This window comes from Roseibium sp. TrichSKD4 (assembly GCF_000148725.1).
GTDB lineage: Bacteria > Pseudomonadota > Alphaproteobacteria > Rhizobiales > Stappiaceae > Roseibium.
On sequence record NZ_GL476320.1, the window covers coordinates 55,303 to 110,674 of the forward strand.

Below are 55,372 nucleotides of genomic sequence, written 5' to 3' on the forward strand. Positions count from 1 at the left end.
TGACTGACGTTCCTGCCGAGACATTGCGTCTTGGCTACTCAAGCCTCACCCGCAAGCGCATGGTGACACTTCTCGCTGTCGCGCTGTGCCTGATCTTGAGCTTTATTCTGGATACAGCCACCGGCCCCGGCGGCTATTCTCTTCAAACCATCGCCGAAGTGCTGGCCGACCCGTACGCCCATGGAGCACGACTGAAGGTCATTGTCTGGGATTATCGCATTCCAGTCGCGCTAACGGCCGTGATTGTCGGAGCGATGCTGGCGGTGTCTGGCGCTCAGATGCAGACCATCTTGAACAACCCACTGGCAGAACCCTTCACGCTTGGTGTCTCGGCGGCGGCAAGTTTTGGGGCCGCCCTTGCAATTGTTCTCGGGGTTTCTGTTATCCCGGCTATCGGCGGGCTCTTGGTGACGGTCAACTCGTTTGTCTTTGCCCTTGGCACCTGTGGGATCATCTTGCTGGCAACGCGTTTGAAGGGCGTTGGCGCAGAAACCATGATCCTGTTCGGGATCGCTATTTTCTTCACGTTTTCGGCGCTGCTATCGCTGATGCAGTATATGGCTAGCGAAGACCAGCTTTCGCGGATTGTGTTCTGGATGATGGGCTCACTCAGTCGGGCAAGTTGGGATAAGATCGCACTGGGCGCTGTGTTATTGGCCGTTACCATACCCTTCGCCCTGATGCGGACCTGGGCCATGACAGCCTTGCGCATGGGCGAGGCGAGTGCTGAAAGCATGGGTGTTGATGTCGCGCGCCTTCGCATCGAGATGCTGATTTACATTTCCCTTTTGGCCGCGACAGCCGTGTCCTTTGTCGGCGCTGTGGGTTTTGTTGGTCTGGTCGGTCCGCATATCGCCCGGTTGCTGGTTGGCGAAGACCAGCGCTTCTTCTTGCCGCTCTCCGCCTTGATTGGCGCTTTGGTCATGTCGCTGACCTCAATCATCTCAAAGGCCGTGACGCCGGGGGTCATCTATCCCATTGGCATCATCACCGCCTTGATCGGGGTTCCGGTCTTTGTCTCCATCATTTTGACAACACGGCGGGAGCGGTTGGGATGAGCCTTGAAATTGAAAACCTTTCGGCCGGTTACGGCGCGAAAACGGTTCTGCGCGATGCCTCCATCGAGCCCATTCGACCCGGCAGTTTTGTCGGCCTGATTGGCCCAAATGCAGCCGGGAAATCCACGCTGTTCAAGACGATCTCCGGCGCTCTGCGCCCCAAGGCCGGCGCGATCCATCTGGCGGGGGCGGATATCGTTAAAATGGGGCGCAAACGACGGGCGCAGGCGGTGGCCTATATGCCCCAAGCCTATGGCTGTAACGCGCTGCTGAGCGTCTTTGAAGCGGTGCTTCTGGCGCTCAAGCAAACGTCCGGTTGGCGAGTTGAGGCGGACCAGTTGAACCGCGTTTCCCAAACGCTGACAACGCTTCGACTATCTCATCTGGCCGATCGCGGCATTTCAGATCTTTCCGGTGGTCAGGCGCAAATGGTCGCTGTTGCCCAAGCTCTGGTTCGTTCCCCGCAGCTGGTTCTGTTGGACGAGCCAACAAGCGCGCTGGACCTGCATCACCAATTGTCCGTGCTTGGGTCAGTGCGAAACGAAATGCGGGCGCAAGGCACCATCATCATCGCCGCCCTGCATGATCTTAATCTGGCGGCCCAGTTTTGTGACCGACTGATTCTGATCCGGGAAGGACGAGTGCTGGCGGACGGGTTGCCGGAAGACGTTCTGGCGCTGGAAGCCCTGGGCCAAACCTACTGTGTCACCACATCACTGGAGACAACCCAGCGCGGTTCCCTGTTTGTGGATGCAACATTGTAGACCAAAGGCGGCTCCTGCAAAGGCAGGAGCCTCACCTATGCGTAGGCGGTCCCGGATCAGGTCCGGGGCGGCCCATAGTATGCCGGAAGCTTAAGCCTCGTAGACGATTTCGCGGGTTTCGCGGAAGGTCACGTCCGGATATTTCTCGGTGATGTAACCGACTTCCCAGGCGTTTTTGAACAGGAACACCGGGCGGTCGTCGCGGTCATTGGCGATCGACATGCGGTGGTTCTCGATCATCTTTTGCAGCGTTTGCGCGTCGGTTTCGATCCAGCGGGCGGTGGAAAGGTTCACCGCTTCAAATCCGATTTCCGTGCTGTATTCCTGCTTCAAGCGCTCAATGACAACATCCAGCTGAAGAACGCCGACGACACCGACAATCCAGTTGGAACCGATATCCGGCTTGAAGATCTGCACAAGGCCTTCTTCCGCCAGATCCTGAAGGCCCTGACGCATCTGTTTCACGCGCATGGTGTCGGAAAGACGGACCCGGCGCAGGATTTCCGGTGCAAAGGCCGGGAGGCCGGTCACGTGGATGTTCTCACCTTCAGTGAGCGTATCACCCACGCGCAGCTGGCCGTGGTTTGGCACGCCGATCACGTCGCCCGGATAGGCGGTTTCGGCAATCTCGCGTTCTTCGGCAAAGAAGAAGATTGGCGCGGAAACGGCAATCGACTTGTTGGCGCGCACATGCTTCAGCTTCATGCCGCGTTTGAACGTGCCGGAGCACAGGCGCACGAAGGCAATGCGGTCGCGGTGCTTCGGGTCCATATTGGCCTGCACCTTGAAGACAAAGCCGGTGACCTTGTCTTCTTCCGGAGCAATCACACGGCCGCCAGTCGCGGGCTGTGAATGCGGGGGAGGGGCGTGGGCCGCGATAAAGTCGAGGATTTCTTCAACGCCGTAATCACGCAAGGCGGAGCCGAAGAACACCGGCGTCAAATGACCTTCCAGAAAGCTCTCCTTGTCGAAGCTGGCATAGCCTTCCGCGCCAAGTTCGACATTTTCTTCCAGCTCTTCTATGATCCGGTCGAAGACGACATCGCTCAGGGCCGCATCATCCAGCCCCGAGACCTCTTTAGTCTGGGTGTAAGCGCCGCCGCGCTCGCCATCAGAGGTGTGGAACTTCTTGTTCTGCCAGTCATAAACGCCGAAGAAATCCGAGCCCATCCCGACCGGCCATGTCATCGGGGAGACGTCCAGCGCCAGCGCTTCCTGCACCTCGTCGAGGATTTCCAGCGCGTGACGGCCTTCCCGGTCGATCTTGTTCACGAAAGTGATGATCGGAATGTCGCGCAGGCGGCAAACCTCAAACAGCTTGCGAGTTTGGGTCTCGATACCTTTCGCTGCGTCGATGACCATGATGGCGGCGTCAACGGCGGTCAGCGTGCGGTAGGTGTCTTCGGAAAAGTCTTCGTGGCCCGGCGTATCCAAAAGATTGTAGATGATGCCATTCCGCTCAAAGGTCATGACGGAGGAGGAAACGGAGATGCCGCGTTCTTGCTCGATCTTCATCCAGTCCGACCGTGCCCGCCGACGTTCCCCGCGTGCGCGTACCTGACCAGCGGCTCGGATCGCGCCGCCCGACAAGAGCAGCTTTTCGGTCAGGGTCGTCTTACCGGCATCCGGGTGAGAGATGATCGCGAAGGTACGCCGGGTCTGATACGGCGCTGCGCCATTGGCGGACATGAAAAGCTCCTGATTTCGCTATCCGGCATGGCTGCGACCACACCGGATGGGGCCGGGGCGCAAGACCAAATCAAGCCGGATGGATTGATGTTTCGTGGGCGCAAGGTATTAGTGGGAAATGCGACAAAACTCCAGCGAGTTCTTGTTCGATGCAAGCAAGGCAATATTCCTGCCGCGTCGCTACTCAGCAGTCCGCGTTCGAAGATACAAAATGAATGCGCTAACTGAGATTACGACCTTTATCAAACTGCCTTATTTTTGGAAGGGTAAAAGTAACATTGGTTGTAAGATGAAGGATGGGTCTCCGCACTGATTATTCTGAAAAGAAATTGATGGTAGGAGAGCTTAACCTCACAATCCCAGGCAGGTGCTCATCCTTAAAACCGTGAGCTGATCAGGAATGCCAAGATGATAGCCACAAAAATTGAGAAATGAATTTTGGTCTGGCGGGACTATCTCTTAGAACTCTCGCTTTTGGTGAGAAGAAACCAAACGGAATTCAGCAAAAGTACCGCTGTAAAAGCCCAGAAATAGCAATTTATGAAATGCTCTTTGAAGGTGCTTGGATGATAGAATAAACCGATGACATAGACAATATAGGCCCACAAAAACGCAGCGGCACTCAGGCCAAGCAGCAGAGCTTTTTTGATTGAGAATGACATAGCAGAAGAATATGACTTAATAGATTGCTATTTTAAATAATTGTCCTTTGCTTGTCAGACAAGAGTAGAGGAAATTCTTTTCAGGACAAAGCAAATTAGCAGCGGTATAACGGATATTTCCCAAGTAACTGTGTGTTGCGACGAGGTTGACCGTTTTCACGGACGTTTGCAACTCTGACGGCAGCGTTGTCGGGGCGATTATCGATTTTGACGGTTACGTAAGCGCGGTTTTTGAGCTTTTCGTGGACTTTATCCCGTTTGGGCTGCGACAAGACACAGCTGTGGAGCCGCATTTGTGTTGGTTTCGTTGTTTGGAGCGTCATGCAGGCCTCGGCGGGGGCTTGAGGGCGCGGATTGCGGCGAGGATTCGTCCGAAGACGTAGCCTGATACAGCCACCTCTGCCAGTTGGAACGTGATTTTGCGCGCATGGCGTACGACCTTTGCCCCGATTTTGATGAGGCGGCTCTGGATACTTGTCAGCGACCAGTCGGCGACCTCTTCCGGGAGGTCTAGCCCTTGCAGGAAGACACCAAGGTTATACGCCAATGCGTGAAGCTGAAGCCGGACCTCATTGTCACAGAACCGCTTGCAGGACAGGCGGGTCCAAGTGATGGCGTTCTTGCCTTCTTTGATGTGCTGTTCGGCTGTGCCGCGCTGATTGTAGAAGCGGATGATCCATTCCGGCTCCATCGGCAAGTTGGTGACGACAAAACCCACGCGAGGGAATAGATCACCGGGATACCATTCGATCTTGGCAACCACCTGACGGGGCTTGCTCCATGAAGCAGCCTGATACTCAAAAACCTCATAGAAGCGCTTGATCTTTGTCTTTGAGGGACGTCCCACGGGGCGGGTCAGCTGATGGCTGATCTTCTCTTCCAGCACAGCGTTCTTTTTGAGGCGGATGGCGTAGCGGTACCCTTCAGCCTCTAAAGTCTCGTAAAGTTCCGGAATGGCAAAGGCGGCATCAGCGCGAAAGAAGCGCATGATGTCGCGCTCTGCATAGCGCGCAATGACGGGTATCAGAAGAGCCTTCCAGTCATCCGCGCTGTGGACGCTGCCATTGCGCAGGGCACAGCGTTCCAAGTGGCCAAACTGATTGAAGATGAACAATGGGTGATAGCAGTTGCAGCCGAAATGCCCGTTCCATGCGGTTCCCTCCTGAGCGCCATGGGTGGGGCTGACAGAGCTATCCATGTCCAAGGTGATGTAGTTCAGTCCTTGGCGACCATGCACCGCATCAATCCATTGACCGGGCATATCGGCCAAGGCTTCCCTGTTGGCGGCAGTCGCGAGCACCTCAGTCTCAAAGCGGCCCATCTGGGAGGAGGATGCCGCCTGAGTGTCAACGGCACGGCCCCCGATAATCTGGCGCATTACCGGGTCACGCGACAGACGCACGGCATCATTCACATCTTCATAGCCCGCAAGGCGACCAAATATCGATTGGCGCAGCAGGCCCATCAAGGTGTGAACGCCATTCTTACCTTTGCGGGTATCCCGAAGGAACCGAACCGCTTTGCCGAAAAGGCCAAGGGCGTCATCAAGCTCCCGGTAAAGCAGAAGACCGCCATCAGAACTGATCTTTGAACCGTGGAATTCCAACCGCACCCGAGGGTCAAAATCCAGCCGAAAATCGCTCTCAGAACCCGCACCCGTTGGGTGTGCCATTTTTCAGCCCTCCGTCATCAAGTAACACGCTGTAATATAAAGAGAAAAATAGGATAGAAGAAGCTAAATCAGCTGACTACTTGGGAAATCCGGGATCAAGAAGCTGGAACTTGGAAACCGGTTTGTCCTTGCGCCGATGTCCCGCGCAAGTGCGACACCGGAGGGGGCGCGACATCGGAAATGGCAGAATATTACGCGGGATTCGCTTTGGGTGGTTTTGGTTTGGTAATCGTTGAAGGTGCCTACACCGATGATACCTGGGCGCAGTGTTACGCCAATCAGCCTGGCCTCGTCACAGACAAACATGAAGAAGGGTGGAGAGATGTTGTTTCTGCCGTAAAGTCAGAAGGCGGGCAGATTATCCTGCAACTCATTCATGCGGGCGCGTTGTCACAAGTAATTGAAAATCCGGTGGCACCATCTCCCATCCGGCCGGTCGGCGAAATGCTTCAGGGTTATGGCCACAGACAGGGGGCTTATGGTGTTCCAAAGGAACTGACTCTGGAGCAAATCGGCTTCATAAGAACCGGGTTTGTCGACGCGGCTCGGCGGGCCGAAAGGGCCGGGTTCGATGGTGTGGAGATCCACTGCGCCAATGGCTATTTGCTTGATCAATTTCTGACAGCGGACACCAACACTAGGGATGACAGATACGGAGGTTCTCTGGATAACCGGTTGAGACTGACGGTGGAAATCATACATAAGGTTAAAGCGGCAACCGGTGCGGAATTTCTAACCGGGGTTCGATTGTCTCAAGCCAAGGCCAACAGGCAGAAGTATTTTTGGCCGAATGGTCTGGCAGATGCAGAAACCATTTTCTCCGGTGTCGCCAATGCAGGTGCGGACTTTATCCATCTTGCGAGTGAAAAGGGTGGTTACAAAGTCCACAGTTACACACAAGACGGTGAAAACCTTACTGCTTTCGCCAAGGAGCTGACCGGACTCCCGGTGATTGCAAATGGGGGCCTTCACGATATCGATTTGGCGAATGAAGTGATCTCCTCCGAGCAAGCAGATTTCATCTCAATTGGTAAAACCGCGATGCTGAATCCGGACCTTCCAAACCGCGTCGCTGAGGGACGGGCGTTGAAGAACTTCACGTTCGATATGTTTAAGTATGGGGTAACGGTTGAAGGACAGCGGAAATGGGAGGCGGACGAAGCTGAATCGGAAGCTGCTTGATCCCATATCTGCTGTGACATCAGTCGAGAAAGACTGATTTCGGAAAAATCTCACCGCGGTATCATTGCATCATGAGATGCCGGACACTGCGGTGTTGATGTATGCGTGCTACATACGGAAGATCGTCAGTCTTCCTCCTGATCGTCCAGGGTGAGGTTTTCAAGAAACACGATTAAAGATTGGCGCTCTGGGTGATCCGGGACAATTTGACTCTCAACGTCATCATGCTGGTCTACCCAATCGAGGCGATCAAGGTCTGGCAGGGCGGGTGAGGGGAGTGCTGCCTTTTTAAGCCCAAAAAAATGGGCCGGGTGGTGGGACCCGGCCTAGTCGATGGGGCAAGTGCACGTTTTTAAAATTGCTTGGGTTCAAGAAGCTGCTTTGTGTTTTTGGGTCCAGCGTTGTCTTGAGGTCGCACTTAAGAGCAGATTTCTTATTTCTGACGTGTAGGCGGCAGCGTTTTGGCGGGCCTTATCCAGATTGGACACGGCCCCCTCCGGTAGCTGCGCGAGGCCGCCACCAAAATCAAACAAATCACGAAAAGCAGCCCGTTCGACAAGCGGAGTGATCAGCACCTTGACGCCGTTGGCTGCCAGCCGGTCATGAACGGTTTTCATGGCGCGGGTTTTCACCAAGGGGCTGGTTCGGGTCAGCAAAACACAGTGATTGATATCTTTTTGAACGATTTTCTGCAGTTTGTTGATGAGCCCGAGGATCTTGGCACCTCCACGCGCATCCATTGCAGAGCCTTGAATTGGTACGATGACAAGGTCGGAGATCGAGACCGCATTGGCCACCAGCAGGTTTTCGGTGCCTTCAAGGTCCACGATGATGTAGTCGGTGGAGCCGTGCGCATCCTGAATCTGACTGACTATGCTGGAGGCGGAGGTCTCACTCACCACCGTAATGCCGCGTGGCAGATTTGGCAGTTCGGCCCAGCGGGACAGCCATTTTTGCGGGTCCGCGTCGAACAACGTAACAGTGCTGCCCCGGTTGACCAATTCAGTCGCAAGCAAAAGAGCTGCGGTGGTTTTTCCCGCTCCTCCCTTGGCATTTGCGAATGAAATGACTGGCACCATGGCCTCCCGGCGAACAACCTGTAGAAATGCGTTTCTTGATTTCAATCATTGGTAGTGGTTGGTTAACGATTGGTTAATCGATAGTTATTGTGGGAAAAACATGTCAAAAGACGTTGTATCGGCGAATTTAATCGAAAAAATTACGAAGGGTTAGTTTGATTTATGGTGCTCAAACACCGTGAATGTTAACCGTTGCATTGTGAGAATTAACGGTTCCCTTGAGAGAGTGTGAGCTGAGCGATTCGGTAGTTAAGACATCGGGCATAACTGCAAGCGGTAGATTGCGTATGGGGCAGTCTGATCATAGGCTGTGCTGACGAATTGGAGACGCTGAATGTTGGCACGAGCTTTGTTGAAGACTGCTTTCAAATTTGCAATTGCCACCTGTTTGGCGGTGTCGACGATAATGATTGCGCAATCCCCTTCGCTGGCTCAGTCGCTCGCGCCTTATAAAGATCGGTTGTTTGGATATAAGAACGTCACCGCGACGCATTATGACGGTGACTTTCTGGTCGTTGAATATTCCAAACAAAGAGACCTGCGGGATCGGGACAAAGTCGACCAGCGCGAGGTCTTCGGGAACTACGTGTCCTATAAGCCCAAGCGCAGCCGCGAGAGCTATGAGCTGAAAGCCAATGGCCGAACCATTCGGTATATGGGTGTGGGCAAGGCACAAGGCGGTGCCAACGCGGTGGTAATTTACATTCACGGTCAGGGCGGAAACCGCTTTCAGGGCATGAATGATGTCAGCTTTGGCGGTAATTTCAATCGCGTTCAAAACCTGATGGTGCGCAACGGTGGGGCTTATCTGTCAGCTGAATTTGCAGACTTTGGCGCTCGAGGCACGGCAGATATCGATGCGTTGATCCGGTATCAAAAACAACTGTCACCGCGCGCAAAAGTGGTTGTGGCGTGCGGGTCGATGGGTGGCATCATTTGCTGGAATTTGCTGAAAAACGGCAAGTACGCACGCAATGTAAATGGAATACTCCTGCTGGGGTCACCACGCGATCCAGGGTTCCTGTCTTCTGGAGCGCTCAAGCGCCGCATTCCCATTTACATGGGCTACGGCAGCGAGGACAGCGTTTATAATTGGGAGACGCAGGCCAATTTCTTCAAAAAGATCCGCCAGTCCGCGCCGGGTTATCCGATCAAGTTCACGCTGTTCGACACCGGGGTTCACGGCACACCCATCCGCATGACGGATTGGCGGCTGGTTCTGAATTGGATGTTCGCTGCAAGCTGAGTGGGCGGACTTTCTCTAAAACGCCAGCCGGGCCAGACCTGACACCGACAGCAGGCCGAGCAAGGTCAAGCACACCGTGCGATAGTAAGGGGAAAGGCTTGGCCGGAATAAGAAACTCCCGAACATCACACCGGCCAGAACGGCAGGAATAAGCACAGTTCCGCGCTTGACCGCCTCCATGGTCATCAGATCATAGAGAGTGAGAAACAGGGCGGAGGTGAACATTCCCGCGAAAAGATACATCACCAAAGAGGCACGCATGACCCTGGCGGGAATGTTGCTGGACAGCACAAACAGCGCGACAACCATCCCGCCGACTGAGGCAAGCCCTGTCGCGATCCCGGCAAGTACGCCTGTTACGGCAGGTCCAGTGGTTTCGCCCGGGTTTTTGGGAGCGATTTTCAGAAACTGAAGAAGTGTCAGCCCGAGTATCAGGCACAGGGCGATCATCTTGGATGTTTCAGCCGGAATGGATGTTGTCGCCCAAAGTCCAAGTGGAACGCCTATGGCAGAGCCAAGCACAAGCAACCAAACAAAGCGCATATTGGCATCTCGCACTCCGCCGCGAAACATGGCGAGACTGGCAGCGGATTCCAGCACATAACAAATAGGGATCAGCTGAATGGGTGGCAGGATCAGAACAATGCTGGCCATCAGAATTGCCGACAGGCCAAAGCCGGAAAAACCCCGCACCATGCCAGCGAGGAACACCGCTCCCAGACACAGGCCAAGGTCAAACGGCGAGAGATTGGCAAAAGCGGCAAGCGACGCGAACATAGAGGTCCTTTCAATGACGCAGAAAGGGATAGGGCTTGTATATTTTCAAGTGAAGCGGAAAAAATGCCGTGCTAGCCTGCAAAAATGCAAGGAACGAACTGGAATGACCTGCGGTGTCTGCTCGCCGTCAAACGCTATGGCTCATTTGGCGCAGCAGCAGCTGTCTTGAGAGTTGACACAACAACCGTCTCGCGTCGCATCCGCACACTGCAAGAGCAGTTGGGAGCACTTCTCATTGAGCGCAGGACAGATGGGAGCGCCCGGCTGACAAATTTGGGGCAGGCCGCTGCCGAACGGGCAGAACGAATTGAGCTGGAGGTTTCGTCGCTGGAAGCGGAGGCGAGCGGTAGCCGTCAAAATGTGTGTGGCTGTGTACGCCTGACCTCGGTCCCCATGTTGCTCAACCGGCTGGTAATCCCGAATTCAACTGCGCTGACCGCAGCTTATCCGGATCTGGAACTGCAACTGCATCCGGATTTGACCAACCTCAGTCTCAGCAAACGCGAAACGGATATGGCCCTGAGATTGTCCCGACCGGAGGCTGGCGGGCTGATGGTCAAGGCGAAGCGATTGGGCGTACTGAAACATGCAGTCTATTGCGCAAAGTCATGTGCCGCGGACCCGGCATCGCAATTGCCTTGGGTGACCCATCAGGAAGCGTGGCAACATCTGCCGCAAGTCAAATGGATGCACGACCATGTGCGACGTGTCGGCGGCACTTTTGCAAGTGTTCGTGTCGGTGATGCAGACAGCGCCATGGAAGCTGTTGCTCGCGGTGTCGGACGATCCGTCCTCCCCACTTTACTTGCAGACGCTGATCCGCGCCTTGTCCGGTTAGAGGAAGAAGGGACGACCCCTGATATTGAGCGCGAAGTCTGGATTATGGTCCATGCGGACTTGGCCAGCCTCCCGCGCTGCAAGGTTGTCTGGAACTGGCTAAGCGACCTTTTTGAAGATGCGCGATAGGCGCTGGGCAAATCGGTCAGCTACCGACCAACCTCGCCCTATGGTCGACTCGGCAGGCCGTAGTTGGAAGTGGACCCAACAAAATACCGTCTTGCCTCATCATTGGAGAGCGGCCTGATACGGGTGAGGAAAGATGGTGGGGCCTTTGGTTGGCCAGAGCATTCGTCACACATCATCGTGGAGCCGTCAGTGTTAGTTCCACACGGCGTGCGCGTGTCCGAATGCAGGATGGGTTGATCATATTGATCGTGAAGACCACGGTCCCGATTGTCCCACAGGTGAAGGGCTGCATCCCTTGATACCTCGTGGCATGCAGAAAGTGCTTCTTCCAGTGTGACCTCTCCCATTGCGATCAAAAGGCCGATGACGTTTGCAGTCAGATCATCAGCAGCATAGCCACTGCCGCTGGCCACACCCAACCAATCGGCAAACAGCTGCAGGTCTTCGAAGGCGAAGGAAACGCGTAACATGATCGTCAGGGCAATGCGCTTCTTGATGTGATCGGAAAGACCGGGGCGCACCAGATACCGCCCATGGAATCCGAGACGTCCGGGCACCTGTTGCGTGTAGTTGACGATATAGCCCTGACCGAAAAACGGGCCTTGCATGCCCCCAAAAGACCGATTGAAGAAGTTTGGTTGGTAGCATTGCCCATTGGCTTCAGCTCAGGTAATGGGCGCTGGATGCCGGGGCAAACTGTCCGCCTGAGCGAAGATAATATAGACAATGCATTTGGGTGTTTCCATTCCGCAATTGCCGCCAGAGGTCGGTTGCACCAACAAAGGGTTGGGCGGAAGATGGGTCCATATGCCCAAGATCAAGCCAGCCGCAATTACAGGTATATGTAAGGCCTCGGCGGTTTCCGACACGGTTTTCAATTTGTGCACGGCTTCCCATGTCTTGCTCCTGAAATTATCAAAATGAAACGGTTTCAAATTCTGGTGTTGTTTGGACGAAGAGAACGATCACACCAGTTGCGCCGTTTTCGTTTTCCAAATGAAGCTCAAGTCTGCGCGCGGGATCATCGGCGCATATAAATTCCGCACTTTTTTCGGTTTGAATATCGAGGGCGCAACCCAGTGGCTCTGCCTGAGAGTAAAAGCGGGTGCTGACATCTGTCGCGGATAGGTCGGTGAAATATCGTACCGTACCGGAAGGGCGACGTGCGCCGTCCCGCATTTCAAAGTCATAAACGGGAACTGAAGTGGAGCGCCATGTAGGAAACTCCCTCATAATTGAAGGCAGCTTTTTAAAGGTTTCAGTTGTCGCGCTTATATTGCTGATCTCAGTCTGTTGTTCGCAGGCGGTAAACAAAACTAATACTGAAAAAGCTAGAAAATCACGTAAAGGCATAATGTAAAAATCTCCAAATAGCGAAATTATAAAAAGTTATGGGAGTGAGTAAAGCCGCTTTTGACGCATCGAACAGGGAGCGCCGCTGACATGGGTGAATCCTGTACAATATCGCCAAATAGGTCGATGCCGACGACCAGTGGATTGATCTTTGCAAGCGACTCCGGCACCACTGGTTCATTGTCACAAAACACGACTTTATATGATGGGCGCCCGCATGACCGATACGACCAATCTCAAGCTTGATTATGTCGAGTTTTACTCTCCCGAGCTGGAACAGACCGAAACCTTCTTTTCCAAGGCATTCGGCTGGAATTTTGTTCAATACGGACCGGATTATCGCGATATCCAAAATGCCGGAATGGGCGGCGGGATTGAGCGCGGACCGCTGAAAGCCCCCTTGATTGTTTTGAGGGCTGACGATCTTCAAGCAGCGCTAGATGCCGTGAAGCAGGCGGGCGGAACCATTACCAAGGAGATATTCGAGTTTCCCGGCGGCAAACGGTTTGAGTTTCAAGAGCCGGGGGGAACAGCCATGGCTGTCTGGTCAGAGAGTTAAGGTCTAAGTTTATTTTTTGCTGGCAAAAGCGTTCGATAAGGCCTTTTCATGACACAAAATACTTCGTCCGCGTTCTGGAACAAGATCGCGGAGAAATATGCCGCGCGTCCTTTGGATGACCCAGAAGCCTATGAGGTTTGGCTCGCCCAGGTTATCTCATGCCTCAAGAAAACAGACAGGGTTCTGGAGGTGGGGTGTGGTACTGGCTCTACCGCATTAAGACTGGCTCCACATGTGCAGAGTTTTCTAGCGGCAGACTTCGCACCGCGCATGATTGAAATCGCCGAGGAAAAATGGGCCACTGATGGAGCGGACAATCTCCGCTTTGTCTGTACGGACCCGTTTTCTGAAGAGCTGTCACCGGCTGATGGCGAACCTTATGATGCGGTGATGGCCTTCAGCTTTCTGCATCTGGTCGATGCACCTGACCAGATGGTGCAGCATCTTGCCAATCAGCTCAGACCCGGTGGTTTGCTGATTACAAAGACCGTTTGTCTGAAACAATTGGCCTTTGTGTTTGTACCGCTGATTGGCCTCATGAGGCTTTTTGGCAAAGCGCCACCTGTCAAAATGGTGGGGGCGAAGGAGCTGGATGAGATGATGCTCAGCGCCGGTCTGAAAATCGTTGAGGAGCAAAATTTCGGTCAAAAGGTGCTGCAACGCTTCATTATTGCTCGAAAAGCCTAGGGTCTGACCCTTGACTGTTATCCGCGTGAGGAGCGCCACATTGTCAACTCAGTCTTGCACGATGACCTTGCGAAGACTTTTCACTTTCGGTTTGGCGTACCAATGCTCGATTATTTGTATCACAAACGACTGAAACAGGATCTCGAACAGTGGGTGGAGGCCGGTTGGGTCTCTTCTTCCGGTGCTGGTCAAATCCTCTCCAATATTGAAAAAGGCGATGGCAGCTCTCGGTTGCCAATGGCTCTGGCGGGAATTGGTGTCGTCTGTGTTGCGCTCGCTTTGGCAGCTTTCGTTGCAGCAAACTGGGACGGCATTCCGCGAATGGTCAAGCTGACCGGAATATTTCTGCTGGTTCTGGCATCTCATGGTCTTGCGGCCTTTTGTGCCTCAAAAGGGCGAAGGGAACTGGCGGATCTGGCAACGGCTTTTGCCTCGCTGACATTTATCGTCGGGCTGGCCTTGGTCGGTCAGATCTTTCATTTGCCTTCCGATTGGGTTGGTGGAACATTTCTGGTGTGTCTCGGCGGTCTGGCGGCCGCCTTGCTCACGGGCTCACGAGCCTCGCTCATTATCGGCGCCATCGCCGCGATTAGCTGGCAAATCTCCCGAGCGGAACTTCCATCCGATCCATTGACGGTAAATATGATCGGGATCGCCTTTTTGGCAGCTGTTGTTTTTCATGCAGTGAAACATCCGTTTATCTTGTCGCGTTGGCTCGCCACCGCTTTGTTACTCATCAGTTTTGGCCGTGTGATCACTGATTTTGCCACCGGAACGGACATGTACTCCGATGAGCAATGGCTGATGTTGATCACCGGTTTTGCCTGTCTTGCGGTTTTGATGGTGCAGGTTCCGGCCATCATCGACATGGCAATCAAATGGGCCAGCTCTTATCCGCAGCGCAGACTGGGGCACTGGCTCTTGATGTCGAGCCTGCAAAATACGGGATTGTTGATCCTCGCCCTCATGGTCGTGCTGTCCCTGATGGGCGTTGACGAGCTTGAAGACCACACATTGCTGGAAGGCTTTGCCTCAACACCGACGATGACGGTTGGTATTCTAGCTCTTGCAACAACAGTGCTGGGCGCATTGCTATCGTTCAAAACCAGTAAGGCCCTTGTGCTCTTCGGGGCAGCCTTCCTTGCCCTTTGTGCTGTTTTATTGCCTCTGCTCCTTCCAGATATCATTTTGCTTTCTGCCTTGGCGCTGGGCGCAAGCATCGCTCTGGTAATGTTGGGAACGCTTTATCGCAATGCGGTCTGGAGCCTCGGCGGATATGGTGCACTGGCCGCCGTCAGCCTATGGCTGCTTTATGAAACCGTTGGCTCCTTGCTGGGCCAGGCGCTGTTTTTCCTTGTCGCTGGTGTGGTGCTCTTGGTGATCGCCTTTATTGCCATGAAGTTCATGCGCAGGCAGGCCGCCAAACCTGATCAACGCGGCGGGCAGGAGGTGCGCTCATGAACAGCATCGTCCAAAAGCAGGCCGTCTCAACGGGTCTCCTCTCATCCCCATGGCTGCGCTGGGGACTGGTTGCCCTTATTCAATTGGGCCTTATCGCTCTGCCATTGGTTGATCGTCTCCAGGTGCAAATGGAAGGGCAGGAGGTCACCCTGGAACTCGTGCCGATTGACCCGCGTGACCTGCTCCGTGGGGAGTACGTGATCCTCAATCTGGCAGTGGCAACCTTACCCAAAGACCTTCCGGGAAATGATGGCAGCCTGACATCCGGGGAGACTGTTTTTGTCTCACTGGAGGTGGGCAGCGATGACATTGCCCGGCCAACAGCGGTTCACCGATCGCGAGAAGACGCCGGCTCCCTTGCGCTAAAAGGGGAAATCGAGCCGACATGGAATGAAACGGTGCGCGTCAAATACGGCCTTAATGCCTTTTATCTGCCCGAAGGCGCGGGAAAAGAGATTGAGCAGCTGCCTCGTGAGCGGGTCAAACTGGTTATCTCTCTCCATGACGATGGCCGATCCATGCCACTTCGATTGCTGATTGACGGAAAACCGTTTGAATCCGATAGCAGCTTTTGATTTTTGTCCGGCGCGGGGGTAAGAGCGCTTCACGCCCTGTTTCCAGCTTGAAAGCAACTCCTCCATGCCAACCGATCCGGTTTTGAAAACGCTGTTCCTGCCGCTCGAATCCGGACAGGTTGATCTGGATGAAGAAGCGAGGGTCTTGTTCTGCCGCGCCCGCGCCGGACGGGAGCTCGCCTTGCTGGATGTTGCTGCGGTTACGTGCGAACAAAGCTTTGCGCCGGACCGGGATGCACTTCAAAAGGCAGGGCAGACCGTTGTTGCTGAAACAGATCAGACAGATTTCGATCTGGTGCTGTTGTTGCCCACCCGTCAGAGGCAGGAAGCGCGTGCTCAACTGGCTCGGGCTGCCTCCAAGGCAAAACCTGGCGGTGTGGTGCTGGCCTGCGCACCCAATTCCGAAGGCGCAAAGACGCTGGAAACCGATCTCGCCAGCCTATTGGGTGGGGCGGAAAAGCTCTCCAAAAACAAGTGCCGTGTGGTCTGGCATGAGGTAAAGCCAGAGGCGGTGGATCAAAGTCTGTTGGCGGAATGGAGCCAGTTGGACGCGCCGCGCCCTATTCTGGATGGTTCGTGGCGCAGCCGTCCGGGTATTTTCGCCTGGGATCGCATTGATCCAGCCTCCCGCCTATTGATTGATCATCTGCCTGCCACCCTCTCTGGTCGCGGTGCGGATCTTGGGGCAGGGTTTGGTGTTCTCAGTCGCCATCTTCTGGAAAAGGCTCCGAAAGTCACGGCGCTTGATCTCTATGAGGCGGAAAAGCGCGCGCTTGATCTGGCGCAGGAGAATTTGGCGTCCGACCGCGACAAGGTCACATTGACCGGCATCTGGTCTGATGTGACCAAGGGCATCGAAGGACCTTACGATTTCATCGTCATGAACCCGCCGTTTCACCAGACGGGCAAGGCGGACCGGACGGATGTGGGGCAGGGATTCATCAAGGCAGCCTTTGGCGGTCTGCGATCCGGCGGCGTTCTTTATCTCGTTGCCAACCGCCACCTTCCTTATGAGCACACCTTGAACGAGCTGTTCGCCCGCACCGAAATGCTGGCTGATGAAGTTGGCTACAAGGTCATCCGCGCCATAAAGGGTAATGGGAAGGCCAAGGGAAAGTAAGATGCGCCTCGTCAAACTGATCGCCAATTTGGGCTACGGTAGCCGCAAGGAAATTCAAACAGCCATCAAAAACGGCTGGGTGACCGACCGTGATGGCAACACGCTGAAAGCCACCAGTCAGACGCCGCACGAAGATATCCTGTTTGACGACGAGCCGCTGGACCCCGCGCCGGGCATGGTGTTGGCGATGAACAAGCCGCTTGGCTACACCTGTTCCACCAATGATCAGGGCAAGTTGGTCTATGACTTGTTGCCGGACCGTTACAGGATGCGCAAACCGGTGCTGTCAACAATCGGCCGCCTCGACAAAGAAACCTCCGGCCTCCTGCTTTTCACAGATGATGGCACTTTCCTGCACAAGGTCATTTCGCCAAAAGCCAATGTTGGTAAGGTTTATGAGGTCACGCTCGACCGCCCCATGAAGGGCAATGAGACCGCGCTGTTCGCCTCCGGCGAGATGATGCTGGAAAGCGAAGATAAGCCACTCAAACCAGCCATGTTGGAGGTTCTTGACGACACCCATGCCCGCGTCATCTTGCACGAAGGCCGCTACCATCAGGTCCGTCGCATGTTCGCCGCCACCGGCAACCACGTCACAAACCTCTCCCGCACCCAAATCGGTGGCCTGTCACTTGGTTGTCTCGAAGATGGCCAATGGCGCATGTTGGATGAAGCAGACAAGGCAAGAATTTTTGAAGGCTAGGCGGTCGCCGCAGAACGCCATCCCTGCGAAGGCAGGGATCTCACATTGTCTCCGACCGTTGTATAGGCTCCTGCCTGCGCAGGAGCGGCAGCCTTGCCATGGATGTCATCCCCGACTTGATCGGGGATCCATTGAAACTCGAAAGTGCGGGAAGGGGCAGGGTGGGTGCTGCACCTTCGAAGTGCTTTCGGGACTATTTGTGCTCAGCTGGCGGGCATATTGGATCCCCGCTCGGAGGCGGGGATGACCACCGAGGAGTGGGAGGTAGGAACAACCTACCCCTCGTCATTGCAGGGCTTGACCCTGCAACCCATCCCGAGATGGGGCAGTCCTCAGAACAAGTGGCGAGGGAACGGAATGGATGCCATGATCAAGTCATGGCATGACGAACTGAATACGCAGCAATACAGAACGCCATCCCTGCGAAGGCAGAGATCTCACATTGTCTCCGACGGCTCGATAGGCTCCTGCCTGCGCAGGAGCGGCAATCCGACACCGCTGTCATTGCAGGACTTGATCCTGCAATCCATTCCGCGATGGATCAGCCCTCAGAGCAAGTTGAGAGGAAACGGAATGGACCCCGCATCAAGTGCGGGATGATGACCGAGGGTGTGGATAGAGATGTATTCGATAAACCCGCCGCTACGTTCCACGCAGCCCATATCAGAGAAGTTCAAACCGCTCGGGGTCATTTGGAACAGAGGGGCGCGCCTCACCCATTCATCTCTTCATTCAGCATTTCAAGCTCCAGCCATTGCTCTTCGAGAGCGCCCTTTTGTTCCGTTACGTCAGTTATTTGCGCGGAGAGCTTGGCAAACTTGTCAGGGTTCTTCGCGTAAAGGTTTGGGTCGTTCATCTCGGCCTGAAGCTTCTCAAGCTTTGCTTCAAGAGCCTCGATTTGATCGGGCAGGGTTTTGAGGAGGTGCTGCTGGGTGAAGCTGAGTTTGGATTTCTTTTGCTTGGGAGAAGAAGCGGCTTCTGATGGCGTTGATTTCGCCTTCTTGGGAGACGCTGCTTTCTCTGCTTTTCGGGCGGTGACGCCTTCGCCGCGCTGGGCCAGCATGTCTGAATAGCCGCCTGCATAATCCTGCCAGTCGCCATCGCCTTCAGAGACGATGACAGAGGTCGCCACGCGGTCGAGAAAGTCACGGTCGTGCGAGACGATCAGCGCTGTTCCCTGATAGTCGGCCAGAAGTTCCTGCAAGAGGTCCAGCGTTTCCAGATCGAGATCGTTGGTCGGCTCGTCGAGCACCATCAAGTTGGACGAGTTGGCAAGCGCACGGGCAAGCATGACCCGCGCCCGCTCGCCGCCGGACAATACGCCAACAGGCGTACGGGCTTGCTCCGGTGAAAATAGAAAATCCTTCATATAGCCGATGACGTGCTTGGTTTCGTCGCCGATGACCACCGTATCGCCGCGCCCGCCGGTCAAAACAGAGGAAAGCGTGTCGTTCGGGTCAAGCCGTTCGCGCTTTTGGTCCAGCGTCACCATTTCCAGATTGGTGCCAAGTCGAACAGAGCCACTGTCTGGCTCGAGCTCACCGGTCAGCATTTTCAAGAGCGTGGTTTTGCCTGCACCGTTCGCGCCGACCAGCCCGATACGATCCCCGCGCTGAATGCGGGTGGAGAAGTCCTTGACGATGGCGCGCTCGCCGAAGCTCTTGGCAATGGTCTTGGCTTCGATCACCAGCTTGCCGGAGGCTTCCGCCTCTGTCGCCTTTAAGGTGGCCGTGCCTTGCGGGCCGCGGTGCTCCTTCTTTTGCTTGCGCAGGTCTGCCAGCTCGCGCACACGGCGCATGTTGCGCTTGCGCCGGGCAGTGACCCCATAGGTCATCCAGTGCTCTTCGCGCTTAATCTTTTGCGCAAGCTTTTGCTGGTCAATTTCTTCCTGCTCAAACACCTCATCCCGCCAGGCTTCAAAATGACCAAACCCCTTGTCGAGGCGGCGCGATTCTCCGCGATCGATCCAAACTGTGGCGCGAGAAAGGTTTTCCAGAAACCGCCGGTCGTGCGAAATCAGGACGATGGCGGACTTCAAGCTCTTGAGTTCTGTTTCCAGCCATTCAATTGCAGGCAGATCAAGGTGGTTGGTGGGCTCGTCCAGCAGCAGGATATCCGGTTCGGGAGCCAATGTGCGGGCAAGCGCCGCTCGTCGTGCTTCGCCACCTGAAAGGGCCTTTGGGTCTTCCGTGCCGGAGAGGCCAAGAACATCCAGCAGATATTGCCCGCGATAGGGATCATCGCCTGCTGTGAGGCCCTCGTTCACATAATCGAGCGTCATGGCATAGGCTGAAAGGTCCGGCTCCTGCGGCAGATAGCGCAAGGTGCGGCCCGGCTGAAAGAACCGCTCGCCGCTATCAGCTTCCACCATGCCGGCAGCTATCTTCAAAAGCGTCGATTTCCCGGACCCGTTTCGTCCCACCAGACACAGACGTTCGCCCTCTGAGACTGCCAGTTCCGCTCCTGTGAGGAGTGGGGTGCCGCCAAAAGTCAGTTTGATATCGCGCAGGTGCAGAAGAGGTGGAGCCATGAAAATGTCAGTCAATTCCGATGTTCGAGCTTGAGGGCGTCAGGAAAACGATTGGCAGATCAATTGCAAGGAAATTTATTTGTCCCCACCCGCGACGGCTGCGAATTTTCACGCTACACTTAACCTCGGCGGGACTAGGGCGCAGGTGCGCCCATCATGACAAGAGAACAAGGGGATCGGTATGCCCCGGCTTTTCTGCACGAAACCGCTTATTCGTTGTTCAACTGGTTGCACCCGGCTTGTGGCTGTGCTGGCCATGTGTGCCGCTTTTCTGACCGCAGTGGGGTCACCCCGCGCCGTGGCGCAGGATTTGGTCATTGGCGGCGGGGTCTATGTCGGCTCCGGTTTTGGTTACGGCTATCATGGCCGCCGTTCGTCTGCGTCGATCTATATCGGTCGGTCCTATTACCGGCCGCGCTCTTATCGGCCCTATTACCAGCGCCGGATTTATAGATCGCATCCTCGGGCCTACTATCCGCGTCCACTTGCGCCACGCCGTGTTTATCGCGCACCGAGCCGAATTCCATTGGCCAAGAACGGGCTGGTTCCGTTTACGCCGCAGTGGATTGCGTATTGTGCTCGGAAGTTCAAATCATTCGATGCCCGAAGCGGCACCTACCTCGCTTATAGCGGCAAGCGTCGATACTGCCGCTAGGTCGATAAACCGGAAATTGATCTGCTTGCAATCATGAGGTGAATGTGGGTTGCTTTCACTGATGAAATAAATGGATCAGAATTCCTGATTTTAATTCTTGAGGAAAAATATTTCCGATTCCAGATGGTGCCGTAACGGTATCATTATCAGAACCTGCATAAATTGAAACAAAAGCTTAACTCTCTGCTTGATTGCGCTGGAAGGCCGTGGAATCTTGCACGCCTATCTTTTCTGATAGGCAAACAACAAAGAGGGGAGACATTATGATTAAGTCTCTGCGCACAACTGCGCTTGCAGCGGCCCTTATGGCTGCGACATCACTCACCGCGATGGCGGAAGTCGTTATTCACCGGGGGAACTCTGGCGATCCTGAAACTCTGGATCAGCATAAGACGTCAACTGTCACAGAGGGCAACATCCTCCGCGACCTTTATGAGGGCCTTGTAAGCTACAGCTCTGCTGGAACGATTATTCCAGGTGTTGCCGAAAGCTGGACCGCTTCTGAAGACGGAACCGTTTACACCTTCAACCTTCGCGACAATGCAAAGTGGTCCAACGGCGACCCGGTTGTTGCTGGCGATTTTGTTTATTCCCTGCAGCGTATCATGACGCCAGAAACGGGCGCCAAATACGCGAACATTCTTTATCCGATCAAAAACGCAGAAGCTGTCAACAAGGGCAATGCCAAGCCGGAAGACCTGGGTGTAAAGGCTGTTGACGAAAAGATTTTGGAAATCACACTCGAAGCTGCGACACCGTTCTTCGTTGACCTTTTGGCCCACCAAACCGGTCTGCCTGTTCATCCGGCATCGGTTGAGGCTCATGGCACAGATTTCGTGAAGCCAGAAAACATCGTGACCAATGGTGCCTACACTCTAGTTGAGTTCGTACCGAACGCGCATGTGAAGGCGACCAAGAACCCGCATTTCCATGATGCCGACAACGTTCAGATCGACACTGTCTTCTTCTACCCGACAGAAGACCGTGGTGCAGCTCTACGCCGTTTCCAGGCAGGCGAACTTCACACCAACAACGATGCTCCGGTTGAGCAGGTTGCCTTCATGAAGGAAAACCTGGGCAATCAGTTCCGTGTTGCCCCATATCTGGGCACATACTATTACGCGCTGAACCACGAAGATGAAGCCCTGAGCAATCCGGACGTCCGTCAGGCATTGTCCATGTCCATCGACCGTGAGTTCCTGGCTGAAGACATCTGGGGCGACACGATGGTTGCCGGATACTCCTTCGTTCCGCCAGGAATTGGTAACTACGGTGAGCCAGCATTTGCGTCCTACAAGGACATGGACCAGATCGACCGCGAAGACAAAGCGCTCGAGCTTCTGGAAAAGGCTGGTTACGGTCCTGACAACCCGATCAAGCTGACGCTGAACTACAACACCTCTGAAAACCACAAGAACACTGCAGTTGCGATTGCAGACATGTGGAAGCCGCTCGGTGTTGAAGTCTCCATGGTCAACACAGACCTGAAAACGCACTATGCCATGCTTCGTGACCGTCAGGACTTTGACGTAGCGCGCGCTGGCTGGATTGGCGACTATTCCGATCCGCAAAACTTCCTGTTCATGGTTGAAAGCGACAACACGGGCTTCAACTACGCACGTTACGAAAACCCGGAATATGATGCTTTGATGGATGAAGCAGCAAAAACCGGTGATCTGGAAAAACGTGCAGCCATCCTGAAACAGGCTGAAGAGCTGTTCATGCGCGACCTGCCGTTCATCCCGCTGATGTACTACGGTTCCATGAACCTCGTATCCAACAAGGTCGCTGGTTACGAAGATAACCTGCAGGATATTCACCCGACCCGTTGGATGAGCATCTCCGAGTAAAAACTCCAACCACGAGTGCTGCAGCGCATGGGGTCCCATGCGCTGCACGTGCTTGCAAGGTGGCAATAAAACATCGGCCAATTGGCCGAGTGATGACGCACAAGACCACCGTTAAACCAAATAGGGGCTGTTCCCATGACCCGCTACGTGCTCGGTCGATTGTTTGCTGCAATCCCGACCATCTTTTTGATTGTCACGATCTCCTTTTTCCTCATCCGCATTGCTCCGGGTGGTCCGTTCGATCTGGAACGTCCTCTGGAAGCGAAAGTGATGGAGAACCTCAACAAGATTTATCACCTCGATAAGTCGTTGTGGGAGCAATACCTTTTGTACCTCTCCAGCATTGCGCAGCTGGATTTTGGTCCGAGCTTTTACTTTCGTGATTTTTCCATCAACGAGCTGTTTGCCCGCAGTCTACCGATTTCCATACAGTTGGGTCTGAGTGCGCTGGCGCTGGCTCTGGTTGTTGGCGGCGCGCTTGGTGTGGCGGCTGCTCTGCGTCAAAACAAGCCTGCTGATTATTCCATCATGGCAGCGGCGACCCTCGGCGTGACCATCCCGAACTTCGTGATCGCCCCCATTCTGACCCTGCTTTTGGGCGTTTGGCTCGGATGGCTACCGGTCGGTGGTTGGGGCGATGGTGCCTTCTTGAACAAGATCTTGCCGGTAGTCACTTTGGCCCTGCCGCAAGTCGCTGTTGTAGCTCGCCTGACCCGTGGGTCCATGATTGAGGCCTTGCGGTCCAACCATGTGCGCACCGCGCGCGCTTACGGCCTCACCAGTTATTTGGTAGTTGTCGTTCATGCCCTGCGCGGGGCTATCCTGCCGGTTGTTTCCTACCTTGGACCGGCAGCTGCGGCGCTTTTGACCGGCTCGGTGGTCATCGAGACCATTTTCGGCATTCCAGGCATTGGCCGCTATTTTGTGCAAGGCGCACTTAACCGCGACTACACCCTCGTTATGGGTACAGTCGTCGTCGTTGCCTGTTTCGTCATCATCTTCAACCTGGTCGTGGATCTGCTTTATGCGCTGCTTGATCCGCGCGTGCGCTACGACTGAGGGATCAAAACATGTCAGATATTACTCAAGAAATCGGCACAGCGCCGGAGCGCGGACGGTCCCTTTGGGATGATGCCCGCGACCGACTGCTCGCCAACAAGGCGGCTGTCGGCAGCATGATTGTGCTGGCCGTTATCACCTTTTTGTCCGTTGTCGGTCCCATGCTGTCTCCGCATGAGTTCGACACGGTTTACCGCGATTACGTGAGAGTCCCGGCAAGCCTTGAGGCTTATCCTCGTGCAGAACAGGTGCAGCCGGCGTTTGAAAAACTGGCTCAGCGGGCGCGTTTCAACATTGATAGCTATGAACGCAACGGCGATGTGGTTGTTGTCAAGGTAAGTTCACGCCGGGCCATCAACCCCAAATCCACGCGCTATTTTGACCGAAGCGACATATTCAAAAACGCGCAGTTGCTGGATATGTCGGAAGACAAGAAATCGGCAACCCTGCAGGCGGATATCAACTATCTGCATTTCTATTTTGGAACCGATGCCAACGGCCGGGACATGATGACCCGAACCTTCATTGCGGGTCGGGTGTCCTTGACCATTGGTCTGCTTGCCACAGCTGTGGCGATCTTCATCGGCGTTCTTTATGGTGCCACCTCTGGCTATCTTGGTGGTCGGATTGACCAGATGATGATGCGCGTGGTGGATATTCTCTATTCGCTGCCCTTTATCTTCTTCGTCATCATGCTTGTCGTGTTCTTTGGGCGAAACTTCGTGCTGATGTTTATTGCGGTCGGCGCAGTGGAGTGGCTCGATATGGCCCGTATCGTGCGTGGTCAGACGCTTACCATCAAACGACAGGAATACGTGCAGGCGGCCGAAGCCATGGGCGTATCCGATGGCGGGATTGTCCGTCGTCACATCATCCCAAACACGCTTGGTCCGGTGGTTGTCTACATGACGCTTCTGGTCCCAAAGGTAATTTTGTTGGAGAGCTTCCTGTCTTTCCTGGGACTTGGTGTGCAAGAGCCGATGACCAGCTGGGGTGTTCTCATCTCTGAAGGCGCTCGCAATTTGCAAGGGGCCGCCTGGATGCTGATCTTCCCGTCCATTTTCCTGACATCGACCCTGTTTGCGCTGAACTTTATCGGCGACGGCCTGCGCGATGCGCTGGATCCGAAAGACCGGTGAGGGAGGCAATAATGGAAACGAAACAAACAGTCCTCGAAATCCGTGACCTCAAGGTCAATTTCGATACCCCAACTGGCGTTGTTCCAGCTGTGCGGGGCGTTGATATCAACGTCAAGGCCGGGGAAACTGTCGCAATCGTGGGCGAAAGTGGATCTGGCAAAAGCCAGACCATGGTGGCCGCGATGGGTCTTTTGGCTTCCAATGGACGCACGGAAGGCACCGTTGAGTATGGCGGGCGGAACATTCTCGGCTTGCCGATACGCGAACTGAACAAGGTTCGCGGCGAGAAGATCACCATGATCTTCCAGGAGCCGATGACCTCACTCGACCCGCTTTACACCATCGGCCGCCAGCTGGCGGAGCCAATGGTTGTTCACGGCGGTCTGTCGTGGAAGGACGCCAAGGCTAAGGCTCTTGATCTTTTGAAGCTCGTGAACATTCCCGAGCCGGAAAGGAAAATCAAAGCTTACCCTTATGAAATGTCCGGTGGACAGCGCCAACGCGTGATGATCGCCATGGCTTTGGCTAATGACCCAGATGTTCTGATCGCCGACGAGCCAACGACTGCGCTTGATGTGACCACGCAGGCGCAAATCCTTGACCTTCTTGCGGATCTGCAAAAGCGCCTCGGCATGGCGGTGATCTTCATCACGCATGACCTAGGCATTGTGCGTCAAATTTCCGACCGGGTTTACGTGATGAAAACCGGTGAAGTCGTGGAAAGCGGCAACACGGCTGAAATCTTCACCAACCCGCAGCATCCCTACACACGGATGCTACTGGACGCAGAGCCAACTGGCTCCAAGGCTCCCGTGCCTGAAAGCGCTACGTCACTTCTTGAAGTGCAGAAGGTCAATGTCGAGTTTGTTCTGGCTTCAGGGTTCCTGAAACCAGCCCACACCTTGCGCGCGGTCAACGACGTTAGCCTGTTCCTGAAAAAAGGCCAGACCCTTGGGGTTGTGGGCGAAAGTGGGTCCGGCAAATCGACCTTGGGCCGAGCCATCTTGAACCTGCTGCCGGCAACGGGACGCGTGGTCTATAACGGTGAGCTGATTACCGGCAAGTCCCGCGCGCAGATGCAGAAACTGCGCCGGAACATGCAGTTGGTGTTTCAGGACCCGTTTGGGTCACTCAGCCCGCGTTTGACCGTTGGCCAGATCATCTCCGAAGGGCTTTTGGTGCATGAACCGTCCTTGAGCGCAAAAGACCGGGATCAGCGAGCCTGCCAGGCGCTTGAAGAAGTGTCCCTCGACCCATCCGTGCGCAACCGTTACCCGCATGAGTTCTCCGGTGGCCAGCGTCAGCGCATTGCGATTGCCCGGACCATGGTGCTGAAGCCGGATCTGGTTGTTCTTGACGAGCCGACATCCGCGCTCGACCGGACCATTCAAAAACAGATCGTCGAACTCCTGCGTGAGCTGCAGACCGCACATGATCTGACATATCTGTTTATCAGCCACGATCTTGCAGTCGTGCGTGCGATTGCAGACACAGTCATGGTGATGAAAAGTGGGCAGGTGATCGAAGCCGGTCCAACGGAAGATATCTTCCAGTCGCCGCAGGATGCTTATACGAAGAAACTGATCGGCGCTGCGCTCTTCACGCAGAACCAGCTGAAGGCAAGCGCCTGAGGCCGGGAGAACAGCGATTTAGGTGAGGGCGGCGCGAGCTGCCCTTTCTTGTTGGAAGGGGCATAGAGCGGAAGAGCGGTTGGAAGGCCGTGCTCTAAACCTCGAGGTCGCCAACAATTGTCCGTCGGACACTTGGGTCCACTTCAATGGTGCTAGAGGTGGTGTGCTGGTAGGTCAGATCCGCTGCCCGGTCACGGTCTTTCGCTTCAATCGCATCCAGCAAGGCCGAGTGTGACGCCTCAATTTTCCCGATCCAGACCATTTTGTCCTTGTGGCGAATGAGCAAATACCGATGCAAGTGCAGCATGGCCCGCTGCAGGATGGGCTCCACAACGGGCATGTCCGCAACCTGATGCAGGGTCATGTGAAAGGCAATGTCTGCCTCTGACACACCATAGGTGTCGCGGTCAGCACGCAGTTGGTCATAAAGATCAGCAATCTGGCGCAGCTCTGCCAGTTTTTCCGGTGTTATGTTGCGGATAATGGCATCCAGCGCGGTCAGTTCGATATTGAGCCTGAGACGCAGCATGATGATCGCTTCTTCATCCGTTGCTGCTGTAACAGTGGTTCCACGATAACTGTGGCGCAGAACGAGGCCATCTTCCTGCAATCGGAGCAAGGCCTCCCGCACAGTGCTTTGGGAACAGCCAAACTGTCGCGCCAACGCCTGTTCCGTAATCGGGCTGTCCTCGGTGAGCTCACCAATAACAATTCGAGCCTTGAGGCTCTCATAAACGGTGTTCGATTTTCTGGATTTCTGGCCTGTGCCCGTGCGAAGCCAGGATGGCTCCAGCGTCGGTTTCACGTGCTGCATATATTTTTCCGCCCCTGCCCACTGTGACGTTTGCCCCATCTAAAACCCGCCCAGCTGCGTTTCAGTGCTGCGGGGCGGGTCATCCAGAGTGAGACCTTCTGGCCTCTATTGTGTGCAGATGGGGTTGTGCACCTTGTTCCTTTGAACGTGAGCGCTCCGCAGCTTTCGTGGGATCGAATTCGCTTTTGTGATTGCAATTAAAGGTTGAGTTTACTAGAAACTCGATAATCGCAGGATCCCAAGCTGTCTGTAGCCCCCTCGTCAAAAGTCTGAACGGCAAAACTACCGTAATGCCAAGGCTACCCTCTGGCTGATTTTGAATCACTCAGCAACATAGGGTTGTATATTCACGATTGCGTGAGGGGTTTTGAATTGGTATTGCTTAAGTGCGATCCAATACAGACAACCAGTTCTCAAAGGCTATCTTTTGGATCAGTTTTGCGCCAAATCCTGCATTTTCCATTCCTTTGATCAGGTCCGGCAGGTGTGAAATATCACGCAGGCAATGGGGTGGGCTGCAACCATCATAGTCTGACCCGATTCCCACACCATCTTCGCCAAGCCGTTCCACAAGATAGGCGAGATGGCGCACAACGACATCAATCGGTGTTTGTTTCTGGTATCTGCCGTCCTCACGCAGGAACGAAATCTGAAAGTTGACACCGACCAGTCCGCCGCTTTCGCAAATGGCATCCAGCTGCTTGTCGGTCAAATTTCGGGCCGATGGGCAAATGGCATGAGCATTGGAGTGGCTGGCTACAATTGGAGCCTCGCTCGCCTCAACCACATCCCAAAACCCTTTTTCGGTGAGATGGGACACATCAACCAGAACTCCGAGAGAATTACAGGCTTTCACCAGGGCCTTTCCCGCATCTGTCAGGCCGGGGCCAATATCCGGTGACGAAGGAAAAGCCATCGGAACACCATCACCAAAGGCATTGGCCCGGCTCCAGACAAGGCCAAGCGATCGCAGACCCTTCCCATAGAGGTCTTCAAGGGCGTGAAAGTCCGTGTCGATGGCCTCAGCCCCTTCAATATGCAGGCTAACGGCCAGTTGATCCTTGGACATGGCATCGCGGATCTCATTTGCGCTCCGGCAAATGCGAACCTCTCCGCCAGATTGAGCTTCCAGTCTTGACGCATAGTCGAACAGTTTAAGAGTAAAATCGTAGGCTTGGCTCTGCGGGATTTCCGCATAATTGCGCGGATCGTTGGGATTGAACGGGGTAGAAAAATCATATTCCGGATTGGACGGGGTGAAGGCTGCAAACAAGCCTCCTGCGAACCGGCCTTCCCGCGCTCGGGGCAAGTCGATATGCCCCTCGCTGGAGCGATCAAAGAAGCTTCGCTCGCGTGGTGTTCCTTCAAGCATTGCAAGTTTCAAGAGGGTGTCGTTGTGACCATCAAATACGGATATGTCGGAAACACTCGAGTGGGTGGGCACAGAACACCTCATGAAAAGAGTTTTGCAAACAGGACGTTGCAATTACCGGTATTGCCGGAGCAACGCAAGCGGGCTGGGCTCGGCACCAAAATAGTGGCTCGGCAGCTGCGTCAGATATGGGATCTTGAACCTGTCTGGAGAAGAGGATAAGCAATTGCCTCAGGAATTTTTCCGGTGCCGGACGCTAAGGGGAGCAGCTTGGAAAAGGAACTTTCACGACGCAGTTTTGTTGCAGTGGGCGTTGCAAGCCTTGGGCTTGCTGTCAGCGGGTGCGTGTCTGTCGGTCTTCCCGGCCAACCACCTTTGCCCGACGAGGACTTTGATTACGCCTCCGCCTATGCGGCAAAGGAAGATGGCGAGTTCACATGGCCTGCCATCAACTACCAATCCTTTGATCAAAAATATTGGCGTCAGGTGGTGGAATATCGCTCTCGTGAAAAGCCGGGCACCATCATTGTCGACCCCTATAACCGGTTCCTCTACTGGACGCTGTCCAACCGGAAGGCGTTGAGATACGGGATTGGTGTCGGGCGCTCTGCCTTTTCCTGGTCCGGGACAGCGTTGATCCGGGTCAAGCGCGAACATCCGATTTGGCGCCCTCCACGTGAAATGATCGCGCGCAAGCCGTCTCTGGAAAAATACTGGGTGGATGGTTTTCCTCCGGGGCTAAAGAACCCGTTGGGCGCACGCGCCATGGATCTTTGGCAGGGCTCTGTCGACACGCTTTACCGCATTCACGGTACCAACAGCCCGAACAGCATCGGCAAGAGTGTGTCGTCGGGCTGCATCCGCATGTGGCAACAGGATGTGATTGACCTGTTTGAGCGCGTCCCCCTGCGCACCAAGGTTATTGTGCTGGACAAGGACCCGAACGAAGCCTGAGCGAAAAGCGGTGCGGGGCGGGAGCTGTTCTCGGCCATACTTCTAAAAACTCAGATCGAAAAAATGGTGGCTGAATGGCCGCCATTTTTGTTGATGATGAAAATCGGTCATTCAACGTCATTCCAGACCAGCTGAACGCATGTAAAGCGACGATCTGGAATCCAGACATCATTCACGCGAAGCGTGGCAAAGGCAGACTGTTGTCTCTGCTGCATTCCTAGTTCGAGTTCGCAAAGTTTGGCCAAGTGTCTGTCAGTCGATAGCCTTCCGGCCAAGGGTCATCGGGATCAAGCATGTGCTGATGCGTTCCGGTGATCCACGCGCGTCCGGAAATTTCAGGGATAATGGCCGGTAAGTCGCCAACCTTGGTGGTCGAATGGATTTTACCGTGAAATTCAGAGCCGATGATGGAGCGTGTTGTGAGCGTGTCGCCAACCTTCATTTTGCCTGAGGCATGGAGAAGCGCCATTCGTGCAGATGTCGCAGTTCCCGTTGGCGAGCGGTCTATCTTGCCGGGTTGGATCGAAACGGCGGATTTTGCGGTCAGGTGACTGCCGTCACGTTTAAGCGGACCGGCAAACAGGCAAAATGAGAAATGGTCCCAGTCTCGGTTTTCAGGATGCTGAAACTGCAGTTGCTCATTGGCTGCATTGGTAATGCGAACACCCAGCTCTGCAAGCTGTCCTGCCTCTGATGCGTCCAGCTTGAAGCCAAGTGCGTTTGCATCCACCACAACGAAGCTGTCTCCGCCATAGGCCGTATCTACGGTGGTTTTTCCCAGGCCTAGCACCTCAATCACAGCGCCCAGCTCACCGACAAAAGAGGGCAGGTTCTGAACGGTGATGCGTTCTGCCTTGCCATTGCGACACTCCGCCCGCACCCGAATAATCCCACCAGGCGCTTCCAGAACCATCTCGGTCACGGGCTCCGTGATGGGGATTATGCCGGTATCGAGCAGCACCGTGGACACGCAAATCGAATTTGATCCCGACATGGGCGGCGTATCTTCCGGCTCCATGATGATCCAGCCCATTTGCGCGTCCGGATGTTTGGGCGGCACAAGCAGGTTTACATGACGGAACACACCACCTCGGGGTTCGTTCAGCATGAAATTGCGCAAGGTTTGATCCTTTGCAATCCAGTTGCGCTGGTCCCACAAAGTCTCACCGGGAGGCGGGGCGACGCCGCCAACTATGACGTCTCCGACTTCTCCTTCTGCATGGCAGGAGACAACATGAATGGTTTTTGTCGTCCGCATCGCGAACTCCTTCAAACGGAGAGGTCAGTTAGTCGATCATGGGCGGTTTACCTTGCAAAAACAATGAGGGCCGCGCGAGGGAGCGAGACCCGCAGGAAGAACGCATGTGCAGTTGGCTTCTTCGGTTCAGGAGAAGGCCTTCTGACGGCCTCTGCTCTTGACAGAATTTCAAAACTATCGTTTATTTCTGTCATGACAGAAATTAGTGACAATCAACCAGCGTCAGCGCGGGAGCAATTTATCCTCCACTGGGGGGATATGGGCGGTCAGTGGGGCGTGAACCGGTCTGTCGCACAGATCCACGCGCTGTTGTTTTTAAGCTCAAAGCCCCTGCACGCAGAGCAAATTTCCGAGGAGCTGGGGATCGCGCGGTCCAATGTTTCCAATTCGCTCAAGGAATTGGTGAGCTGGCGCTTGATCCAGCGCGTTCCTGTGGCCGGGGATCGGCGGGAGCATTTTGTCGCTGAAACTGATGTTTGGGAAATGGCGCTCAGGATCACGAAAGGCCGCAAGGAGCGGGAGATCGAGCCGGCCATTCGGGCCATTGATATGTGTGTGCAGCAGGCCGAAACCGAGCAGGATCTGGACCCGGTCGCCTTGCAGCGGATGCGTGACATGCAAGAGTTTGTCACCTCGGCGGACCGTTGGTCAGAGCAGATGCTCAAGATCCCGAAATCGAAGCTGTCGATGCTGTTAAAGATGGGCGACAAGGTTTTGTCGCTTTTGAAAGTGGGCGGCAAAACGCACGACTAGGTGCGAAAAATTTTTAATTAGAAATTTCTGTCTGTACAGAAATTCCAGTTTTAACGGTAGAGGTCGGAAGATGCTAAGCGAATGCCGTGTTCCGGTTCAAATAGAAGAAGAAAGCCGATATCGGGAGCTCCTTGGCGCTCGCGCCTGGAATTCTCTCCCCGTTGCTGTGCAGCAGCGCTTCGGCAAGCAACTGAAAGCCGGCGCGAGTGTGGTTTATCAAGGTGTCGTTGTGGCGATGCGTATGAACCTGGCCGGGCGCGCCCTTGCTCAGCTTGCTCGCCTCGTCGGCGGCCCTCTGCCCCATGATTTGTCGTCGATGCATCAGGCGGCGGTTGTCTCCGTCACACAGGATATCGCCGGGGATGGCCAGTTTTGGATCCGTCAGTATGGCCGGGCCTCTGGCTTTCCGCAGGTCATACACAGTTCCAAACGTTTCGCCGGGCCGACCGGCATTGAAGAGTATATCGGTTGCGGAATTGGCATCGCCTTAAAGCTTCGCACGGAGCAGGGCGCACTCCTGTTTGAAAGTGACCATTATTTCATTGACCTCGGGAGCTGGAAGATGCGGTTTCCCAAATGGATGAAGCCGGGGCAGTTGACCATCACGCACCGAGATCTGGGCCAGAAGAAGTTCCGTTTCTCACTTGATCTAAGGAGCCGCTATCTCGGCGAACTGCTCCATCAGGATGCCATCTTCTGGGACAAGGAGGACTAAGCAGGAATTCTCCCAAATGGTGTGCGCTGGGGAGAATGTCTTTCGCCCACGCCCACACCGACGCCACGCCCACGCCCTGAGTGCGGTCTGTGCTCCTCTTGAGCACATCTAACCACACGCACTTTCGCCCCCCGTTTTTAGTTTTCAAATGAATGAGGAATGAAATGGCTTATTCAACCACGTTGCCCAAGGACAGTCTTTTGCAAGCCTATGTCGCGGACAAAGACCATCTTGATGTTTTTTGTGCATCTCTCGATGACCGCCCGGATCTGTTGACATGCGATATTCGTGCTTTGGCGGATCGTGTCTTGAAAGCAGATGTGCCTTGGGTGGAAAAGCTCATGGGATTGCGAGATGCCATCGCCAAACCCTTTGGTCTCAAGACTGCGGCCGACATGACTGGAGGCACTGAGCAGAGGGACGTGTCAGAGCTTGAGGTTGGGGATCGTATCGGATTTTTCAAAATCTATGCGATCAGCGAAAACGAGATCATTCTGGGTGAGAATGACTGGCATCAGGATTTCCGCATTTCAATCCTGCGGGTCTCGGACGCAGATGGAGCAAAGGTCTATGCCGCAACCTGCTGCCGTCGCCACAATCTGGCAGGACATGCTTACCTTGCTCTGATCATGCCATTTCACAAAAGGATCGTCATGACCTTTCTGGATCGCGCGGTCTCACCTCTTTAGCCACAAGGCATCAGGCACGATCTGGCGAGTTTGAGGCGCAAGATGTCCAAGCTTTCGCCAGATCCGGGCACCGGATTTGGTGGAAATGGTCTGCCGTGAACCAGCAGGAAGCCGAAGCCATGTTCCGGCTTTGTAGACGTTGTCTTCATCCTCGAACTGACCGTCCAGAACGAGATACTCCGCTCCGCCAGCAAGTGTCTGGGTGGCAAATGAGCAACCGGGTTCCCAGTCCAGCATGGACACGGCTTCCCGGCGACTGACAAACAGGGGGAGAACGCGTTCGCCAATCCTGCCGATTTGCCACCCAGATGGGTCTTGGGTGTTTATGTGCACAGTGTTTTTGTCATGTGGGTCCATCTGGCGCAGTTTCACCATAATGACAGCGCCTTTTGCGCTGCTCGGAGCATGATCGGATCCTTGGGGGATGCGAACATATGTTCCGCTTGAAAGGTCTCCAGTCTCGCAACTGAATACACCTTCAAGAACCAGAACTTCCTCACCCAAATTGCTTTTGCGTGTTGGTAATGTGCTGCCGGGAGCCATGCGAACCAGGCTGGTCGCCCGGGTCGCATGCTTCCCGCCTCGTTCAAGCACACACCTTTCAACACCTGACTGGGGAGAGGGGATCCAGTCTTGTGCCACTGAGTTGACCAACGCACGCTGTGTAAGATCTGCGTGCATCTCCAATGGAATACTGCCGCACCGCTTCGACGACTTGTTCGATTGATGCTTACTGATTTCCATCAACACAACTCCTTCAGATGACTTCAGGTGATTGCTTGAAGCTACGATATCAGTGTGTCGCAGTGTTTGGGTGTGTGGGAGTAATTATTTATTAAGTTTCGGTAATACGTGTTTGAAAAACATGCAACTCTAGGTGTTTACGTAGAGAAAATTTGCGATCCACAAGCCTCTGGATGGTGCGAAAACATTGTCATAAGGGGCTGAAAGCATAAGCAAAATTTCAGGTGTAAGATGTTCTTTGTATCTAAATTTCATTTTTCTATCCCGAAAAAAACGGGCAAGTGAAAAAAGTTGCAAGGTGAGGTGGTTTTCAGCTCGAAGTTCATGCGTTAAATGAACCTCGCGAACATATTTCAGCAGGTTAGACCGTTGGATTGCGGGGGGAGCACTGTCTTCCACTTTGCTTTGCACCGGGAATCGTGCTGAGTGGCTGAACATACACAAACCAGGGCTAAGACCCTACAAACGGAGAGTTGGGCAGGTCTCTTGGACTGCGCCGGGAAAACGCATGACGGTTCACATCGACATGGGCGAAATGAAGGGTGGACAGAAGGCCGGGATGGACCTGGAAGAGCTTCTGGCAACCCGCTTGCTGGTTCAGGGCAATTCCGGCTCAGGCAAATCGCACCTTCTGCGCCGCCTCTTGGAACAATCCGCACAATGGGTTCAGCAAGCCATCATTGATCCGGAAGGGGACTTCGTGTCTCTGGCCGAAAAGTATGGCCACGTTGTTGTTGATGCCGTCGGCACCGAAAAAGACTTGCAGATGATTGCCGGACGTGTGCGTCAGCACAGGGTGTCCGTCGTACTCAATCTGGAGGGTCTTGATGCAGACCGCCAGATGAAAGCCGCAGCCACGTTTCTGGACGGCTTGTTCGATGCTGACCGCGAGCTCTGGTATCCCATGCTGGTGATTGTCGATGAGGCACAGCTTTTTGCCCCGGCCGCCGCCGGTGAGGTGACGGAAGAAGCCCGCCGCCGGTCTCTCGGGGCCATGACCAACCTGATGTGCCGTGGCCGGAAACGCGGCCTTGCCGGGGTTATTGCCACCCAGCGACTTGCAAAACTCGCCAAAAACGTAGCTGCAGAGGCCTCCAACTTTTTGATGGGGCGGACATTCCTCGATATCGACATGGCGCGTGCAGCCGATCTGTTGGGTATGGAACGGCGACAGGCCGAACAGTTCAGAAATCTGGATCGCGGTAATTTCATTGCGCTTGGCCCAGCTTTGTCCCGGCGTCCCATCGGGATCAAGATCGGTGCTGTTGAAACAGCAGGGCGCGGGGGTAGCCCGAAACTGATGCCTTTGCCGGAGCAGCCGACCGAGGAAGCCAAGGACCTGATCTTCAGCCGATCTGCTGAAGAAGCGCCGCCGCCTCGGTTTAAAATTCCAGAACCCGCAACAACTGGTGATGTTTTGAACCAGCTGAATGTGGCGGGTCAAGAAGCACAGGATGCGGTGGAGCCTGCTGATACTCTGCTGGATTATGGCGAGAGGGAAGACAAGATCGAAGAGATCATTTCTGAAATTTTGGCCGAACCCGACGCCGCCTTCCAGCCGATTGCTTCGCTCTATCAGGACTTTCAGGTGCGATGCCGGATTGCAAAACTGGCAGGGGGGGCTCCCGATCTTGCTGTGTTCCGGGAAAAGCTCTCCGTTGCCCGTGCGGGTGTCGACAAGGAAGAAGTGGACGAGGGGGCTTGGCAGCAAGCCGAGTTGATTGCAGCTGAATTGCCGGATGATATGCGAGGCGTCTATTTGCTTCTGGCAAAGGCCGCGCTGGCAAAAGCGCCATGTCCGGGCAATCAGGAAATAGCAACGGCCTATGGGACGCGCTCACCGGGGCGAGCACGCTGGCTTCTCAGTCATATGGAAGAACGCGGGTTTCTGGTCTGTGCGACGGATTTGCGCGGAAACCGGATCGTCACTCTCAGTGATCTTGGGTGGCAAACGGCCCCCGGAGATGAAGCTGCTGCTTGATTTTGCGCGCTAGCGTGCTCGAGACAAGTGTCCAAGTGTTCTTATCTTGAAAAGAAACAGTGCGCCGAGGACAAGTGCAAGCGGCCCGACAAGTGAGCAGACGGCGCAAGCAGCATAATCTCGAAGGTCAAAGCGCTGGTTTGTTACCATTTCCCAAAGACTGAGAGAAAACAGTATAGCGGCGCTGCCGAAATAGGCGAACATCAGCAAAGCCATGACGTACCCTTCTGCATCAAACTAACCCCCGCTCGTTTTCGGCAGAATTAAACTAAACGATAGGTTAATTCTGCCAAGAGAAGTGTAGTGGATCAAGCATGCAGACTGCTTAGAGACGTAGCGGAATACTGATTAAAGGATACGTATATTGGAGCTGAAGTACGCGTATCGCTAAACTTATCTATTTTAGATAGAATAATTTCTACCTAAATCTTTTGGTTGCTAATTTTCAAAGCGCGGGACGCATGCGGTTTTCTGATGCCAATTTGGTACGTGTTGGCAGCGGCAGGTCTCGTTCCGCCAAAAGGTATTTCAGCTGTGCGACTTCTGTATCCAACCCATCAATTGTGCGTTGGAGAACGCGGTCCAGATAGCTTCCGGCAGTGGCATTGTCCCTGATTTTAATGGCTCTCGCCCGAGCCTTTTCAAGATACAACATCATCAGATCCAGATCATCCCGCTCATCAACTTCAATCGGATCACCTGTGTAGCCAGTCAGGCGCGCAAACTCAGGCAAAAGCTCTGCCGGTGGGCGGGGGAAAAAAGCGGTCATGGTCATCAGTCCCTCGATCTGGAATCACTTAATGTTCTTGTTATGTTCCTATCATAGTCAGCAAATATGAACAAGAAGTGAGTCCTTCCAGTGACTTGGTCAGGCCTCGAATGAACTTAAAGATCGAAAACGCAAAAGCGCCATCTTGACCCCTTTGATGATGATGGTTACATATGTAACTAATTCATTGTCTGCCAAGTCCGGGAGGATATTCCAATGGACCAAGTCAACACCGATCTCAAAGATACACGCGGCCTGCCGATAAATCTGGCAAAGCTCGATTACATGCCCGGCTTCGGCAATGATTTCGAGACCGAGAGCATTCCGGGCTCTCTGCCGCAGGGCATGAACAGCCCGCAAAAATGCGCCTTCGGCCTTTATGGTGAGCAGCTCTCAGGCACGGCCTTCACAGCGCCAAGCCATCAGAACGAACGGACCTGGTGTTACCGTATCCGTCCGTCCGTCAAGCACTCCAGCCGTTATCGCAAAACTGACCTACCATACTGGAAGTCCGCACCGAACGTCATCGATGATGTGATCTCGCTCGGCCAGTATCGCTGGGACCCGGTTCCCCATTCCGGGGAGAAGCTGACCTGGCTGACTGGCATGCGCACCATGACCACCGCTGGCGATGTGAACACGCAGGTTGGCATGGCAACCCACATCTATCTCGTCACCGAGAGCATGGTGGATGACTATTTCTTCTCCGCCGACAGCGAAATTCTGGTGGTGCCGCAGGAAGGTCGCCTACGCTTCTATACAGAGCTGGGCGTCATTGATCTGGAGCCAAAGGAAATCGCGATCATCCCGCGCGGCCTTGTCTACCGGGTCGAGCTGCTCGATGGCCCGGCACGCGGTTTCGTCTGTGAGAACTACGGCCAGAAGTTCGAGCTGCCGGGCAGGGGGCCGATTGGCGCCAACTGCATGGCCAACCGCCGCGACTTCAAGACGCCGGTTGCATGGTACGAAGATCGGGAAGTTGCCAGCACACTGACAATCAAGTGGTGCGGCCAGTTCCACACCTGCGACATTCCGCAGTCTCCGCTGGATGTAGTCGCTTGGCACGGCAATTACGCGCCGGTGAAATATGACCTGCGCACCTATTGCCCGGTCGGGTCAATCCTGTTCGATCACCCGGACCCGTCAATCTTCACGGTCCTGACCGCCCCAAGCGGCGTTCCAGGTACAGCCAATATCGACTTCGTTCTGTTCCGTGAGCGCTGGATGGTGATGGAAGATACCTTCCGCCCGCCCTGGTATCACAAGAACATCATGTCCGAGTTGATGGGCAACATCTACGGCCAATATGACGCCAAGCCGCAAGGTTTTGTTCCCGGTGGCATGAGCCTGCACAACATGATGCTGCCGCATGGTCCGGACAACAATGCCTTCGAAAATGCCTCGACAGAAGAGCTGAAGCCGAACAAGCTGGACCAGACCATGTCCTTCATGTTCGAAACCCGATTCCCGCAACACCTCACCGAGTTTGCGGCCAAGGAAGCCCCGTTGCAGGATGATTACATCGACTGCTGGGACAGTCTGGAGAAAAAGTTCGACGGAACCCCTGAAGGCACCTGGGACAAGAAATAAGACGGGGCGCTCCGCCTGACAAAACAAGGGATTTTATATGAAACTCGCCTCACTCAAGGATGGATCGCGTGATGGCAAGCTGGTCATCGTCAATGACAGCCTGACCCGTTGCACGGAAGCCATGCACATCGCGCCGACACTGCAGGCCGCGCTCGACAATTGGGAAACTGTTGCGCCGAAGCTGGAAGTGCTGGCCGAAAGCCTGAGCCATGATGCTGTGCCGTCTCTGCGCTTCCACGAGCATGATGCGCTGTCGCCGCTGCCGCGTGCCTACCAATGGGCCGACGGCTCGGCCTACGTCAATCACGTGGAACTGGTGCGCAAGGCCCGCAATGCGGAAATGCCGCCAAGCTTTTGGACCGATCCGCTGATGTATCAGGGCGGCTCCGACGCATTCCTCGCCCCGCGCGACCCGATCCAGATGGCCGATGAAGCCTATGGCATCGATATGGAAGGCGAAGTTGCAGTCATCGTGGGCGATGTGCCGATGGGCGCGAGCCTTGAGCAGGCGCGCGATGCGATCCGCCTTGTCATGCTGGTCAATGACGTGTCCTTGCGCGGTCTCATCCCGGCGGAACTTGGCAAGGGCTTCGGCTTCTTCCAGTCCAAGCCGTCCTCGGCTTTCTCTCCGGTTGCGGTCACCCCGCAAAGCCTTGGCGATGCGTGGGATGGCGGTAAGCTACATCTGCCAATGAAGGTGGATCTCAACGGTGAAGCTTTTGGTCGGGCAGAAGCTGGCATCGACATGACCTTTGATTTCCCGCAGCTGATCGCCCATGCCGCCAAGACCCGACCTCTTTCCGCTGGTGCCATCATCGGTTCCGGAACGGTGTCCAACAAGCTGAATGACGGTCCGGGCAAGCCCGTGTCCGAAGGCGGCGTCGGCTATTCTTGTATCGCCGAAATCCGAATGATCGAAACCATCAATGACGGCGCAGCGAAAACCCCGTTCCTGAAGTTCGGCGACGAGGTGCGCATCGAAATGCTCGACAAGGATGGTCACTCGATTTTTGGGGCTATCGAGCAGACAGTCACGAAATACGAAGGCGCCTGATCACTCGTCATTCCAGACGAGTGCAGCTCGGCTGCACGATGATCTGGAATCCAGCGTTTCAGCCGCGCGAAGCGCGACGAATACCTTGATTGTGCGGGCCATGCCCGCGCTGATTTCTGGATGCCAGATCGGCGGTCGGCTTTGCCTTCCTTGTCTGGCATGACGGGCATCCTGCCCAAATAGAAACTGGAGAACACTGATGGCCAAGCAATTTGCTTCTGCCGGAGACATGGAAGACAAGGAAATCTCGTTCACCGAGATTGGCCGCGACCTTTGGGCGTTTACTGCTGAAGGTGATCCCAATTCCGGCGTCATCATTGGCGATGACAGCGTGATGGTGATCGAGGCGCAGGCGACCCCGCGTCTGGCCAATAAGGTGATCGAGAAGATCCGCTCCGTCACCGACAAGCCGATCACGCATCTCGTTCTGACCCACTATCACGCGGTTCGGGTTTTGGGAGCGTCTGCCTATGGTGTGCAGTCTATCATCATGAGCGAAAAGGCCCGTTCGATGGTCGTAGAACGCGGTGCGGAAGACTGGGCGTCGGAATTTGAGCGCTTCCCGCGTCTCTTTCAGGGGCATGAAAGCATTCCGGGTCTGACATGGCCGACAGCGACCTTCACCGACCGCATGACCGTCTATCTTGGCAAGCGCCGTGTTGATCTGATGCATCTGGGCCGGGCGCACACGGCTGGTGATATCGTCGCCTATGTACCGGATGAAAATGTGATGTTCACAGGCGACATCGTGGAATACCACTCGGCCTGTTACTGCGGCGATGGTCACTTCCACGACTGGCCGGGCACGCTGGAGCGGATCCGCAATTTCAATCTGGATGCCATCGCTCCGGGGCGTGGGGATGCGCTTGTCGGCTCGAAAATGGTCAATGCAGCCCTCGACAGCACCAGGGATTTCGTCAAATCCACCTACAGCCCGGTTGCCCGTGTTGCCCTGCGCGGTGGCTCACTGAAAGAAGCGTGGGACGCCTGCCGCGCCGAGTGCGATCCGAAGTTCAAAGATTACGCGATCTACGAACACTGCCTGCCGTTCAACGTCGCCCGCGCCTATGACGAAGCACTCGACATCGACACGCCGCGCATCTGGACCGCCGAGCGCGACGCCAAAATGTGGGCTGATCTGCAGGGCTGACCCTTACGCGGGAACTGGATTGAACACGGTTTTGGAGGGAGCCGTGTTCACATGGAAGGGCGGGATAAGCCCTTGGGAGGATTGTTGTGACCAAACTCTTCGAAACACCGCTTTATCCGTATCAGCTGTCTGCCGACCAAAAGGCCGAGAGCCCGGTGCGTCATCCGGCGGTGGTGATTGGCGCGGGGCCGGTTGGTCTGGCGGCGGCCATTGATCTGGCGCAGCACGATGTTCCGGTCGTCATTCTGGATGAAAACGACAAGGTGTCCTGGGGGTCACGCGCCATCTGCTTTGCCAAGCGCAGCCTTGAAATTCTCGATCGCCTTGGGGCTGGCGAAGACTATGTGAACAAGGGGGTTTTGTGGAACCTCGGCAAGGTGTTCTTCGGCGACCGCAAAGTCTATGACTTCAATCTTCTGCCTGAAGACGGCCACAAGCGCCCCGCCTTCATCAACCTCCAGCAATACTACTGCGAGCTCTATCTGGTCGAACGCATTCGCGCACTGCAGGCCGAAGGCAAGCAGATCGAAATCCGTGGCGGATCAAAAGTCACCGCTGTTGAGGCGAAAGACGACCACAGCCGCGTGAGTGTTGAAACACCGGATGGACCCTATGATCTGGAAGCTGACTGGCTGATTGCCTGTGATGGTGCTGCCTCGCCAACGCGCAAGATGTTGGGTCTAGATTTCGTCGGCCGCGTCTTTGAAGACAACTTCCTGATTGCCGATGTGATCATGAAGGCGGATTTCCCGACCGAGCGTTGGTTCTGGTTCGATCCACCCTTTAACAAGGGGCAGTCGGCGTTGCTCCACAAGCAACCGGACGGCGTCTGGCGCATTGATCTGCAGCTGGGATGGGACATTGACAAGGAAGAAGAAAAGAAGCCGGAAAACGTCATCCCGCGCCTGAAGCAGATGCTGGGTAACGACGTCGAATTCGATCTGGAATGGGTGTCGATCTACACCTTCCAGTGCCGCCGGATGGAAAAGTTCCGCCATGGCCGGGTGATCTTTGCTGGTGACAGCGCGCATCAGGTCTCACCCTTTGGGGCCCGCGGTGCAAACTCCGGCTTTCAGGACACGGACAATCTCATCTGGAAACTGAAGCTGGTGATGGACGGTCTGGCCCCGGAGAGCCTGCTCGATACCTATGACGAAGAGCGGGTGTATGCCGCCGACGAGAACATCCTGAATTCGAGCCGTTCCACCGATTTTATCACGCCAAAGTCCGAGCAAAGCCGTATCTTCCGGGACGCGGTTTTGGATCTTGCTGAACACCATGAATTTGCACGGCCCTTGGTCAATTCCGGTCGCCTGTCGCTGCCTGCAACCTATGACGGCTCACGGTTAAACGGTGCGGACGCGGCAGGCTTGCCTCCACGAACCCGCCCGGGTTCCCCGGCAGCAGACTGCCCGATGAGTGAGGACTGGCTGCTGCACAAGCTCGGCGGTGATTTTGTTGTCCTTGGCCTCAATCGCGATGTGCCGGAAAACCTCTCCGCCCATGGTCTGGCGCTGCGTGGCCTCACCCTAAAAGGGGATGATGTTAGCCCGTTCCTGAAAGACCGGTATCTGGGAGAAGAAGACGGGGCCGTCTACCTGATCCGTCCCGACCAGCATGTCGCAGCCCGCTGGACCACATTTAATGAGGCAGGCGTTGTCAAGGCGCTGGGCCAGACCATTGGCAAGGAGCTTTGAGATGAGCGCAAATCTGAAACCGAACCTTGCCCGCCCGGACGATTTCTACGCCGACCTTCTGGCCGCCCATGAAGGGCTATCCAAGGCAGAAAGCGACGCCCTCAACGCGCGGCTGATCCTCGTTCTCGCCAACCAGATCGGCGACAATGAGGTGTTGCGCGAGTGCCTGAAGGCGGCAGCGTTTCAAAAAGGCTCACCGGTTTTCCGCCCAAAGGGCAGGACATTTTTCAGCCGTTCCAGAATGCGATCTGCACCAAAAGGCAGGGTCGGTTCTGGTTCTTCCTCACGCTGCGAACTCATCTGGGCGAAAGCCCGAAGTTCCGCCATATCCGCTTTCTCAAAACGGATAGGTTGCGAGGCGGGCGCAAGAATGTTCTGGCTCACCTCGACTTCGTGTTCGATGGATTGAGCATGGTCGTCGGCCTCAAATCCCTCATCTGAAACCTCTTCAGGGATCAACTGGGGCTGAGGCTCTGAAACTGCGTTTTCTTCCATTCCAGATGCAAGATCCTGGGCCGCCTGCGAACCGACAGCGGTTTCAGAAGGCGGGACGTAACCTAACTCGTCAGCGAACGCATCGGACATTGGGTCTTCAGAAGGCTTCGCACTCGGGTGCGGATCAGAAGGTGGAGGGGAAGGGGCCGGGGTTTCGGGGTTTGGCGGCTCGGAAACACTCTCGAGTTTTGGTTCAAAAACCGGACTCGGAATTGGCTCACTCATCGGCGTATTTGCTGGAGCCCGCATTTGATCGCGTTTGTCTTCCAGCAAGGCGACTTGCAGTTTTTGGCTGCCGATGCGCTCTTCACTAATGACAACATTAAACTCGTTTTGCGCGGCAAGGCCAGCATCCGACAAGGATAAGACAAGCTCCTGCTGCTCAAGGCAGGCGGCTAGATACTGCATGCACCGGCCAGTCATGTTGCCGGGTGTATCCTGAAGGGAAACATGTCGGACGCGGTGGCCGATGAAATTCTCTGATCCAACCAGATCCAGTGCCGTTTCGACTTTCCTGTCACGACGCGGTCTTGGTGTTCGCAATGTCGGACAGGTGTTGAGAAACAGGATGTTTTCGTGTCCCGCCAGCTCTGCAAAGGCATCTGTTGGAAGCACGTACCCGCTCAGCGGCCAGTAGACAGCAGCTGTAGGCGATGCATAGGCCAGGATCGCAGCCACATGCGCCACAAGACGCATGGCTTGTTCCAGTTCTGAAAGATCGGAAAAACACTGCGCCCGATTGGCCAAAGGTGATGGCTCGATATCAAACAAGCCCTTGGAAAAGGTCAGGCGTGTCACGCTGATATGTGATCCAAGAACCTTCTGAGCGTCCGGAAAAACAGATTGATCGGGAAAGGCTGCGAGCTTTTCCAAAAGCGGATCAATCGCCATTGGGGGCTGGTCCGGTTCTACCTTGAAGCGACTGTTGTTCAGAACAAATTTGATCGAAGAGTTTGTGTCTTCTTCCTGAGTGAACAAAGGGGTGTCGTTGTGCAGCTTTGCCAGCTCCTCGGCCACAAGTGACCGTATGCTCTTTGAGGGCAATTGCGAAACGCCGTCATGAAGCAAAAACGCTGAAACGGTTGGAACAGAAGCTATCTTGAACATCGCTTAAAAAATCAATTTCCGATTGTGGCGCAGACCGTAAGCCGACTTGGTGAAAAAGCGATTAACCATCGGCTTGTCCGGCAAAGATTTCAGTCGTTGATCGCAAGAAAACGTTGTGTGCGTAATCTCCGTGTTCTTGCCGTTGAGACGATAGTTCGGCCGGGAAGTGCTCCTGAAAATAAACGTCTGCCTGACAATAAATTGAATACGACGCTTTCCTGTTTTCTCAGTTTTACAAATGAGTTAACTGGTCCAAATACAGTTGATGACGGGCCGGAGAGGTATCTTTCTTTAAGGTCGAACTATAGGTGACGAAAGGAAATGATATGATCGACAAGTCGCACTTGCGTGAAACCATGTTGGCTCTCACCGAAGCTGAACTTGCACAAGCACATGAATCATACGAGCGGTTTCTCGCCGAAGCGCGCCTCGACCGATCTGAGACCGTGGAGAAAGGCCAGCAGGCACAAGCCGAAAGTGCCGCTGAATTGGCGCATGCGTTTGATGATTTGGAGCACAAGGCTGAGGCCAAGATTGAAGCGCTGAAGAGCTTGGACTTTGGCCCAAAAACAGAAGTCGAACCGGGGGCTGCTGTGCGCTTTGGCGACCGTTTCATTGTAATTGGCGTTTCCACCAACGAGTTCACCTGCCAGGGACATTCCTTTGTTGGTGTTTCCCCCTCTGCCCCGATTTATACAGCCATTGAAGGTAAGGTTGCTGGTGAAACCTGCGAGTTCCGTGGGCGGGAAATCCACATCCAGGAAGTGTTCTAGGTCAGGTCCAGCCAATCTGGGATCGTTTGAGCGCCTTGCATGGTCGTACTCATCAGGTGCTCAAACCGTTCCGTTTCGGCAATAACGATTTGAAATTCGCTTCGGTGTTGATGGAGACTGAGAGCGTTGAGACGGTGCGCACGCGACGAGGTTTGGCGTCCGCCCGTTTACTGCTGCAAGACCAATTAATGTCCGCTAGAAAAATGGTCGGAGTGAGAGGATTCGAACCTCCGACCCCCTCGTCCCGAACGAGGTGCGCTACCAGGCTGCGCTACACTCCGACTTCCTGATCACAGGTTTGTATGAAACAGAGCCTGCAGGCGAGGACTGGGTCTCCGCCGATGGACCGGGTAGATACCATCGCTTTTTTCCTACTGCAAGAGAATTGGAGCGAAGGGCGGTGAAAAACTTGGTCGTGAAAAAACACCCTGAGTGAACTGCTCGAAAGGGTGGAGCGTCTCCAAATGAGGGGAAGGAGAGTGAGCGCCGTCGTGTTTGTTGGATGAGCCGTTGCGAATGCATGGCCAGCTCAAAAAGCGATGTTTTAACAGAGACCTCTTGTTTAGCCACAGCTCTCAAATGGCTGGTTCCCCCGGGTTTTCAATGACGCATTAACTGCTTGGTGAAAACGAGGGGGAATGATGAAAAAAGACCTCAGAGAAGGGTTGCACATCGCATCGGCCATCGTTATACAGCGTCTCCACGGCCTTGGGGTGTAGCCAAGCGGTAAGGCAGCGGTTTTTGGTACCGCCATGCGAAGGTTCGAATCCTTCCACCCCAGCCAACCTTCTCAACAATTAATAGATAGAACATTCGGTGAGCTACTCTAGCTTGCACCGGTTTCTTGGAATCCTGTGGTCGGTGCGAATGAAGCCCGACAGAAGCAGGTTTTATCCAAAACAAGCTCAAAAATGAAAAATGCCGAAGCGTGTTGGGCTCCGGCATTAGAAACATCGTCAGACGGCAACTTGGCTCAACCGCCGCGGCGCCCGAATCCCGGTCTGGCCGGTCGATGCGCATGTGTTGGCTGTGACCTCGGCGTATCCGGGACAGGCTGTACGGCTGCTGTTTTGCGAAGCGCTTCTTGGCGAAGAGCATCAGACGGCTGAAGAGCTTGGGTCATTTCTTCGCCAAGTTGTTCCCGGGCACCAGTGAATTCCACACCATGAAGCAGACCTTCATCCCAGACCCGACGGCAAGGGACGCGGAAGTTATCGAGTTCTACTTGCAGATCGAACTCCTGCGGAACGGGCTGCGGATCAGTAAACTGGATGCGCGCCCCGGTCTCCGAAATGTTTCGGATCATAACCGGGTAGCTGCGTGTGCCGCCGTCAAAAAGGATCTTACCTTTTTTTAGCACTCGCTTACGCGGAGCACGCTCGGGCAACTCTTCTGCGGCCGCCGCTGTATTGATGTCGTCTGTCAAAGCCATTGCTTGGTCTCTGAGTTTGTAAACTTCGGATTTCACAGTAGCCGAGGGTGGTTGAAATTAGATTAATTTGATCCCTAAAATTTTATACAATCTGTCTCTAACAAAACTATGATTGACGAATGATTGATCTGATCAAGTAAAATCAGGGTATTTCATCTAGTTTCACGTTTTCGAATTTGCCTTCATTGTCAATTTTACCTTCCCCCGCTTTGTAAAAATATTCGCTTGCAACCATCCATCCCTTCAGTGGACGCAAAGGAGGAATGCAAGTCAGAAGCAAAAAGGGCAGGCTGGTGAACAGGTGCACCCAGTAGGGCGCCTGATAGGCAAGCTCTATCCACATGGCCATGGCAAAGCTCGGCACGCAGCCAAAGCAAATGACAAAGAACGCAGGCCCGTCCGCAGGGTCTGCAAACGAATAGTCCAGCCCGCAATTGTCGCAAGAGGACCGCATGGTCAGAAAGCCGTTGAACAGTTTTCCTTCCCCGCACCGAGGGCAGCGACCTCTGGGGCCAGTCTTATAGGGAGGAATAGCGGGCCAATTGTCTTGCTGATTGGTCGAATTGGATGCACACATAAGAGATTGCCTGTTTCAAAAGTGATAGGGCTTTAATGAAAGTGACCGTCCGGCGAAGGCGCTCTGGCGCGACACCGATGCGGCCTGTTACGCTGCCTGAGCAGCGTAACGCCAGGGCAGAAGTTCGTCGAGGCGTGTGATTTTGTGGTCGGCGACTTGACCGAGGACCCAGGTCAGCCAGGCCTGAGGGTCAACACCGTTGAGCTTGGCCGTTTCGATCAGGGTATAAGCGATAGCCATGGCTTTGCCGCCGCCTTGGGAGCCTGAGAACATCCAATTTTTGCGTCCGATGGCGACGGGTTTAACGGCGCGCTCGGCGGTGTTGTTATCCAATTCCAGATGGCCGAGCTCAAGGTATGGGCGTGCTTTCGGCATTCGGCCCAAGGCATAGCGGATGGCCTGCGCGAGTGGTGACTTTCCCGAGATTTTGGGCAATTGCGTCTGCAACCATTCTTCCAAGGCGTCAAAGATCGGTTTTGCCCTAGCCTGCCGGATGGTAGCGCGGTCTTCGGGGGGCATGCCCCTGATCTCTTTCTCGATAGCGTAAAGCTCAGCAATCCGGCGGATGACTTCTTCGGCAATGGCGCTGCCCTGCGAGGAGAAGACATCCACGAACTTGCGTCGTACATGCGCCATGCAGGCCATCTCATCGGCTTTGTCGTCACCGAACACACCGTTGAACCCGGAATATCCATCCGCATGGACCCAGCCCTTGTATCCCGACAAATGAGCAACGGGATGCTCTCCTTTGCGATCCACCGTGAACTGATACCATGCACAGGGTGGCGATTGGCCAGACCAGGCACGCTCATCCCGCACATAGGTCCAGACCCGCGCCGTTTTGGTCTTCTTGTTGCCGGGGGCCAGCATTTTGATGGGCGTATCGTCGGCAAAAAGCGCAGGTCCTTGCCGCACCATCCGTCCGATGGCATCGGCAAGAGGTTCCAGCAGGGCCGTCGAGCGACCAACCCAGTCGGCCATGGTCGAGCGGTCCAGATCGACGCCTTCACGGGCAAAGATCTGGCTCAGGCGATAGAGGGGTAAATGATCGGCATATTTGCTTACCAGAACATGGGCCAACAATCCCGGTCCGGGCCGCCCACGCTCAATGGGGCGCGATGGCAGCGGCGCTTGCACAATCGCCTCGCACCATGAACAGGCTTTGCGGGGCCGGATGATCCGCTTCACCTTGAAGCGTCCCGGCACGTATTCCAACTCTTCGGTGACATCCTCACCCAGGGTGCGCAAGTTGCCACCACAACGACCGCATTCATCACCGGGAGAGAGCTCCTCGTCTTCCCGATCCAGATGATCCGGCAAGGGCTTGCGGCTGTGTTTGCGCTTCGGCTTTGGATCAACTCCCTCCTGCGACGGGGCGGGCTGTTTTGCCTGGTCTTCAGCGGCCTCAACAATCTCGGCGTCCTCGAGCAGATCGAGATTGAGCTGATCCAGACCCTCAGACTTGGAGCCGAACCGATGCCGATTGGCCCCGTGCAACTGGTGTTGAAGCTGCTCGACCTTGAGGCTCAGAGCCTTGACCTCGTCGGCCAGAAGGCGGTTCACCGCCCTCAATTCGGCGGGGTCCTCCGGGGTGATATCAAGGTCCTTCAGCATCTTCGATCTTATATCAGATCAAGGGCGTAAGTTGAATCCCGAGAGGCGCGCAAACGCCAATATATTGGCCTATCCGACGCTCAGGGGCCGCCATGTTTTTTGCGGCATCCGCCAGTCTATGCCTTCAAGCAACATCGACAATTGCGCGGGCGTCACGCTGACCTTACCGTCCTTCGCAGCAGGCCAAACAAACCGGCCCTTCTCAAGGCGCTTGCTGAACAGGCATGCGCCCTGTCGATCCCACCAGATGATCTTCAGCAGATCACCGCGCCGTCCCCGGAACACAAACAGATGTCCAGAATAGGGATCAAGCTCCAGAACCTTCTCCGCCTGAGCCGCCAAAGTGTTGAACCCGCGCCGCATGTCCGTCACCCCGGCAGCCAGCCAAACCCGCGCGTTGGACGGCACGGGGATCACGGCATTAGACCTTCAACCAAAGCCAGCACCGTCGGCAGCGCCGTCGTCCCTTCCACCAATACCCGCCGCCCGTCCGACAGCGTGATATCAACCCGCTGAGCCGACAACGGCATATCCGAGGCAAGCGCCGCGATCTGGTGGCCTGGTGCGGCCTGCGGGCCCTCTATCTCCACTGGTAGAAACGCCGCTCCATCAAGGACGCAATCGCTGTCTTCTGGCGCAAACCGCTCATCACGCAGCCAGTTGTGGATCAGGTTCGCATTCATCGCAGAGCGGCGCGCAACCTGCGCAACCGAAACCCCCGGCACTCTGGCCTGCAAACAGATCGACCGCTTCTCGTCATCCGACCAAAACCGCTTCTTGCTGCCCTTCTTCGTACCCAAAATGTGCCTCACAATGTCCATTAACGAAAATGGACATTATCACCCCACTGCGCTCCCCGTCAGAGCGGGAATACCGAACGCTCACGAATGAAAAAACCGAATCATCAGTAAGCTCGCGGCAGGGCTTTGTCATTGCGACACATTGGCTGCAACCATCAGACACCTGCATCAATTTATCGTTTGAGAGAAAAAGCACGGCTGATTTCCGCATAATTTGGATCGAGCGGCAAATAACAATGCCATTCTACGTTCTGCTTTTCTGATGGAACGATATTTCTTGTTTTCGCAAACGCTTCTGAAATGATGCGCGGAGAAACGAAATGAACCCCGCAACGTCTGATCTGGCGTTCTGGAGCACAGATGTCATTGACCTTTGAAGCCCTTCGGCGAGAGCGCCCTGAAATCGCAAACCTGCTTGAGCTGACACTCAAGGCCGGGGCGGCGATCATGGAGGTGTATAAGGCGGGGTGTGAGGTGGAAAACAAGACGGACGGATCGCCTGTCACCGTTGCGGATCAAGCGGCGGAAGACATCATTCAGGCTGGCTTGGCAGCGCAGTTTCCTGAAACTCCAATTGTTGCCGAAGAAGCCGTCGAGGCCGGTCATCTCCCAGAATGTGATAAGCGCTACTTTCTCGTCGATCCGCTGGATGGAACGCGGGAGTTCATCAAGCGCAATGGCGAGTTTACAGTCAACATTGCCCTGATTGATGATGGTGTTCCGGTCTTCGGCATTGTTTTTGCCCCGGCACTCGGCGAGATATATTGGGGCGGCGCTGTAACTTCCGAGACCCTGTCCGCAGGTGCATTCTTTGCAAAGGTAGAAAATGGGAACGTCACCAGCGTCACGCCGATTTCGGTGCGGGGCGCTGATAAGGACAATCTGACGCTGCTCGCCAGTCGCTCGCACATGTGTGAAGCAACGGAAGCTTTCATTGGCAAGTTGAACATCGGCGAGAGAACCTGTGTGGGCTCTTCTCTGAAACTCTGTTGGCTCGCTGCTGGAAAGGCGGACGTCTACCCCCGCATGGGGCCAACGATGCAGTGGGACATAGCCGCGGGAGACGCGGTCTTGAGAGCAGCTGGTGGCAAGGTGGTGCGGCAAGCCACAGCCTCACCACTTCTCTATCAAGTGCCCGACAAAGCGAGCAAATCTGACCTTCTAAACTCTGAATTTATCGCAGTTGGAGATCCGGGGATCCTGAACCAGCTGACCTGACCATCTAACACCCGAGAACTTTAACCTGCCGTGGGCCTTGCCGCCCGCGACGGAGAAGTATTGACCAAACGAGGCATCTGACATGACCCTCCCAGAGGATCGCCTGAGCAATTTGCGGCGTCTTGAAGCCGAGAGCATTCACATCATCCGCGAAGTTGCGGCCGAGTTCCGCAACCCGGTGATGCTGTATTCCATCGGCAAGGACAGCGGCGTGATGTTGCATCTTGCCATGAAGGCATTTTACCCTTCAAAGCCGCCATTCCCGCTGCTCCACGTCGACACGACCTGGAAATTCCGGGACATGATCACCTTCCGTGATGAGACCGCCAAGCGCCTTGGTCTGGAGCTGCTGGTTCACACCAATCCGGAAGGTTTGGAAAAGGGCATCGGTCCGTTCTCTCACGGCTCGTCCCTCCACACCCATGTGATGAAAACGGAAGCGCTTAAACAGGCGCTCGACAAATACGGCTTTGATGCGGCCTTTGGCGGCGCGCGGCGCGACGAGGAAAAGTCCCGTGCCAAGGAGCGCGTGTTCTCCTTCCGCAATGGGTCTCACGGCTGGGACCCGAAGAACCAGCGCCCGGAACTGTGGAATCTCTACAACGCCCGCGTTTCCAAGGGCGAGAGCATCCGCGCGTTTCCTCTCTCCAATTGGACCGAGCTCGACATCTGGCAATACATCCTGACGGAGAACATCCCGATGGTGCCGCTCTATTTTGCCGCCAAGCGTCCGGTGGTGAACCGCGACGGCATGCTGATCATGGTCGATGACGAGCGCATGGAGATCAAACCCGGCGAGACCGTCGAAGAGAAGATGATCCGCTTCCGCACACTCGGCTGCTACCCGCTGACCGGTGCGATTGAATCCAATGCCGACACACTGGAAGCCATTGTCCGCGAGATGTTGATTGCCCGCACATCCGAACGTCAGGGCCGTCTCATCGACCAGGACGAAAGTGCCTCCATGGAAAAGAAAAAGCGCGAAGGGTATTTTTAGATCATGTCCGTTGCTGAAGATTTCTATTCCGCCGAAGAGGCGGTCACTGAGTATGTTGCTGCCCAGGAGCAAAAGGACCAGCTGCGCTTTTTGACCTGCGGCTCCGTGGATGACGGCAAGTCGACCCTGATCGGGCGTCTGCTCTATGACACCAAGCTGATCTTTGAGGATCAGCTGGCAGCGCTGGAAAAGGATTCACGCCGTCATGGCACGGTGGGCGAGGATATCGACCTTGCCCTTCTAGTGGACGGTCTGGAAGCCGAGCGCGAGCAGGGCATCACGATTGATGTTGCCTACCGGTTCTTTACCACTGACAAGCGCAAGTTCATCGTCGCTGACACGCCGGGCCACGAGCAATACACCCGCAATATGGCAACCGGTGCGTCCACCGCTGATCTGGCCGTCCTGCTGGTCGATGCCCGCAATGGCCTGATGGTCCAGACGCGCCGCCACGCCTTCATTGCCTCGCTGCTTGGCATTCGCCATGTGGTTCTGGCGGTGAACAAGATCGACCTGGTGGATTTTTCTGAACAGCGTTTCAACGCCATCAAGGCCGAGTTTGAACAGTTTGCCGCCGGCTTTGATTTTGAGACCCTGCAGGCAATCCCCATGTCCGCCCGCTATGGCGACAACGTGACGGGCAAAAGCGAGAAAATGCCGTGGTTTGCTGGCCCAACGCTGCTGGAGCATCTGGAAGCCGTTCAGGTGGGCGAGCATGAACTGGAAGCCCCGTTCCGCTTTCCCGTCCAGTGGGTGAACCGTCCAAACCTCGATTTCCGCGGCTATTCGGGAACGGTGGCCAGTGGTCGGGTGAAGGTCGGCGACGAGATCGTCGTAGCCGGTCCCGCCAAAACCTCTCGTGTGGAAAAGATCATCTCTCCGCTGGGCGAGGTGGAGGCTGCACGGGCAGGGGATGCGGTCACTCTCACGCTTGAGGACGAGGTCGACATCTCGCGCGGCGATCTTTTGGCAGATCCGACAGCCCGCCCGGATGTGGCAGACCAGCTAGCAGCCCATCTTATCTGGATGTCGGACGATGCTCTGCTGCCCGGTCGGTCTTATCTGCTGAAGATCGGCACCAAGACCGTCAATGCGACGGTGAGCGAGATCAAACACAAGATCAACGTCAACACGTTCGAGCATACCGCGGGCAAGACGCTGGACCTGAACGAGATCGCCTTCTGCAATCTCACCACCGCGTCGCCGATTGCCTTTGATCCGTATGAAGCCAACCGCACGACCGGTGCCTTCATCCTGGTGGACCGCATGACCAACGCCACGGTTGGCGCAGGGATGGTCTGGTTTGCGCTGCGCCGCGCCACAAATATTCACTGGCAAGCGCTGGACGTGAACAAGGCCGCTCGGGCGGAAAAACTCGGCCAGAAGCCGGTTGTTCTTTGGTTCACGGGCCTTTCCGGTTCGGGCAAGTCAACCATTGCCTCCATCGTGGAGAAGAAACTCCATCTGGAAGGCCGCCACACCTACACGCTGGACGGCGACAATGTCCGCCATGGCCTCAACAAGGACCTTGGTTTCACCGATGCCGACCGGGTGGAAAACATCCGCCGCGTAGGCGAAGTCGCCAAGCTGATGACGGATGCCGGTCTCATCACGCTGGTCTCCTTCATCTCGCCCTTCAAGGCCGAGCGCCAGCTGGTGCGTGACATGCTGGACGATGGCGAGTTCATCGAGATCTTCGTCGACACACCCGTCGACGAATGCCGCAAGCGCGACCCGAAAGGGCTCTACGCCAAGGCAGATCGCGGCGAGATCACGAACTTCACCGGGATCGACAGCCCTTATGAAGCCCCGGAAAACCCGGAACTTCGCATCGAAAACACCGGTGATCCGGAAGTCGCTGCCCAGAAGGTTCTGGACCTTCTGGAGCAAAAGGGCCTTCTGACGAATTCCAACTTCGTCTCCCACGGTGATTACATCTGATCACGACGGTCACAGACAGACGAAAAAGGGCGGCACCAGCTGCCCCTTTTTGTTTTTTCCGGCCTTAAACCTTCGCTTCTGGTGGAGGCCAGTCACTTCGAACCAGTTTCTCTCCACTGCCGTCCCGGCCAAGCGCAGCGCGAGCCGGGACCTCATTTGTCAGCTTCGACCAGCCCCAATAAGGTCCCGCATCAAGTGCGGGACGGCGCAAGTGGCAGTACAAGTGCCTTCAAGCCTTCATTACAATTCGGTAGGGCGACTTCTTCCATTGTAAGGCTTTATCGCGGGACACTTTGTGTCCCTACACCTCTCCCATGGGGAGAGGTCGACGCGCCGCGGCGGGTGAGGGGAGGCGTTGGCGCAGTAAACCTCGACATTTCAGTCCCTCACCCCGGCCCTCTCCCAATGGGAGAGGGAGTGGAACCATATCGCCACCGTCGTCTTGGTCGGGCCTGACCCGACCATCTACCGCATTGCGAACTTGGGTAGATCCTCGGCACAAGGCCGAGGAAGAACAAAGAAGACCTCTTTAAGTTTCACAATGCTGCATAGGGTTGAACAACAAGGCCGGTTAATCCGGCGCGCTTGAAGTCATCCACGACCTGGCTGGAAAAAAACTGTCCGTAGTGGACATGCTTATCAACCCAGGCATGAGCGGAGCCTATTTTCGCGCGGCTGAATACGAAGGTGCCTGTTCGTGGTTCAAAGGCTATTTCTTTGATTAGTTCGGCGGTTGCTCTTTCCCGATCCATCGTGTCCAAGCGGTTGCAAATGTTGAAGAAATACATCCGCCGCGCAAAGGACCCGTCCTTGAACGCCACTTCAACGGGAAAGAACTGATGCACGCCCGGTTCATGACGCTCGATGATGTCCTTGAACGCATCGGACACAAAGATCAGGCCAGCACTTTGAAAGATATCAGGTGGCAAATAACGCTTGCTGGACCACTGAACTTTTGTCGGGATGTGTTGCGGCTTGACCGCGCGACCCGCATACATTCTGCCTGTTTCAAATCTAGGGTCAGGACCCATTAATTTGGATGGAATGGTAGGGATGAATTTGTTCGGATACGAGGCGCAAGGCTGAAGGAAACCGTCCGGTTTTCAAAGATTTGCAACGACGTTGCCGGCCAAATTCACCCTATCCCGCAGGGACGTAAAAACAGCTTCGACCTGCTGCGTCAAACCGCTCAACCGGACAAGAAGTCCGCTCGTCGCGCTTTTCCTTGCAGCTCATGGCTTTTTGTTACGCCATTCCAATCAAATTAATGGGTCCTGACCCTAGAGTTCAGACCCTTATCACGGGTCGTATCGACGTACTCGATTTTGTCGACATCGCCATCCATAATCGTCGAGTCGATAATATGCGGAGCTTCATCCCTGAAGCCAAAAGTATACACAACGTCTTCTGACATTTTCATCTCCTCACGCTGATCAAGCTGACCCGACACCAGGCGTTCAGCGCGTTTGAAATCATTTTGAACATGCAACGGACCGGGACCGTATCCGGGCACTGTTAAATATGCCCAAACGGAGCCTTCGGGTGTCGGAGGATTGTGTGAGGCTCTGCTCCTACACCTCTCCCATGGGGAGAGGTCGACGCGCAGCGGCGGGTGAGGGGATGCGATCTTGCCGTAAACCCCGACATTTCCCCCCTCACTCAGGCCCTCTCCCATCGCAACTAAACCCCTCACCAGCAGCTTTTCCGTAATTGTTCCAACCCATGACTTGAAGCTGACCGGTGCCCCCGCTAAAGCTTCCCGCATATTTTCAAATTGGAATCCTGCTTCATGAAAACGGCGCTCGTCACCGGATCGGCTGGTTTTATCGGATCATTTCTGTGCCAAAGGCTCTTGGATGATGGTTTTCGGGTCATCGGCGTGGATGCGATGACCGATTATTATGACGTGAAGCTGAAGGAGCGCCGTCAGCAGAGGCTGCTGCAGAACGAGCATTTTCGGGCCATCAACGATTTCATCGAGAAACCTGGTCTGATGATGGAGCTGTTCGCAAGTGAAACACCGGATGTGGTGGTTCATCTGGCGGCTCAGGCGGGCGTTCGCTATTCCATCGACAATCCGCGCGCCTATCTGGAAAGCAATATTTGCGGTACGTTCGAGATACTGGAAGCGGCCCGTACGCATCCGCCGGAGCATCTGCTCATGGCGTCGACATCGTCCGTATTCGGTGCCAACACGCATATGCCTTATCGTGAAACGGACAAAGCGGATCACCAGATGTCGTTTTACGCGGCGACCAAGAAAGCCACGGAAAATATGGCGCATTCCTACGCGTATCTGTTTGGTTTGCCGGTCACCATGTTCCGCTTTTTCACCGTTTATGGCCCGTGGGGACGTCCGGACATGGCTCCTATAAAGTTCACTAAGGCGATCCTCGAAAACAAGCCCATCGACGTTTACAATCACGGTGACATGAAGCGCGACTTCACCTATGTCGAGGAT

Annotated in this window: 51 protein-coding genes, 2 tRNA genes and 3 pseudogenes (2 of these 56 running past the window's edge); 34 read left to right on the plus strand and 22 right to left on the minus strand. The window is 55.1% G+C overall.

The features are described 5' to 3' along the window. Together TRICHSKD4_RS20785 and TRICHSKD4_RS20790 are read left to right on the plus strand one after the other, a co-directional pair. A protein-coding gene (locus TRICHSKD4_RS20785; protein WP_009468921.1) for an iron ABC transporter permease crosses the window boundary here: on the plus strand, positions 1-1,058 show its 3' portion. Its footprint begins 1 nt before the window's first position; 1,058 of the gene's 1,059 nt are visible here — the last part of the coding sequence; the start codon is cut by the window's left edge — 2 of its three bases fall inside, at positions 1-2; the stop codon is at positions 1,056-1,058. Then, positions 1,055-1,822, plus strand: coding sequence for an ABC transporter ATP-binding protein (locus tag TRICHSKD4_RS20790; protein ID WP_009468922.1), 768 nt, complete (start codon positions 1,055-1,057; stop codon positions 1,820-1,822). Before TRICHSKD4_RS20785 ends, TRICHSKD4_RS20790 begins: the two co-directional genes overlap by 4 nt. A 90-nt stretch (positions 1,823-1,912) precedes the next feature. Here the strand turns inward: TRICHSKD4_RS20790 and TRICHSKD4_RS20795 are convergent, their stop codons facing one another. From TRICHSKD4_RS20795 to TRICHSKD4_RS20805, 3 genes are all read right to left on the minus strand, one after another. Beyond that, positions 1,913-3,511: a peptide chain release factor 3 gene (locus TRICHSKD4_RS20795; RefSeq protein WP_009468923.1), complete on the minus strand. Its 1,599-nt coding sequence runs from the start codon at positions 3,509-3,511 to the stop codon at positions 1,913-1,915. Positions 3,512-4,268: 757 nt separating this feature from the next. After that, positions 4,269-4,496 (minus strand): hypothetical protein, encoded by a 228-nt coding sequence (locus tag TRICHSKD4_RS32425; RefSeq protein WP_009468926.1) that lies wholly within the window; start codon positions 4,494-4,496, stop codon positions 4,269-4,271. Continuing rightward, the gene (locus TRICHSKD4_RS20805; protein WP_009466009.1) at positions 4,493-5,845 is read right to left on the minus strand and encodes an IS1380 family transposase; all 1,353 of its coding nucleotides are present in this window, start codon (positions 5,843-5,845) and stop codon (positions 4,493-4,495) included. The genes TRICHSKD4_RS32425 and TRICHSKD4_RS20805 overlap by 4 nt, the downstream gene beginning before the upstream one ends. A gap of 180 nt (positions 5,846-6,025) precedes the next feature. Between TRICHSKD4_RS20805 and TRICHSKD4_RS20810 the strand changes: the two genes are divergently transcribed. After that, positions 6,026-7,027: an NADH:flavin oxidoreductase gene (locus TRICHSKD4_RS20810; RefSeq protein WP_009468927.1), complete on the plus strand. Its 1,002-nt coding sequence runs from the start codon at positions 6,026-6,028 to the stop codon at positions 7,025-7,027. A 188-nt stretch (positions 7,028-7,215) separates the two neighbouring features. Beyond that, positions 7,216-7,299, plus strand: a pseudogene (locus TRICHSKD4_RS30355) (DUF2585 family protein); the annotation flags it as partial. Positions 7,300-7,395: 96 nt separating this feature from the next. Here the strand turns inward: TRICHSKD4_RS30355 and TRICHSKD4_RS20815 are convergent. Further along, positions 7,396-8,106 (minus strand): ParA family protein, encoded by a 711-nt coding sequence (locus TRICHSKD4_RS20815; protein WP_139052281.1) that lies wholly within the window; start codon positions 8,104-8,106, stop codon positions 7,396-7,398. Positions 8,107-8,440: 334 nt separating this feature from the next. On the opposite strand from TRICHSKD4_RS20815, the gene TRICHSKD4_RS20820 reads away from it, so the two are divergent. Beyond that, on the plus strand, positions 8,441-9,352 hold the full coding sequence (locus TRICHSKD4_RS20820) for an alpha/beta hydrolase (RefSeq protein ID WP_009468929.1): 912 nt from the start codon (positions 8,441-8,443) through the stop codon (positions 9,350-9,352). Positions 9,353-9,367: 15 nt separating this feature from the next. Here the strand turns inward: TRICHSKD4_RS20820 and TRICHSKD4_RS20825 are convergent, their stop codons facing one another. Further along, positions 9,368-10,129, minus strand: a complete 762-nt coding sequence (locus TRICHSKD4_RS20825) for a sulfite exporter TauE/SafE family protein (protein ID WP_009468930.1) — start codon at positions 10,127-10,129, stop codon at positions 9,368-9,370. Between the two features lie 84 nt (positions 10,130-10,213). Between TRICHSKD4_RS20825 and TRICHSKD4_RS20830 the strand changes: the two genes are divergently transcribed. Further along, positions 10,214-11,095, plus strand: a complete 882-nt coding sequence (locus TRICHSKD4_RS20830; protein WP_009468931.1) for a LysR family transcriptional regulator — start codon at positions 10,214-10,216, stop codon at positions 11,093-11,095. 38 nt (positions 11,096-11,133) lie between these two features. Here TRICHSKD4_RS20830 and TRICHSKD4_RS20835 read toward each other — a convergent pair whose 3' ends face one another. Continuing rightward, a complete protein-coding gene (locus TRICHSKD4_RS20835) occupies positions 11,134-11,703 on the minus strand; it encodes a hypothetical protein (RefSeq protein WP_009468932.1) in 570 nt (189 codons plus the stop codon). A 307-nt stretch (positions 11,704-12,010) separates the two neighbouring features. Further along, complete coding sequence (locus TRICHSKD4_RS20845) at positions 12,011-12,448, minus strand: hypothetical protein (protein ID WP_009468934.1); 438 nt, start codon at positions 12,446-12,448, stop codon at positions 12,011-12,013. 217 nt (positions 12,449-12,665) lie between these two features. On the opposite strand from TRICHSKD4_RS20845, the gene TRICHSKD4_RS20850 reads away from it, so the two are divergent. The 6 genes from TRICHSKD4_RS20850 to TRICHSKD4_RS20875 all read left to right on the plus strand — a co-directional run bounded on the left by TRICHSKD4_RS20850 (position 12,666) and on the right by TRICHSKD4_RS20875 (position 17,553). Next, entirely contained in the window at positions 12,666-13,007 is a 342-nt protein-coding gene (locus TRICHSKD4_RS20850; protein ID WP_009468935.1) for a VOC family protein, read from the plus strand. 48 nt (positions 13,008-13,055) lie between these two features. Next, positions 13,056-13,694 (plus strand): bifunctional 2-polyprenyl-6-hydroxyphenol methylase/3-demethylubiquinol 3-O-methyltransferase UbiG, encoded by a 639-nt coding sequence (locus TRICHSKD4_RS20855; protein ID WP_009468936.1) that lies wholly within the window; start codon positions 13,056-13,058, stop codon positions 13,692-13,694. A 102-nt stretch (positions 13,695-13,796) separates the two neighbouring features. Then, on the plus strand, positions 13,797-15,155 hold the full coding sequence (locus TRICHSKD4_RS20860) for a DUF2157 domain-containing protein (RefSeq protein ID WP_009468937.1): 1,359 nt from the start codon (positions 13,797-13,799) through the stop codon (positions 15,153-15,155). Beyond that, complete coding sequence (locus tag TRICHSKD4_RS20865) at positions 15,152-15,730, plus strand: GDYXXLXY domain-containing protein (protein WP_009468938.1); 579 nt, start codon at positions 15,152-15,154, stop codon at positions 15,728-15,730. The genes TRICHSKD4_RS20860 and TRICHSKD4_RS20865 overlap by 4 nt, the downstream gene beginning before the upstream one ends. A gap of 64 nt (positions 15,731-15,794) precedes the next feature. After that, positions 15,795-16,850: a class I SAM-dependent methyltransferase gene (locus TRICHSKD4_RS20870; protein ID WP_009468939.1), complete on the plus strand. Its 1,056-nt coding sequence runs from the start codon at positions 15,795-15,797 to the stop codon at positions 16,848-16,850. A 1-nt stretch (position 16,851) separates the two neighbouring features. Beyond that, positions 16,852-17,553 carry a pseudouridine synthase gene (locus tag TRICHSKD4_RS20875; RefSeq protein WP_009468940.1) on the plus strand — a complete coding sequence of 234 codons (702 nt, stop codon included), beginning with the start codon at positions 16,852-16,854 and terminating at the stop codon, positions 17,551-17,553. Between the two features lie 712 nt (positions 17,554-18,265). Here the strand turns inward: TRICHSKD4_RS20875 and TRICHSKD4_RS20880 are convergent. Beyond that, positions 18,266-20,083: an ATP-binding cassette domain-containing protein gene (locus TRICHSKD4_RS20880; protein ID WP_009468943.1), complete on the minus strand. Its 1,818-nt coding sequence runs from the start codon at positions 20,081-20,083 to the stop codon at positions 18,266-18,268. 181 nt (positions 20,084-20,264) lie between these two features. Between TRICHSKD4_RS20880 and TRICHSKD4_RS28495 the strand changes: the two genes are divergently transcribed. The 5 genes from TRICHSKD4_RS28495 (at position 20,265) to TRICHSKD4_RS20905 (ending at position 26,417) form a co-directional block, all read left to right on the plus strand. Next, the gene (locus tag TRICHSKD4_RS28495; protein WP_083782851.1) at positions 20,265-20,738 is read left to right on the plus strand and encodes a BA14K family protein; all 474 of its coding nucleotides are present in this window, start codon (positions 20,265-20,267) and stop codon (positions 20,736-20,738) included. 263 nt (positions 20,739-21,001) lie between these two features. After that, positions 21,002-22,588: a peptide ABC transporter substrate-binding protein gene (locus TRICHSKD4_RS20890; RefSeq protein ID WP_009468945.1), complete on the plus strand. Its 1,587-nt coding sequence runs from the start codon at positions 21,002-21,004 to the stop codon at positions 22,586-22,588. A 135-nt stretch (positions 22,589-22,723) separates the two neighbouring features. Further along, positions 22,724-23,647, plus strand: a complete 924-nt coding sequence (gene oppB / locus TRICHSKD4_RS20895) for an oligopeptide ABC transporter permease OppB (protein WP_009468946.1) — start codon at positions 22,724-22,726, stop codon at positions 23,645-23,647. 11 nt (positions 23,648-23,658) lie between these two features. Then, positions 23,659-24,786, plus strand: a complete 1,128-nt coding sequence (locus tag TRICHSKD4_RS20900; protein WP_009468947.1) for an ABC transporter permease subunit — start codon at positions 23,659-23,661, stop codon at positions 24,784-24,786. Between the two features lie 11 nt (positions 24,787-24,797). Then, positions 24,798-26,417 carry an ABC transporter ATP-binding protein gene (locus TRICHSKD4_RS20905; RefSeq protein WP_009468948.1) on the plus strand — a complete coding sequence of 540 codons (1,620 nt, stop codon included), beginning with the start codon at positions 24,798-24,800 and terminating at the stop codon, positions 26,415-26,417. 94 nt (positions 26,418-26,511) lie between these two features. On the opposite strand, the gene TRICHSKD4_RS20910 is transcribed toward TRICHSKD4_RS20905, so the two are convergent. Both TRICHSKD4_RS20910 and TRICHSKD4_RS20915 read right to left on the minus strand, forming a co-directional pair. Then, positions 26,512-27,231 carry a GntR family transcriptional regulator gene (locus TRICHSKD4_RS20910; RefSeq protein WP_009468949.1) on the minus strand — a complete coding sequence of 240 codons (720 nt, stop codon included), beginning with the start codon at positions 27,229-27,231 and terminating at the stop codon, positions 26,512-26,514. A gap of 382 nt (positions 27,232-27,613) precedes the next feature. After that, on the minus strand, positions 27,614-28,675 hold the full coding sequence (locus TRICHSKD4_RS20915; RefSeq protein ID WP_009468950.1) for a dipeptidase: 1,062 nt from the start codon (positions 28,673-28,675) through the stop codon (positions 27,614-27,616). A gap of 198 nt (positions 28,676-28,873) precedes the next feature. Here TRICHSKD4_RS20915 and TRICHSKD4_RS20920 point away from each other — a divergent pair, with 198 nt between their 5' ends. Beyond that, on the plus strand, positions 28,874-29,557 hold the full coding sequence (locus TRICHSKD4_RS20920; RefSeq protein ID WP_040617304.1) for a L,D-transpeptidase: 684 nt from the start codon (positions 28,874-28,876) through the stop codon (positions 29,555-29,557). 217 nt (positions 29,558-29,774) lie between these two features. Here the strand turns inward: TRICHSKD4_RS20920 and TRICHSKD4_RS20925 are convergent, their stop codons facing one another. Beyond that, positions 29,775-30,815, minus strand: a complete 1,041-nt coding sequence (locus TRICHSKD4_RS20925) for a proline racemase family protein (protein ID WP_009468953.1) — start codon at positions 30,813-30,815, stop codon at positions 29,775-29,777. A 192-nt stretch (positions 30,816-31,007) separates the two neighbouring features. Here TRICHSKD4_RS20925 and TRICHSKD4_RS20930 point away from each other — a divergent pair, with 192 nt between their 5' ends. The 3 genes from TRICHSKD4_RS20930 to TRICHSKD4_RS20940 all read left to right on the plus strand — a co-directional run bounded on the left by TRICHSKD4_RS20930 (position 31,008) and on the right by TRICHSKD4_RS20940 (position 32,972). Beyond that, positions 31,008-31,568 carry a GbsR/MarR family transcriptional regulator gene (locus tag TRICHSKD4_RS20930; RefSeq protein WP_040617450.1) on the plus strand — a complete coding sequence of 187 codons (561 nt, stop codon included), beginning with the start codon at positions 31,008-31,010 and terminating at the stop codon, positions 31,566-31,568. Between the two features lie 70 nt (positions 31,569-31,638). Beyond that, positions 31,639-32,283: a DUF4166 domain-containing protein gene (locus tag TRICHSKD4_RS20935; RefSeq protein WP_009468955.1), complete on the plus strand. Its 645-nt coding sequence runs from the start codon at positions 31,639-31,641 to the stop codon at positions 32,281-32,283. A 164-nt stretch (positions 32,284-32,447) separates the two neighbouring features. Continuing rightward, on the plus strand, positions 32,448-32,972 hold the full coding sequence (locus TRICHSKD4_RS20940) for a DUF2867 domain-containing protein (RefSeq protein WP_009468956.1): 525 nt from the start codon (positions 32,448-32,450) through the stop codon (positions 32,970-32,972). Here the strand turns inward: TRICHSKD4_RS20940 and TRICHSKD4_RS20945 are convergent. Continuing rightward, positions 32,961-33,716: a cupin domain-containing protein gene (locus tag TRICHSKD4_RS20945; protein ID WP_009468957.1), complete on the minus strand. Its 756-nt coding sequence runs from the start codon at positions 33,714-33,716 to the stop codon at positions 32,961-32,963. The genes TRICHSKD4_RS20940 and TRICHSKD4_RS20945 overlap by 12 nt on opposite strands. A 508-nt stretch (positions 33,717-34,224) precedes the next feature. On the opposite strand from TRICHSKD4_RS20945, the gene TRICHSKD4_RS20955 reads away from it, so the two are divergent. Then, positions 34,225-35,697 carry an ATP-binding protein gene (locus TRICHSKD4_RS20955; protein ID WP_009468958.1) on the plus strand — a complete coding sequence of 491 codons (1,473 nt, stop codon included), beginning with the start codon at positions 34,225-34,227 and terminating at the stop codon, positions 35,695-35,697. A gap of 445 nt (positions 35,698-36,142) precedes the next feature. On the opposite strand, the gene TRICHSKD4_RS20965 is transcribed toward TRICHSKD4_RS20955, so the two are convergent. Further along, a complete protein-coding gene (locus TRICHSKD4_RS20965) occupies positions 36,143-36,466 on the minus strand; it encodes a hypothetical protein (protein ID WP_208993154.1) in 324 nt (107 codons plus the stop codon). A gap of 216 nt (positions 36,467-36,682) precedes the next feature. On the opposite strand from TRICHSKD4_RS20965, the gene hmgA reads away from it, so the two are divergent. The 5 genes and pseudogenes from hmgA to TRICHSKD4_RS31785 form a co-directional block, all read left to right on the plus strand. Continuing rightward, positions 36,683-38,056 (plus strand): homogentisate 1,2-dioxygenase, encoded by a 1,374-nt coding sequence (hmgA, locus tag TRICHSKD4_RS20970; RefSeq protein ID WP_009468962.1) that lies wholly within the window; start codon positions 36,683-36,685, stop codon positions 38,054-38,056. A gap of 37 nt (positions 38,057-38,093) precedes the next feature. Continuing rightward, positions 38,094-39,110, plus strand: a complete 1,017-nt coding sequence (locus tag TRICHSKD4_RS20975; RefSeq protein ID WP_009468963.1) for a fumarylacetoacetate hydrolase family protein — start codon at positions 38,094-38,096, stop codon at positions 39,108-39,110. Between the two features lie 199 nt (positions 39,111-39,309). Then, a complete protein-coding gene (locus TRICHSKD4_RS20985; RefSeq protein WP_009468965.1) occupies positions 39,310-40,260 on the plus strand; it encodes an MBL fold metallo-hydrolase in 951 nt (316 codons plus the stop codon). An 86-nt stretch (positions 40,261-40,346) separates the two neighbouring features. After that, positions 40,347-41,957, plus strand: coding sequence for an FAD-dependent oxidoreductase (locus TRICHSKD4_RS20990; RefSeq protein WP_009468966.1), 1,611 nt, complete (start codon positions 40,347-40,349; stop codon positions 41,955-41,957). A gap of 1 nt (position 41,958) precedes the next feature. Next, positions 41,959-42,126, plus strand: a pseudogene (locus tag TRICHSKD4_RS31785) (DUF2783 domain-containing protein); the annotation flags it as partial. A gap of 14 nt (positions 42,127-42,140) precedes the next feature. Here TRICHSKD4_RS31785 and TRICHSKD4_RS31790 read toward each other — a convergent pair. Next, complete coding sequence (locus TRICHSKD4_RS31790; RefSeq protein ID WP_009468967.1) at positions 42,141-43,559, minus strand: hypothetical protein; 1,419 nt, start codon at positions 43,557-43,559, stop codon at positions 42,141-42,143. A 326-nt stretch (positions 43,560-43,885) separates the two neighbouring features. On the opposite strand from TRICHSKD4_RS31790, the gene TRICHSKD4_RS21000 reads away from it, so the two are divergent. Beyond that, entirely contained in the window at positions 43,886-44,332 is a 447-nt protein-coding gene (locus TRICHSKD4_RS21000; protein ID WP_009468968.1) for a hypothetical protein, read from the plus strand. A 204-nt stretch (positions 44,333-44,536) separates the two neighbouring features. Here the strand turns inward: TRICHSKD4_RS21000 and TRICHSKD4_RS21005 are convergent. Further along, positions 44,537-44,613 (minus strand) — tRNA-Pro (locus tag TRICHSKD4_RS21005). A 428-nt stretch (positions 44,614-45,041) separates the two neighbouring features. On the opposite strand from TRICHSKD4_RS21005, the gene TRICHSKD4_RS21010 reads away from it, so the two are divergent. After that, positions 45,042-45,116, plus strand: a tRNA-Gln gene (locus TRICHSKD4_RS21010). A gap of 189 nt (positions 45,117-45,305) precedes the next feature. Here TRICHSKD4_RS21010 and TRICHSKD4_RS28500 read toward each other — a convergent pair. The 5 genes from TRICHSKD4_RS28500 to TRICHSKD4_RS21035 form a co-directional block, all read right to left on the minus strand. After that, positions 45,306-45,764: a PilZ domain-containing protein gene (locus TRICHSKD4_RS28500; RefSeq protein ID WP_009468970.1), complete on the minus strand. Its 459-nt coding sequence runs from the start codon at positions 45,762-45,764 to the stop codon at positions 45,306-45,308. Positions 45,765-45,906: 142 nt separating this feature from the next. Continuing rightward, a complete protein-coding gene (locus tag TRICHSKD4_RS21020) occupies positions 45,907-46,341 on the minus strand; it encodes a DUF983 domain-containing protein (RefSeq protein ID WP_009468971.1) in 435 nt (144 codons plus the stop codon). Between the two features lie 87 nt (positions 46,342-46,428). After that, positions 46,429-47,955: an IS66 family transposase gene (locus TRICHSKD4_RS21025; protein ID WP_009465942.1), complete on the minus strand. Its 1,527-nt coding sequence runs from the start codon at positions 47,953-47,955 to the stop codon at positions 46,429-46,431. A 69-nt stretch (positions 47,956-48,024) separates the two neighbouring features. Beyond that, positions 48,025-48,372, minus strand: a complete 348-nt coding sequence (gene tnpB, locus TRICHSKD4_RS21030; protein WP_009465831.1) for an IS66 family insertion sequence element accessory protein TnpB — start codon at positions 48,370-48,372, stop codon at positions 48,025-48,027. Next, complete coding sequence (locus TRICHSKD4_RS21035) at positions 48,369-48,638, minus strand: hypothetical protein (RefSeq protein ID WP_009465502.1); 270 nt, start codon at positions 48,636-48,638, stop codon at positions 48,369-48,371. The genes tnpB and TRICHSKD4_RS21035 overlap by 4 nt, the downstream gene beginning before the upstream one ends. Here TRICHSKD4_RS21035 and TRICHSKD4_RS32430 point away from each other — a divergent pair. The 4 genes from TRICHSKD4_RS32430 to cysN all read left to right on the plus strand — a co-directional run bounded on the left by TRICHSKD4_RS32430 (position 48,616) and on the right by cysN (position 52,911). Next, positions 48,616-48,846, plus strand: coding sequence for a hypothetical protein (locus tag TRICHSKD4_RS32430; RefSeq protein ID WP_009465503.1), 231 nt, complete (start codon positions 48,616-48,618; stop codon positions 48,844-48,846). The two genes, TRICHSKD4_RS21035 and TRICHSKD4_RS32430, sit on opposite strands and share 23 nt — an antisense overlap. Positions 48,847-49,115: 269 nt before the next feature. Next, positions 49,116-49,973, plus strand: coding sequence for a 3'(2'),5'-bisphosphate nucleotidase CysQ (gene cysQ, locus TRICHSKD4_RS21040; RefSeq protein ID WP_009468972.1), 858 nt, complete (start codon positions 49,116-49,118; stop codon positions 49,971-49,973). An 82-nt stretch (positions 49,974-50,055) separates the two neighbouring features. After that, complete coding sequence (gene cysD / locus TRICHSKD4_RS21045) at positions 50,056-50,970, plus strand: sulfate adenylyltransferase subunit CysD (RefSeq protein ID WP_009468973.1); 915 nt, start codon at positions 50,056-50,058, stop codon at positions 50,968-50,970. Positions 50,971-50,973: 3 nt separating this feature from the next. Next, a complete protein-coding gene (gene cysN / locus TRICHSKD4_RS21050) occupies positions 50,974-52,911 on the plus strand; it encodes a sulfate adenylyltransferase subunit CysN (RefSeq protein ID WP_009468974.1) in 1,938 nt (645 codons plus the stop codon). Between the two features lie 536 nt (positions 52,912-53,447). On the opposite strand, the gene TRICHSKD4_RS28505 is transcribed toward cysN, so the two are convergent. Both TRICHSKD4_RS28505 and TRICHSKD4_RS30360 read right to left on the minus strand, forming a co-directional pair. Then, positions 53,448-53,909, minus strand: a complete 462-nt coding sequence (locus tag TRICHSKD4_RS28505; protein ID WP_009468976.1) for an imm11 family protein — start codon at positions 53,907-53,909, stop codon at positions 53,448-53,450. 266 nt (positions 53,910-54,175) lie between these two features. Next, complete coding sequence (locus TRICHSKD4_RS30360) at positions 54,176-54,424, minus strand: hypothetical protein (protein ID WP_139052244.1); 249 nt, start codon at positions 54,422-54,424, stop codon at positions 54,176-54,178. Positions 54,425-54,700: 276 nt separating this feature from the next. Here TRICHSKD4_RS30360 and TRICHSKD4_RS21065 point away from each other — a divergent pair. Beyond that, positions 54,701-55,372 (plus strand): annotated as a pseudogene (locus TRICHSKD4_RS21065) (GDP-mannose 4,6-dehydratase) (it continues 339 nt past the right edge of the window).

Bases quoted from the DNA above. Each gene is read 5' to 3' on its own strand.
- TRICHSKD4_RS20855 (WP_009468936.1), top strand. From the start codon at position 13,056: ATGACACAAAATACTTCGTCCGCGTTCTGGAACAAGATCGCGGAGAAA.
- TRICHSKD4_RS20805 (WP_009466009.1), bottom strand. From the start codon at position 5,845: ATGGCACACCCAACGGGTGCGGGTTCTGAGAGCGATTTTCGGCTGGAT.
- TRICHSKD4_RS20900 (WP_009468947.1), top strand. From the start codon at position 23,659: ATGTCAGATATTACTCAAGAAATCGGCACAGCGCCGGAGCGCGGACGG.
- TRICHSKD4_RS21025 (WP_009465942.1), bottom strand. From the start codon at position 47,955: ATGCTGAAGGACCTTGATATCACCCCGGAGGACCCCGCCGAATTGAGG.
- TRICHSKD4_RS20820 (WP_009468929.1), top strand. From the start codon at position 8,441: ATGTTGGCACGAGCTTTGTTGAAGACTGCTTTCAAATTTGCAATTGCC.
- TRICHSKD4_RS20930 (WP_040617450.1), top strand. From the start codon at position 31,008: ATGACAGAAATTAGTGACAATCAACCAGCGTCAGCGCGGGAGCAATTT.
- TRICHSKD4_RS20870 (WP_009468939.1), top strand. From the start codon at position 15,795: ATGCCAACCGATCCGGTTTTGAAAACGCTGTTCCTGCCGCTCGAATCC.
- TRICHSKD4_RS20865 (WP_009468938.1), top strand. From the start codon at position 15,152: ATGAACAGCATCGTCCAAAAGCAGGCCGTCTCAACGGGTCTCCTCTCA.
- oppB (WP_009468946.1), top strand. From the start codon at position 22,724: ATGACCCGCTACGTGCTCGGTCGATTGTTTGCTGCAATCCCGACCATC.
- TRICHSKD4_RS20985 (WP_009468965.1), top strand. From the start codon at position 39,310: ATGGCCAAGCAATTTGCTTCTGCCGGAGACATGGAAGACAAGGAAATC.
- TRICHSKD4_RS20810 (WP_009468927.1), top strand. From the start codon at position 6,026: ATGGCAGAATATTACGCGGGATTCGCTTTGGGTGGTTTTGGTTTGGTA.
- TRICHSKD4_RS20795 (WP_009468923.1), bottom strand. From the start codon at position 3,511: ATGTCCGCCAATGGCGCAGCGCCGTATCAGACCCGGCGTACCTTCGCG.
- TRICHSKD4_RS32425 (WP_009468926.1), bottom strand. From the start codon at position 4,496: ATGACGCTCCAAACAACGAAACCAACACAAATGCGGCTCCACAGCTGT.
- TRICHSKD4_RS20830 (WP_009468931.1), top strand. From the start codon at position 10,214: ATGCAAGGAACGAACTGGAATGACCTGCGGTGTCTGCTCGCCGTCAAA.
- TRICHSKD4_RS20860 (WP_009468937.1), top strand. From the start codon at position 13,797: ATGCTCGATTATTTGTATCACAAACGACTGAAACAGGATCTCGAACAG.
- TRICHSKD4_RS20965 (WP_208993154.1), bottom strand. From the start codon at position 36,466: ATGACCGCTTTTTTCCCCCGCCCACCGGCAGAGCTTTTGCCTGAGTTT.
- cysD (WP_009468973.1), top strand. From the start codon at position 50,056: ATGACCCTCCCAGAGGATCGCCTGAGCAATTTGCGGCGTCTTGAAGCC.
- TRICHSKD4_RS20845 (WP_009468934.1), bottom strand. From the start codon at position 12,448: ATGCCTTTACGTGATTTTCTAGCTTTTTCAGTATTAGTTTTGTTTACC.
- TRICHSKD4_RS21000 (WP_009468968.1), top strand. From the start codon at position 43,886: ATGATCGACAAGTCGCACTTGCGTGAAACCATGTTGGCTCTCACCGAA.
- TRICHSKD4_RS20790 (WP_009468922.1), top strand. From the start codon at position 1,055: ATGAGCCTTGAAATTGAAAACCTTTCGGCCGGTTACGGCGCGAAAACG.
- TRICHSKD4_RS20925 (WP_009468953.1), bottom strand. From the start codon at position 30,815: ATGCGGACGACAAAAACCATTCATGTTGTCTCCTGCCATGCAGAAGGA.
- TRICHSKD4_RS20890 (WP_009468945.1), top strand. From the start codon at position 21,002: ATGATTAAGTCTCTGCGCACAACTGCGCTTGCAGCGGCCCTTATGGCT.
- TRICHSKD4_RS21035 (WP_009465502.1), bottom strand. From the start codon at position 48,638: ATGAATGCGAACCTGATCCACAACTGGCTGCGTGATGAGCGGTTTGCG.
- TRICHSKD4_RS20940 (WP_009468956.1), top strand. From the start codon at position 32,448: ATGGCTTATTCAACCACGTTGCCCAAGGACAGTCTTTTGCAAGCCTAT.
- TRICHSKD4_RS28495 (WP_083782851.1), top strand. From the start codon at position 20,265: ATGCCCCGGCTTTTCTGCACGAAACCGCTTATTCGTTGTTCAACTGGT.
- TRICHSKD4_RS20910 (WP_009468949.1), bottom strand. From the start codon at position 27,231: ATGCAGCACGTGAAACCGACGCTGGAGCCATCCTGGCTTCGCACGGGC.
- TRICHSKD4_RS20835 (WP_009468932.1), bottom strand. From the start codon at position 11,703: ATGCAAGGCCCGTTTTTCGGTCAGGGCTATATCGTCAACTACACGCAA.
- TRICHSKD4_RS20935 (WP_009468955.1), top strand. From the start codon at position 31,639: ATGCTAAGCGAATGCCGTGTTCCGGTTCAAATAGAAGAAGAAAGCCGA.
- TRICHSKD4_RS31790 (WP_009468967.1), bottom strand. From the start codon at position 43,559: ATGTTCAAGATAGCTTCTGTTCCAACCGTTTCAGCGTTTTTGCTTCAT.
- TRICHSKD4_RS20905 (WP_009468948.1), top strand. From the start codon at position 24,798: ATGGAAACGAAACAAACAGTCCTCGAAATCCGTGACCTCAAGGTCAAT.
- TRICHSKD4_RS20880 (WP_009468943.1), bottom strand. From the start codon at position 20,083: ATGGCTCCACCTCTTCTGCACCTGCGCGATATCAAACTGACTTTTGGC.
- TRICHSKD4_RS20815 (WP_139052281.1), bottom strand. From the start codon at position 8,106: ATGGTGCCAGTCATTTCATTCGCAAATGCCAAGGGAGGAGCGGGAAAA.
- TRICHSKD4_RS21020 (WP_009468971.1), bottom strand. From the start codon at position 46,341: ATGTGTGCATCCAATTCGACCAATCAGCAAGACAATTGGCCCGCTATT.
- hmgA (WP_009468962.1), top strand. From the start codon at position 36,683: ATGGACCAAGTCAACACCGATCTCAAAGATACACGCGGCCTGCCGATA.
- TRICHSKD4_RS20875 (WP_009468940.1), top strand. From the start codon at position 16,852: ATGCGCCTCGTCAAACTGATCGCCAATTTGGGCTACGGTAGCCGCAAG.
- cysQ (WP_009468972.1), top strand. From the start codon at position 49,116: ATGTCATTGACCTTTGAAGCCCTTCGGCGAGAGCGCCCTGAAATCGCA.
- TRICHSKD4_RS28500 (WP_009468970.1), bottom strand. From the start codon at position 45,764: ATGGCTTTGACAGACGACATCAATACAGCGGCGGCCGCAGAAGAGTTG.
- cysN (WP_009468974.1), top strand. From the start codon at position 50,974: ATGTCCGTTGCTGAAGATTTCTATTCCGCCGAAGAGGCGGTCACTGAG.
- TRICHSKD4_RS20945 (WP_009468957.1), bottom strand. From the start codon at position 33,716: ATGGAAATCAGTAAGCATCAATCGAACAAGTCGTCGAAGCGGTGCGGC.
- TRICHSKD4_RS20825 (WP_009468930.1), bottom strand. From the start codon at position 10,129: ATGTTCGCGTCGCTTGCCGCTTTTGCCAATCTCTCGCCGTTTGACCTT.
- TRICHSKD4_RS28505 (WP_009468976.1), bottom strand. From the start codon at position 53,909: ATGTATGCGGGTCGCGCGGTCAAGCCGCAACACATCCCGACAAAAGTT.
- TRICHSKD4_RS20975 (WP_009468963.1), top strand. From the start codon at position 38,094: ATGAAACTCGCCTCACTCAAGGATGGATCGCGTGATGGCAAGCTGGTC.
- TRICHSKD4_RS20850 (WP_009468935.1), top strand. From the start codon at position 12,666: ATGACCGATACGACCAATCTCAAGCTTGATTATGTCGAGTTTTACTCT.
- TRICHSKD4_RS20955 (WP_009468958.1), top strand. From the start codon at position 34,225: ATGACGGTTCACATCGACATGGGCGAAATGAAGGGTGGACAGAAGGCC.